This window comes from Pedobacter sp. (assembly GCF_041645105.1).
Classification (GTDB): domain Bacteria; phylum Bacteroidota; class Bacteroidia; order Sphingobacteriales; family Sphingobacteriaceae; genus Pedobacter.
This window is the reverse complement of record NZ_JBAZQQ010000001.1, coordinates 403,700-460,348: the sequence shown is the minus strand read 5'-3', so window position 1 is coordinate 460,348 and position 56,649 is coordinate 403,700. Positions and strand designations below refer to the sequence as shown.

The following is a 56,649-nucleotide window of genomic DNA, read 5'->3' as shown; positions in this document are numbered from 1 at the left end:
CTATCATTTCTTTCTGCGCTGAAGTCTCACTAATTGATTCTTTCAAGACCTCAATTGTAGGTAATATTTTTGCTGCATTTTCTTTATAAGGACCAAGATATTCTTGCTTACCAGCAATTATATAACCCCTTATGCCTGTTTCGGAATTTAAGACATGGAATTCAATATCTTTCAGGTGGTTAATAACATCATAGGTATGGCTTTGCCATTTCGTATCATCATTTAACTTGTCGATGCTGAAATAAGATGTTATAGCAGAAGCGAAGACAAAAAGTAAGGAAACAGTAAAACCTGTTAATACTTGTTGTTTAAAAGTCAGTTTAAACATATCGTGGGATGATAATTAAAATCAATAGGTGTTATATTCAACAATATTAACGATTATATTTAATTAGCTGATTGCAGAAATAAAATTTGTTGTCAAAGTTAGCCTAATTACTGTAAACATAACATTTCTGCTCAGATATTTCCAATGAAGAACGTCTTTTTGCGCGGTTCATTATTCCAGCTTATTTTAAAGCTATTATTACTAAATTTAAAAATGTGACAAAATCCTTTAAAAAAGTGATGAATTAAGTTATAGTTTTGCAGCTATGATAGTTTATGGAATACCAAATTGTAATACAGTTAAAAAAGCCAGAGTGTGGTTAGAAGAAAATGGTTTTACTCCTGAATTTCATGATTTCAAAAAGCAAGGTATCAGCATTGAAAAACTGAATCAATGGTGTGATGTTTTTGGATGGGAAGTTCTTTTAAATAAAAAGGGTACTACCTGGAGAAACTTGAATCCGGATGTACAAAAAAGCGTTGTTGATCAAAAATCTGCGGTAGCTACTTTGCTTGAAAATACTAGTGCGATAAAACGTCCTGTTATTGAAGTAGATGGTAAACCCGTGCTGATTAGCTTTGACGAAGATGCATACGCTGATACGCTAAAATAATATGATAAGTAGCAGGGCTTATTAGCAAACATTTACTTGTTAAAGTTTGTTAAATGATACGTTAACTATCTAAACAACTTTATATTTGGTTATGATTAAACAGCTCCTTTTGTTTATTGTTATTGTTTTACCATTTAAATTATTGGGACAAACAACTGTTTCGGGAACAGTATACGACTTTGATAACAAAAGTTTTCCTCTACAGCATGTTATAGTTAAGAATTTAACCAACAGTCAGGTCGTATCGACAAGAGCAGCAGGGCAATTCACAATTCCAGCGAAAATTGGAGATTTACTTCAGTTTTCTTCTCCTGGCTTCCATACAGATACCCTATTCCTAATCAACCTGGATCCTAAAATTGTATTTATGCCGGGAAACTCAACAACTTTGAGAGAGGTTGAAATTGTAAGTGCTAAAGTGAATTCATCTATACTTGCCCCAGACCCTTTTGCTAACCGTTATACTCGTGTTGCGACTGATGGTCTTCAAGGAAAGGAAAATAATGATAGAGCTGGTGGTTTGTTGTTTAATCTTGGTTACGGTAAATATAAAAGACAGCAGGAAAAAATTAGACTTTTGGAGGAACGTGATCGTTACCAGGCTGAAATAAATGCTGTTTTTACGGAGGAGTATGTCTCAAATCTGGTAAAACTAAAGGGGGATGATCTGAAGAACTTCATGGCTCTTTACAGACCTCCTGAGGAACTCGTAAAGAGTGAAAGGCCTTTTAATTATGCCTATTATACGGTTAAATCTTATCATGCATGGCTTAAACTAAGTCCTGAAGATAAGAGGATATCTTCAATGCCTAAACTCAAGGCTAACTAATAAAACCGTTACAATAAAGAGCAGGTCGGTTTCATTTTATATCTTTATTAAATTGTAATTGACAACTTAATATGATTCATAAATTAACTTTATTGTGGACTGCTCTTATTGTTTGTAGTTTTTCTGGTTTTGCACAGCAAGGGGATATTCCAAAAAGTAATTACGATCCTCACGTAGCATTTAGCCCTCTTTTTTATACCCAAAATGGTAATGAATTTCGTTCCGCAAATGGTTCCCCCGGGCCTAAATATTGGCAAAATCGTGCGGATTATAGTATTTCAGCTGATTTAGATGATGCAAAGAACACCGTTTCAGGAACGGTTACTATTACTTATAAAAATAATAGCCCAGATCGATTACCTTTTTTATGGCTACAGTTGGATCAGAATTTATTTTCTACTGATTCAAGAGGGAATGCATTAATTTCTGGTAATAGTAGATATGGTTCTAGAGGAGAGAAATTGGATGGCGGTTATAAAATTGACGGGATTACTATATATCAAAAATTGAAACCCGTAAAGTATACTACGCTTATTGAAGATACGAGGATGCAGATTCGTCTTAATGAATCAATGGAGGCTAACGGTGATGTAATAACCATAAAAATGAATTTCTCTTTTGTAATCCCTGTAAATGGATCTGACAGGATGGGGCATTTAGCCACAAAGAATGGTGAGATATATTCGATTGCACAATGGTTTCCGAGGTTATGTGTTTATGATGATGTATTAGGATGGAATACTTTGCCGTATTGGGGCGCAGGAGAGTTTTATTGTGAGTATGGTGATATTGATTTTTCTGTTACTGCACCTGCAAGTCATATTGTGATGGGCTCTGGAGAATTATTAAATCCACAGGAAGTCTTTACGGCAGAGCAGCTTAAGAGATGGAATCAGGCAAAGGGGAGTGATAAAACCATTCCTATCAGATCAGAATCTGAAGTGACAGATCCTAAATCGAGGCCGGCAAAAGATAAGCTAACCTGGAGATTTAAGATTAAAAATACTAGAGATGTGGCTTGGGCTTCTTCAAAAGCGTTTGTTTTAGATGCAGCTCGTATCAACCTTCCTAGTGGTAAGAAATCTATCGCGGTATCGGCTCATCCAGTAGAGAGTAATGGGAAGAATAGTTATGGCAGAGGGGTGGAGTATGTTAAAGCTTCTGTTGAACATTATTCTAATAAATGGTTTGAATATCCTTATCCAATGGCTGTAAATATAGCCAGTAATGTAGGGGGAATGGAATATCCAGGCATTGTCTTTTGTGGGTGGAAAGCTAAAGGTGCAGCAGCCTGGGGTGTGATTGATCATGAGTTTGGTCATACCTGGTTTCCCATGATTGTAGGTAGTAATGAGCGTAAGTTCGGTTGGTTAGATGAAGGGTTGAATACTTTTATTAATGGTCTGTCAACCGCTGAATTTAATAATGGAGAATATGATGGCGGACGTACTGATATGCATACTGTAGCTATGCGTATGGGCTCGGTGCTGGCTGAACAGATTATGCTAAGTCCAGACGCAATGGTTGAAGGGAATATTGGCTTAAACTTATATTATAAACCAGGATGGGGAATGGAAATTTTAAGAAACGAAATTCTTGGTTCTGATAGGTTTGATTATGCTTTTAAAAATTACATCGAACAATGGGCTTATAAACATCCTACTCCTTTTGACTTCTTTCGTTCCATGGAAAATGCAGCTGGTGAAGACCTTGCTTGGTTTTGGAGAGGTTGGTTTTTAGAGAACTGGAAAATGGATCAGGCGATTGCCGCAGTAAATGAGGTAAATGATAAAGGATCAAAAACAGGTTATAATATTGTTGTAGCAAACCTCGAAAAGATGCCAATGCCTATTATTCTTGAAGTTAAAACTAAAAGTGGTAAAACAGATATACTTAAGATTTCTGTGGATGTTTGGATGAGGAACAAGGTATGGACGGTATTTTATCCTACCAATGAAGAGGTTGTTTCAGTAGTATTGGATCCTAAGCATGTATTGCCGGATGTTGATTCGAGTAATAATTCCTGGAGGGGAAAATAAACCATTCTATTCACAGTCTGGCATCTCTTAGGCTCCTGAAGGGGAGCAAAGAGCGCCTATGCCTGTTCACAGAAGGTATATTTTCCTGTTAGCAGGGTGCATATAGCATAATGCATATCGTGTGATGTATATTACCCCATGCTATATGCATCATGCTTGAAGCAAAATTTGCCTTCTGTGAGCGGACTTAGGAACTTTTGCCCTCTTAGCGCAGAGGGCAGAAGATTCCAGACTGTGAATAGAATGGTTTATTTTGCCCTTTATTTTGACATTATTGAAATTTTTTCTGCAGTTTTTTCAGATCCAGATCTTCCTCAGGCTCTTCCAGTTTTATCACCCATCCCTTTTGCTTAAGGAGAGCAACTTCTTCTTTTGCAACTGAAAGGTCTTTTCCTTTGATGCTTTTATTGAAAATTATTGGTGCTTTAGGTTCAATATTGGCAGAGGTACTGGTTAGCACTTCTAGTCTGAATTTTGGCCAAATCTGAATATCACCCAATTGTGCCGAATAAATCCTTTTTGCAGAGTTTGGTGCAATAGTACCAGCAAACTCTCCTTTAAAATTATCCTGTTTTTCGGTAGTAAGACTGGCTAAAAGCTGGTACGAACTTTCGTTAATGATATGAAAGTGTGCTACAGAGGCACTATGTTGATCTGCCACTAATGCAAGATGAATACCATCTTTTTTAAACTCAGCCTGTGGGATAATAGTTGTGGGTTTGGTGCTTACAATATCATTATCGTGCACATCGCCATGAACAAGTGTAACCTTTGATGCCAGAACCGGTATTTCGAAATCATTAGAGTCAGTTACGCCAATGGTATCCTTATCAATAATTCGGGTAATATACCCTTCAATATTCTCGTCTACAAAACGAACAAAATCACCTAGTTTTAAATCCATATACAAATCTAGTTATTCTTATTATTTTTGCACCATGGCCGAACAAGAACAGAAGAATAATCCATTACATGGTAAGTCGCTTGAATTTATATTGAAACAGTTAGTATGGCATTATGGATGGGAGGAGTTAGGGCAATTGGTACGAGTAGCCTGCTTTAATAACAATCCAACTATGAATTCGAGTTTGAAGTTTTTACGTAAGACTGATTGGGCAAGAAAAAAAGTAGAAAGATTATATTTAAATACATTTCATTAGTTTAATTACTGAACATTAATTCTGATCCAAACTATGTATAAGATGAGTATCAAAAGAAAATTAAAAAACTTTAATCTCAAGGTGCTTATATTTCTCGTTAGTCATTTTGCTTTTTTTTGTGCTGTGCATGCACAGGAAAAAGGAGATACCCGTAACAGCATAGAATTTACTCCACAAATGTCATTAGGTGTTTTTACGGCTCAAAATAAATTAAGTGGTACCGCATATGGTGGAGAGTTGATTTATCATTTGAATACAACTGGGAATCCCAGACCCTGGATGAAGATGTTGAATTTGAAGAGTTTGGATTTAGTCTTTAATTATAAGGATATGAGTGATATCATTATGGTATCAGACCCTAGACCAGACCGATTTGGTGATTCTTATGCTTTGTTGGCTGCACTCAATTTTTCTCTGTTAAAGACGGGTAGTACGGAAGTATTGGTATCGCCAGGCTTAGGTTTGGGTTATTTAGGTGAAACCTGGTTTACAAATGAGAATGTATTAGTTGGTAGTCACCTTAACTTTTCATCTAGAATAGGACTTAAAGTAGCTACGCAAATAGCACCGTCAACAAAACTCTCTGCAGGGATTGATATACTTCATTTTTCAAATGCGGGTACACGGGTACCAAATAATGGTATGAATGTGAGTAGTGCTAGTATAGGTATTATACAATCTTTAAGTACGAAGCAGAAAGTTGCAGGTGACACCACTTCATGGAGAAAGCCGCTTGATTTTAAGAAGCATAGTGTTGATTTTGGGATTAATTTTGGGCGCAGAGGTGTTTATAGAAGTAAAGAGGGTTTGTATAAGACAGGTTTATATGTAGGGTATAATTACAGGTTGAACTCTGTTCTTGGTTTGGGAACCGGGGTCGACGCGGTGTATTACCATACTATTTACGATCCCATTAGGAATGGAGAAACTTACCAGTCTAATGCCAGTTCGTTTGATAGATGGAGGGTAGGAGCCGCTTTTGGGCCCGACTTGTGGATGGGTAGATTGGCTATGATGGCTAAGTATGGATATTATTTACATTTTAATAGTTTAAAGGATATTAATACTTATTGGACAGCAGGATTAAAATATAATGTGGTAGATTGGGCTGCTATTCAGGCTAAAATATATATACATCAAACTGAGGCCGATTTCGTAGGCTTTGGATTTCTTTTTACCCCCTAAGAGCTTCTTTTTTTTCTCAATACCGGAAGGTAGTTGGTTATGCCTTTGTATTTTAAGTGATTAAATTTATGTTAACCCCTTGATTTATAAAATGTATTATCATACCTTTGCATTCCCTTATTTAGAGGGTAGAGTTTTTAAACATAAATAGAAAAACAAAAAAAAACAATGCCAACCATTCAACAATTAGTTAGAAAAGGTAGAGTAGCACTGGAGTTCAAGAGTAAGTCTCCAGCATTGGACAGCTGTCCACAGCGAAGAGGTGTATGTACACGTGTATATACCACTACCCCTAAAAAACCAAACTCAGCAATGCGTAAAGTAGCACGTGTACGTTTAACCAATGGTAAAGAGGTTAATGCATACATCCCTGGAGAAGGTCACAACCTACAGGAGCACTCAATCGTATTGATTCGTGGTGGTCGTGTTAAAGATTTGCCAGGTGTACGTTATCACATCATCCGTGGAGCATTAGATACTTCAGGAGTTGCTGGTCGTAACCAACGTCGTTCTAAATACGGAACAAAACGTCCTAAACCAGGACAAGCTGCTGCAGCACCAACAAAAGGTAAAAAGAAATAATTAGGAGGAAAAACAAATGAGAAAGTCAAAACCAAAAAAGAGAATCATTCTTCCTGATCCGAAATTTAACGATGTTCAGGTGACGCGTTTCGTAAACAACATGATGTTTGACGGAAAGAAATCTATCGCTTATTCAATTTTTTACGATGCTGTAGAATTAGCAGAGAAAAAAGCTGGTGAGAGCGGTTTAGAAGTATGGAAACGTGCTTTAGCTAATGTAATGCCTGCAGTAGAGGTTAAGTCACGCCGTGTTGGTGGTGCTAACTTTCAGGTTCCTACAGAGGTTAGACCTGACCGTAAGATTGCTTTAGGTATGAAATGGTTAATTTCATATGCTCGCAAACGTGGTGAAAAAACAATGAAAGAGAAATTAGCAGGTGAAATCGTTTCAGCAGCTAAGGGTGAAGGTGCAGCAGTTAAGAAAAAAGAAGATACGCATAAAATGGCTGAAGCCAACAAAGCGTTCTCTCACTTCCGTTTCTAATCTTACTAGAATCATAAAATGTCAAGAGATTTAAAATTTACAAGAAATATCGGTATTGCAGCGCATATTGATGCCGGTAAAACCACAACTACCGAAAGGATTCTTTTCTATTCTGGTGTTAACCATAAGTTAGGTGAAACTCACGAAGGTTCTGCTACAACAGACTGGATGGCACAAGAGCAAGAACGTGGTATTACCATTACCTCAGCAGCTGTAACTGTAGATTGGAAATACAGAAATCAAAAGTATCACATGAACATCATTGATACTCCTGGACACGTGGATTTTACCGTAGAGGTAAACAGATCATTACGTGTACTTGATGGTTTAGTGTTCCTTTTTTCTGCAGTTGATGGTGTTGAGCCTCAATCTGAGACTAACTGGCGTTTAGCAAACAACTATAATGTACCTCGTTTAGGTTTCGTTAATAAGATGGACCGTTCTGGTGCAGACTTTTTAAAAGTTGTTAAACAAGTTAAAGATATGTTAGGTAGTAATGCAGTTCCATTGCAGTTACCTATCGGTGGTGAAGAAACTTTCATCGGTGTAGTTGACTTGATCAACAACCGTGGTATTCAGTGGAATGAGCATGATAAAGGCATGACCTTTACTGAGATTCCTATTCCTGCAGATATGTTGGACGATGTTGCTGAATGGAGAGAGAAATTACTTGAATCAGTAGCAGAATACGATGAGTCATTGATGGAGAAATTCTTCGAGGCTCCTGAAACTATCACAGAGCGTGAAGTTTTAGATGCATTACGTAAAGCAGTATTAGATGCTAAAATTGTTCCTATGGTTTGTGGCTCATCTTTCAAAAATAAAGGTGTCCAAACTATGTTGGATTACGTAATGGAATTATTGCCTTCGCCAATGGATGTTGAAGGTATTACCGGAACAAACCCAGAAACAGGTGCAGAAGTTGTTCGTCAACCAGATGTTAAAGAGCCATTTTCAGCTTTAGCATTTAAAATTGCTACGGATCCATTTGTAGGCCGCTTATGTTTTATCCGTGTTTATTCGGGTAATCTTGATGCGGGTTCATACGTTTATAATACCCGTTCTGAAAGTAAAGAACGTATTTCACGTATCTTCCAAATGCATGCTAACAAGCAAAACCCAATTCCTAACGTAGAAGCAGGAGATATTGCAGCGGTAGTAGGATTTAAAGATATCAAAACAGGGGATACACTTTGTGATGAGAAACATCCAATCGTTCTTGAATCTATGGACTTCCCTGAGCCAGTTATTGGTTTAGCGATTGAGCCTAAAACTCAAGCTGACGTTGATAAATTAGGTGTTGGTTTAAGTAAATTAGCTGAAGAAGATCCTACATTTAGAGTTCAGACAGATCAGGAAACTGGTCAGACCGTAATCTCTGGTATGGGTGAGCTTCACTTGGATATCTTGATTGACCGTTTGAAACGTGAGTTTAAAGTAGAGGTTAACCAAGGTGCTCCACAAGTTGCTTATAAAGAGGCTATCAATGGAACCGTTCAACATCGTGAGACTTATAAAAAACAAACTGGGGGTCGTGGTAAATTCGCGGATATTCAGGTTGTTATTTCTCCAATTGATGCTGATTTCGAAAAAGGTGGATTGCAGTTTGTGAACGAAATTTCTGGTGGTTCTATTCCTCGTGAATTTATCCCGTCTGTAGAAAAAGGATTCGCAGCTTCAATGGCTAATGGTGTATTAGCTGGTTATCCACTACCTGACATGAAAGTTCGTTTGATTGATGGTTCATTCCACGCAGTCGATTCAGATGCTTTATCTTTTGAGCTTGCAGCTAAAATGGCCTACCGTGAAGCGTTACCTAAATGTAATCCGGTATTGATGGAGCCTATCATGAAAATTGAGATCCTTACTCCTGAAGAAAACATGGGTGATGTTATCGGTGATATGAACCGTCGTCGTGGTCAACTTTTAGGTATGGATACCCGTAACGGTGCCCAGGTAATTAAAGCTACTGTGCCTCTTTCTGAGATGTTTGGTTATGTAACTCAGTTACGTACCATTACTTCAGGTCGTGCGACTTCTACAATGGAGTTTGATCACTATGAAGCAGCTCCTAGAAACGTACAGGAAGAAGTTGTTGCTAAATCAAAAGGCAGAATTAAAGCAATAGATTAATTATAAGAATAAAGAGCAAGGATAAAAGATATAGTGTTTATGCATTAGTTTTGTTCCTTGTTCTTAATTTAAGATAAATCAGACCCTTGTTATTAATAGCTCTAACAAGGGTTCATAAATACAAATAACATGAGCCAAAGAATCAGAATTAAATTGAAATCTTACGATTACAACTTGGTAGATAAATCTGCTGAGAAAATCGTTAAGACTGTTAAGCCTACGGGTGCAGTAGTTAGCGGACCGATTCCGTTGCCTACAGAAAAGAAAATCTTCACTGTTTTACGTTCACCACACGTGAACAAAAAAGCACGTGAGCAGTTTCAATTATGTGCTTACAAGCGTTTGTTAGATATTTATAGCTCTAACTCAAAAACAGTTGATGCATTAATGAAACTTGAATTACCTAGCGGTGTTGAAGTTGAAATTAAAGTATAACTATACTGAATTTTAAAAGGAAAGGCCTCCCTGATTATTCGGGGAGGCCTTTTTGCATTTCAACTTTAGCGGTTTCTTAATTCATCAAGCTTATTTCGTTCATCCTGAAGTTCACGGGCAAGCTTTTTCTCTTTGTCGTTCGCTTTAGTTTTATAAGCCTGGTATTCCTGGGCAATTTCTTCATAAAGGTTACTACGGTATTTTGCTTCATGGATATGTTTGGCAGATCTGAATATGACTATAGTAAGCGCAACCGCAAGACCTATTATTAAACTCCATACCATAGTACTATAGGTCGATTTTGTAAATGAAATCCCCAGAAATGATATCTCATTAACTTTTGCGTTGGAACTGGCAAGAGAACTCTCATTGCCACTAATTTCTTTTTTTAAGCTCGCGATCTCATTTTCATGTTGTTTGATTTGCTTTGTAGCATTTGCAATATGTCTTCGACTGGTAGATAAACTGTCATTTACATTTTTCCAGAAGGCGCTTATGCGGGCAGGATTTATTAATTTATATCCATTTAGAGTTTTAGATTTTGAAAGCATCAATTGATATTGACCTCTGAGACTTGGATCAATGACCTTTGTTGAATCACTTGTGGTCTGGCCCTGAGCACTGAAGCTTAGTATTAAAGCCGAAATAAAGGAGAGTATGACTTTTCTCATAATGTATAGATTGGTTTACGTCTAATTTAACAATGATATTTTAAATTTATTGTGTTCAGGTTGTAGATAGTATATTTGTAGCAATGTCGGTATTACTATTTACAATTATAGTTTTAATAGGTGCTTTTATGGCCGGACTGGTAGGCTCGCTTACTGGATTGGGAGGTGGAGTTATCATTATTCCACTGCTGACATTGGTATTAGGTGTTGATATTCATTATGCTATCGGCGCGTCTATCATTTCAGTAATTGCTACATCCTCCGGATCCGCTGCTGCTTATGTTAAAGAAGGAATTACAAATATCAGAATAGGCATGTTTCTGGAAGTTGCTACTACAATAAGTGCGATTATTGGAGCCGTTATTACTGTTTATATTAATCCAAGTTATATAGCCGTTATTTTTGGTATGATACTTTTGTTCTCTGCTGCGATGATGGTTCGTAAGAAGGTAGATCGCTCTGATAATGATACTTCGGGTAAACTAGCTTTTTTTTTCAAGCTGAACGGTACTTATCCTACAGATGAGGGATTAAAGAACTATGCTGTACATAATGTTATAGGTGGTTTTTTGATGATGTTCATTGCAGGGATTGTTTCTGGCTTGCTCGGGATTGGTTCTGGAGCGCTAAAGGTGATTGCGATGGATAACATCATGCGGATTCCTTTTAAAGTCTCTACCACTACAAGTAATTTTATGATGGGGGTCACAGCAGCTGCAAGTGCAGTAGTTTACTTTCATCGGGGTCAGATTGATCCTGGAATTGCAATGCCTGTGACAATAGGTGTATTGCTCGGTGCAACCATTGGATCGAAAATATTGGTGAGGACTAAAACTGATAAGTTAAAAGTTGTATTTGCTGTTGTAGTAACATTTTTGGCACTTCAGATGATTTATAATGGTTTATCTGGTAAGTTATGAACAAAGAGAGTAAAAATTTTTTTGCCGATAAGGACATTCAGGTTATTCTTGGAGCCCTTTTAAGGGCAGGGGTGATTTCTTCTATGGTTGTTGTATTTATAGGAGCTGTGATTTATCTGTTAGGTAATCATTCTGCTCAGATAGATTATGCTAAATTTGATTCAGGCAAGTCAGGGCTGTCATCTATGACTGCAATTTTTACTGGATTAAAGCGCTTTGATGGAGCTTCAATTGTTCAGTTTGGAACAATATTATTGATTTTTACACCTGTAGCAAGAGTCGTTTTTTCTATTTTTAGCTTCCTTATAGAGCGTGATTACCTCTATGTTTTAATAGGATTGATTGTGTTATCCATTATATTATATAGCTTGAGTGATAAGTTAGTTGGTTAAAACTTGCTTTAATTACATGCTATCCAATGAAATCAAATATTTAGCATTTATTTGAAAATATATTTAGCTAACTATTTGAAAATTAAGATTTCTTTCTTATTTTTGCCCTCCCTTAAGTGGGATGTGTATCCACCTTGAACGAAGCCCTACTGCTTCGATGGGTGTTAAATTAAAAAAAGAAAATGTCAGGTATTATTGGAAAAAAAGTAGGAATGACCAGCATATTCGACGCGGATGGTAAGAACATACCATGTACTGTGATCGAAGCTGGACCTTGTGTTGTAACACAGGTAAAGACCGAAGAGAAAGACGGTTACGTTTCAGTTCAGTTAGGTTTCGACGAAGCCAAAGAAAAGAACACTACCATGCCTCTTAAAGGCCACTTTGCGAAAGCAAACACTACCCCAAAGCGTAAGCTGGTTGAATTTGAGCCGTTTGAAGAATCACTTGCTTTAGGTGATACTGTAACGGTTAGTATTTTCAATGAAGGTGATTTTGTGGATGTAGTTGGTACGTCAAAAGGTAAAGGATTCCAGGGTGTTGTAAAACGTCATGGTTTCGGTGGTGTTGGTGGGCAAACTCACGGACAGCACAACAGGATGCGTGCTCCAGGTTCATTGGGTGCTGCTTCGTATCCTTCTCGTGTATTTAAAGGTATGCGTATGGCGGGTAGAATGGGTGGAGACAGAGTGAAAGTTCAGAACTTACAAGTTTTGAAAGTTTATGCTGATCAAAATCTAGTTGTAGTTAGTGGTTCCATTCCAGGAGCTAAGGGTTCTTACGTAATCTTAGATAAGTAAGCAGATGGAAGTTAAAGTATTAAACATTTCAGGAAAAGAGACAGGTGCCAAGGTGCAACTTCCTGAGTCGGTTTTTGGCATAACGCCTGTAGACCACGCAATTTATTTAGATGTAAAGCAGTATTTGGCTAATCAACGTCAAGGTACTCACAAGTCTAAACAACGTAATGAGATTGCTGGTTCAACCCGTAAATTATATAAACAAAAAGGTACTGGTGGTGCTCGTGCCGGAAGTATTAAATCTCCATTGTTTAATGGTGGTGGTCGCGTTTTTGGCCCTCAGCCACGTGATTATAGCTTCAAGTTGAACAAGAAATTAAAATCACTAGCACGTAAGTCTGCTTTATCATACAAAGCTCAAGACAACAATGTTGTGGTTTTAGAAGATTTTACTTTTGATACGATCAAAACTAAAAATTATATCAACTTGGTTAGCGCATTAAACTTGACTAACGAAAAGACATTGTTGGTTTTACCTTCACAAAATAACAATATCTATTTATCAAGCAGAAACATTCAGAAAGTGAAAGTGATTACTGCAGATCAGTTAAATACTTATGATGTATTAAACTGTGGCAAGCTTTTGTTAACTGCGGATTCTGTTAAAACATTGGAGGAGGCATTTGCCAAGTAATATGGAATTTTTAAAGAAACCAATATTAACAGAGAAAGCTTCTGCATTAACAGAAAAGTCTAACCGCTTTACTTTTAAAGTAGAACACAAAGCAAATAAATTGCAGATTAAGTCGGCTATAGAGAAAATGTACGGTGTTAACGTTGTAGCCATTAATACAATGGTTGTAGACGGTAAAATCAAATCCAGAAATACTAAAGGTGGATTGGTTACAGGACGTACTCCGAAATACAAAAAAGCAATTGTAACCCTGGCAGCAGGTGAAACAATAGATTATTACTCGAATATTTAATAAGAATTGAATAATTTATAACTATGGGCTTAAGAAAATTTAAACCAGTCACTCCGGGAACCCGCTTTAGAGTAGGTGCCAGTTTTACGGAGATTACAGCAACCAAGCCCGAAAAATCATTGGTTGTATCTTCTAAAAAGTCGGGAGGACGTAACAATACAGGAAAGATGACTATGCGCTACATGGGTGGTGGTCACAAAAAATCTTACCGTTTAATTGACTTTAAACGTGAGAAATTTGATATTCCTGCAACAGTAGCTACTGTTGAATACGATCCAAACCGTACTGCACGTATCGCATTATTACATTATGCAGATGGTGAGAAGCGTTATATCATTGCTCCGGAAGGATTGCAAGTTGGGCAGAAAGTAGTATCAGGTGATACTGCAACTCCAGAAGTAGGAAATACATTAAAATTGAGCAATATCCCATTGGGATCTATCATTCACAATGTGGAGATTCATCCAGGTCGTGGTGCTCAGTTAGCACGTAGTGCTGGTGCTTATGCACAATTGGCAGCACGTGATGGTAAATATGCTACATTAAAAATGCCTTCAGGTGAGGTAAGATCTATCTTAGTTACTTGTTTAGCAACAATAGGAGCTGTTTCCAATTCAGATCATGCAAATGAAGTGTTAGGTAAAGCTGGTCGTAACCGTTGGTTAGGCCGTCGTCCGAGAACACGTCCAGTAGCGATGAACCCAGTAGATCACCCAATGGGTGGTGGTGAGGGTCGCTCATCAGGAGGTCAGCCTCGTTCAAGGAATGGTGTTTATTCTAAAGGATTTAAAACACGTTCACTTAAAAAATACTCAAATCGTTTCATCATAGAGAAAAGGAAGAAATAATGGCTCGTTCGATTAAAAAAGGACCTTATATTGACCATAACGTAGAGAAGAAAGTAGTCTCTATGAATGATTCAGGCAAGAAGTCTGTAATTAAAACTTGGTCTCGCAGATCAATGATCTCACCAGATTTTGTGGGACATACATTTGCAGTACACAACGGTAATAAATTTATACCGGTATACGTAACAGAAAACATGGTTGGTCACAAGCTGGGAGAGTTTGCTCCAACCAGAACATTTAGGGGTCACTCTGAAAAGAAAAAATAATTAGAAGATGGAAGCAGTAGCGAAATTAAACAATTGTCCAACCTCACCGCGTAAGATGCGTTTGGTTGTAGATCTTATCAGAGGTGAGCGTGTGGAGAAAGCTTTACATATTTTAAAGTTTACCAATAAAGAAGCAGCATTAAAAGTTGAGAAACTTTTATTATCAGCTATCAAAAACTGGGAAACTAAGAATGAAGGTTCTCGCCCTGAAGAAAGCCAGTTATTCGTGAAAACGATAATGGTAGGCGGTGGTCGTCAGTTAAAAAGATTAAGACCAGCACCACAAGGACGTGGTTACAGAATTCGTAAGCGTTCAAACCATGTAACTTTGGTAGTAGATAGTAAAAACGTTGAAACTCAAACTAATTAACAGAAATGGGACAAAAAGCACATCCAATAGGTAACAGGTTAGGAATCATCAAAGGTTGGGATTCTAACTGGTTCGGTGGCAACAACTATGCTGATAAATTAGTTGAGGACGAAAAAATAAGAAAATACCTTTCAGTACGTATCGCAAAAGGCGGTGTAGCAAAAGTGGTTATCGAGCGTACGTTAAAACGTATCACGGTTACAATCCACACTGCTCGTCCGGGTATTGTGATTGGAAAAGCTGGAGCTGAGGTTGATAAGATCAAAGAAGAGTTGAAGAAATTGACTAAAAAGGAAATTCAAATCAACATTTTTGAGATTAAACGCCCTGAGCTTGATGCACAATTAGTTGCAGAAGGTGTTGCAAAACAATTAGAAGCAAGGATCTCATTCCGTAGAGCAATGAAGTCTACTATCGCATCAACTATGCGTATGGGTGCTGAAGGTATCAAAATTATGACCTCTGGTCGTTTAGGTGGTGCTGAGATGGCTCGTAGCGAGCAGTATAAAGAAGGAAGAATTCCTTTGCATACTTTCCGTGCAGACATTGACTATGCATTAGCTGAAGCTTTGACTACTTATGGTAAAATAGGTGTTAAAGTATGGATCTGTAAAGGCGAGGTTTACGGTAAACGTGATCTTTCTCCTAACATTGGTTCAACAAGCAATGCACCAGGTAAAGGTGGCAGACCAGAAGGTGGCTTTGGCGGCAGAGACAACCGTGGCGGTGGCGACAGAAGAAACGATAACCGCGGTGGTGGTAATCGTGGCGGAAGAGGTCCAGGTCAAGGTGGTCCAGGTCAAGGAAGAGATAATAGAGGCGGAAATACTCAGAACAGAGGTCCTCGTAAATAATAGTTAACAGATCGTTTAACGATAATATTAAGATAAAATGTTACAGCCAAAAAGAACGAAGTTCAGAAAGATGCAGAAGGGCAGAATGAAAGGTTTAGCAACTCGTGGTGCTGAATTGTCATTCGGGTCTTTCGGGATCAAATCTCTAGAGTCGACATGGATTACCAGTCGTCAGATAGAGGCAGCCCGTATCGCCGTAACTCGTTTCATGAAACGTGAAGGCCAGGTATGGATTAGAATATTCCCGGACAAACCGGTAACTAAGAAACCAGCTGAGGTACGTATGGGTAAAGGTAAGGGTGCTCCAGAATATTGGGTAGCCGTAGTTAGACCGGGACGTGTTATTTTTGAAGCAGAAGGTGTTCCTTTAGAAGTTGCTAAAGAGGCAATGCGTTTAGCAGCTCAAAAATTACCGATCCAAACAAAATTTGTAGTACGTAGAGATTACGTAGAGGCATAATTAGAGTAGGGTTGAATGTTGTAAGTAACTTGTTATTACAACCTCTGGACCCGCCAATTAAAAATTAATAAAATGAAGAACTCAGAAATTACAGGGCTTTCACAAGAAGAGCTAGTAGCCAGGATTGCAGAAGAGACTGAAAACTTAGTAAAGTTAAAGTTTGCGCATACAATTTCGGCTATAGAGAACCCAAGCCGCATTAGCAAGGTTAGGAGAAATATTGCCCGATTAAATACTGAAGTGACTAAGCGTAAAGCTGAGTCTGCTACTGAAACTAAATAACTTTAGAGTCGAAATGGAAAGACAATTAAGAAAAACAAGAACCGGGTTGGTAGTGAGCAACAAGATGGATAAATCTATTGTTGTAGCGGTAGAACGTAAAGTGAAACACCCGATCTATGGTAAGTTCGTAAAGAAAACTACCAAATTTATGGCTCATGACGAGAAAAACGATTGCGGTATTGGAGATACAGTACTGATCATGGAAACTCGTCCGCTGAGTAAAAACAAGAACTGGAGATTAGTGCAAATTTTAGATAGGGCTAAATAACATGGTACAACAGGAATCAAGATTAAACGTAGCCGATAATAGCGGCGCAAAAGAAGTATTGGTTATCCGTGTACTAGGTGGTACAGGGAAGCGTTATGCTTCTATTGGTGACAAAGTTGTTGTTACCGTTAAAAGTGCATTGCCTTCTGGAAACATCAAAAAAGGAACAGTTTCTAAAGCAGTTGTAGTAAGAACAAAGAAAGAGATCAGACGTAAGGATGGTTCTTACATCCGTTTCGACGACAATGCAGCAGTATTATTGAATGCACAAGATGAGCCACGCGGTACACGTATTTTTGGCCCGGTAGCAAGAGAACTGCGTGAAAAACAATTCATGAAAATTGTATCATTAGCACCGGAGGTATTATAAAATGAAAAATAAAGTAACTACACCAAAAGTAAAAATCCGTAAGGGTGATTTAGTAAAGGTTATCGCCGGCGATTCAAAAGGTCAGCAAGGAACTGTGCTTTCAGTATTAATTTCTAAAAGCAGAATCCTAGTTGAAGGTGTTAACCTTGTATCAAAACATACAAAACCAAATGCTGCTAACCCTAATGGTGGTATCATTAAAAAAGAGGCTGCTCTTCATATTTCTAACGTAGCGCTAATTGATCCTAAAACAGGTGCAACTACGCGCGTTGGCAGAAAGCTTAATGCTGATGGGAAATTAGTTAGGGTATCTAAAAAATCAGGAGAGGAGATCAAATAATGGCTTACGTACCAAGATTAAAAAGTAAATATAAAGAGGAAATTGTAACTGCACTTAAAGATAAGTTCAATTACAAAAGCGTTATGCAGGTTCCTAAGTTAGAGAAAATTGCTATCAACCAAGGTGTTGGACGTTTTTCAGTAACTGACAAAAAGATTATGGACAGCTCTATTTTAGAGATGACTACTATCGCAGGTCAGCAAGCAGTTGGAGCACAGTCTAAAAAAGATATCTCAAACTTTAAATTGCGTAAAGGTATGCCAGTAGGTGTACGTGTAACTTTACGTGACAATAACATGTATGAGTTTTTAGATCGCTTAATTTCTGTAGCTTTGCCACGTATTCGTGATTTCAAAGGTATCAATGATAAAGGTTTTGATGGTCATGGCAATTACACTTTAGGTGTAACTGAGCAAATCATCTTCCCTGAGATTAACATCGATAAAATCAGCAAGATTTTAGGTATGGATATTACATTTGTAACATCTGCTACTACTGATGTTGAAGCATTGGAACTTTTAAAGCAATTTGGATTACCATTTAAAAATCAAAAAACAGAGCAATAATGGCAAGAGAAGGTGTAAAAGCACGCGAAATTAAGCGCCAAAAATTGGTTGCTAAGTATGCGGAAAAACGTGCAGAACTTAAAGCTGCAGGTGATTACGAAGGATTAGATAAATTACCAAAAAACTCATCGGCTGTACGTTTACACAACCGTTGTAAATTAACTGGTCGTCCTCGTGGATATATGCGTACTTTCGGCATTTCAAGGGTAACTTTCCGCGAAATGGCTTTAGCAGGGAAAATCCCAGGAGTAAGAAAAGCAAGCTGGTAATTACCAGCTTACTTGTGTTTGGGGTTCAATTCCTTAAACCGTAAACAAAAATTTAACCGATGGAAGGTCGTTCCGAATAGGTCGGAAAGGAAACCACTATCACAACTATATAAAAATGAATACAGATCCAATAGCAGATTATCTTACAAGAGTAAGAAATGCCATCAAGGCAAATCACAGAATTGTAGAGATTCCTGCATCAAACCTAAAAAAGGAAATTACTAAAGTACTTTTTGACAAAGGTTACATTGCTAACTACAAATTTGAGGACAATACAGTTCAGGGAATCATTAAAATAGCTTTGAAATATAATGCTATTACTAAAATCCCTGCAATCCGCACTTTAACACGTATTAGCAAACCAGGTTTAAGGCAATATGCCGGCGTAGAAAATATGCCAAGAGTATTAAATGGTTTAGGTATTGCAATTTTGTCTACATCTAAAGGTGTTATGACTGATAAGGAAGCTGCTAAACTAAATATTGGTGGCGAGGTTTTGTGTCACGTTTATTAATTAAAGGAGGATAGCAAAATGTCAAGAATAGGAAAAGCCCCAATTAATGTACCTGCAGGTGTAACAATTACTGTTTCTAAAGAGAATGTAGTAACTGTTAAAGGGCCTAAAGGAGAGTTAACTCAAGCAGTAGATACAGATATCACTGTTAGTCAGGAAGACGGCGTATTAACCGTACAACGTCCATCAGAACAAAAAAGACACAAAGCATTACACGGTTTATATCGTGCTTTGATCAATAATATGGTTGTTGGTGTAACAGAAGGTTATAAAGTAACTCAAGAACTAGTAGGTGTTGGTTACCGTGCTTCAAACGTTGGTAATACATTGGACTTAGTTTTAGGTTTCTCTCACCACTATGTTTTCCAATTACCAGAAGAGATTAAAGTTACAACACTTTCAGAAAAAGGTCAGACTCCAAAAGTAATTTTAGAGAGTATTGATAAGCAGTTGATAGGACAAGTAGCAGCGAAAATCCGTTCGTTACGTGCACCAGAGCCATATAAAGGTAAAGGTATCAAGTTTGTAGGCGAAGTGTTAAGAAGAAAAGCAGGTAAATCAGCTTCTAAAAAATAATCATCATGGCAGGGAAAAAATTATCTCGTAGAGATCGTATAAAAAAAGGTATCAGAAAAAGATTAACAGGTTCTGACAGCCGTCCACGTTTATCGGTTTATAGAAGCAATAAAGGTATTTATGCTCAAATCATTAACGACGTAACCGGTATTACAATTGTATCAGCTTCATCTTTATCTAAAGATTTTTCAGGTACAGGAAATAAATCTGAGCAATCAGTAGCTGTAGGAAAACTAGTAGGCGAAAAAGCAATCGCAGCAGGTATTAAACAAGTTGTTTTCGATAGAAACGGCTATTTATACCACGGTCGCGTTAAGTCTTTGGCTGAAGGTGCTCGCGAAGCTGGTTTAGAATTTTAATCTGAAAATTAGATAAGAATGTCAACTATCAATATAAAAAGAGTTAAGACTAGCGAGATCGAATTAAAAGATCGTTTAGTTAGCATACAACGCGTTGCCAAAGTAACCAAAGGTGGTCGTACTTTCAGCTTCTCAGCCATTGTGGTTGTTGGAGACGAGAACGGAATCGTAGGTTACGGATTAGGTAAAGCAAAAGAGGTAACAGAAGCAATTGCAAAGGGGATCGATGATGCTAAAAAGAACTTAGTTAAAGTTCCTTTGTTAAATGGTACTGTACCTCACGAGCAAATCGGTAAATTCTCAGGCGGTTTTGTATTAATCAAACCTGCAGCTGTAGGTACCGGAGTAATTGCTGGTGGTGCGATGCGTGCTGTATTGGAGAGTGCTGGTGTACATAACGTACTAGCAAAATCAAAAGGTTCATCAAATCCTCACAACGTGGTAAAAGCAACTGTAGATGCTTTAACAAAAATGCGTGATGCTTACACTGTTGCACAACAACGTGGTGTTGATTTAAATAAAGTTTTTAACGGATAATATTATGGCTAAGATCAAAATAACCCAGGTAAAAAGCATTATCGACAGAAGCGAACGCCAAAAAAGAACGATGAAAGCTTTAGGTTTAACTAAAATGAACCAAAGTGTAGAAGTTGAAGCCACTAACGCCATTATTGGAATGGTTAGAAAGGTGAATCACTTAATCGCTATCGAAAGTATATAAATTATTAAATAAGGTTGTGAATGTGGTTAATATAATTACATTTGCAACCTTTGTATATTGTTTAACCGTTGTCCCTGATTAGTGAAAGCGAAGGGCAGCACAATAAGTTTAAAAATGAACTTAAGTAATTTAAAACCTGCAGCAGGTTCTACTAAAAATAGTAAGAGAATTGGTCGTGGTACTGGTTCTGGTCGCGGTGGTACTTCCACTCGTGGTCATAAGGGTGCTGGATCTCGTTCTGGTCACAAAACTAAAATCGGTTTTGAAGGTGGTCAGATGCCATTGCAACGTCGCGTGCCTAAAGTAGGTTTCAAGCCTATTAACCGTGTTGAATACGTTGGTGTAAACTTAGATGTATTACAAGGTTTGGCAGAAAAATTTAACTTATCAAGTATAGATTTTGCTATCTTGCAACAGCATGGTTTAGCATCTAAAAACGACTTAGTTAAAATTTTAGGTCGTGGTGAAGTTAAATCTAAGATAGAAGTTAAAGCACATGCTTTTTCTGCAACCGCACAAAAAGCTATTGAGGCTGTTGGAGGCTCAATCGAAAAATTGTAATTAATGAAGAAGCTGTTTACTACCTTAAGTAATATTTGGAAAATTCAAGAATTAAAAGAGCGTATACTTTATACGCTCATGATTCTTTTAGTTTATAGGTTTGTATCTCACGTGGTATTACCAGGTGTAGATGCAACACTTTTAGGCGATAATACAAAGTCAGGCATTTTAGGTCTGTTGGATATGTTTGCGGGTGGATCATTCTCTCGTGTATCTATATTGGCCTTAGGTGTGATGCCTTACATTTCAGCCTCTATTGTAGTTCAGCTATTAGGTATCGCTGTTCCTTCTTTTCAGAAAATGCAAAAAGAAGGAGAAAGCGGAAGAAAGAAAATTAATCAGATTACGCGCTATCTGACAATAGCCATTACCGCTGTTCAGGCAATTGGTTATGTGAAGACTCAGGTTCCACCTGAGGCTATTGTAATTGATCATACTTTATTCTTCATCCTGGCGACCTTTGTTCTTTCAGCAGGTACATTATTTGTAATGTGGCTTGGTGAGAAGATTACAGATAAAGGAATTGGTAATGGTATTTCACTAATCATTATGGTTGGTATTATCGCTCGTTTACCCATTGCTTTATATCAAGAGGTAAGTTCAAGAGTGATTGGTGAGGGTGGTGGACTGATTGCACTTGTATTGGAAATAGTAGCACTATTTGCAGTTGTGATGTTTACAATCATGATTGTTCAGGGCGTTAGAAAAGTTCCTGTACAGTATGCAAAACGCATTGTAGGTAACAGACAATTTGGAGGAGTGAGACAATACATTCCACTAAAGGTTAATGCTGCGGGTGTTATGCCGATTATCTTTGCTCAGGCATTGATGTTCATTCCGGCTACATTAACTGGTTTCTTTCCTTCATTGCAGAATACCTGGTTGATTCAATTTAGTGATTATACTTCATTGGCATATAGTTTGACATTTGCATTTTTAATTATTGCATTTACCTTCTTCTATACTGCTATTACTGTGAACCCAACTCAAATGTCTGATGACATGAAGAAGAATGGAGGATTCATTCCTGGAATTAAACCCGGATTATCTACCTCATCATTTATTGATGATGTGATCTCTAAGATTACTTTCCCCGGAGCGATTTTTCTAGCTATTATAGCAATTCTACCTTCTGTAGCTGTCAAGTTTGGAATTAAAACTGAATTTGCTCATTTCTATGGAGGTACATCTTTGTTGATTCTTGTTGGCGTTGTTTTGGACACATTACAACAGATTGAAAGTTATTTATTGATGCGTCATTATGATGGATTGATGAAGACTGGTAGAGTTACTGGTCGTACAGGGATTCCTGCTGCGAGTGGTAGTAATGCAGTGATTTAATAATAGAATGTCTAAGATCTATTATAAATCAAAAGAAGAAGTAGAACTAATAAGAGAAAGTTCTTTACTGGTATCAAAAACTTTGGCTGAAGTGGCCAAAGTTATTGGTCCCGGGGTTACAACAAAACAACTGAATGATTTAGCGGAGACATTTATTAGGGACAATGGAGCAATTCCTGCGTTTTTGAATTATAATGGTTTCCCATATTCATTATGCATTTCACCAAACGAACAAGTGGTTCATGGATTTCCTGGAGACTATGTAATTCAAGAGGGTGATTTGATTTCTGTTGATTGCGGTGTAATTAAGAATAAGTTCTTCGGTGATTCAGCTTATACTTTTTCAATAGGAGAAGTAGATGCAGAGCGGAAGATGTTAATAGATGTTACACAAGAGTGCTTAAGACTTGCAATTGATAAAGCTGTTGTGGGCTCTAGGATAGGTGATGTAGGCTATGCTGTACAAGCTTATGCAGAGGCAAATGGTTTTGGAGTTGTAAGGGAATTAGTTGGTCATGGTGTTGGTGTTAAATTGCACGAGAAACCCGAAGTACCTAATTATGGTAGAAGGGGTAGTGGAATTAAGTTGGAAGAGGGGATGGTGATAGCGATAGAACCAATGATCAACGCGGGTACAGCAGGTGTTAAATTTTGGTCTGATGGCTGGACAGTTACCAGTAAGGATAATAAGCCTTCAGCACATTTTGAACATACTGTTGCAGTAAAAAGGGGTAATGCAGATGTTTTATCTACCTTTTCTTTCATTGAAGAAGTTTTAAAAGAAAAAAGGTAAATAATTAAATATTTTTATTTAATTTTGCATCCCGGTTTAATAGCAGCTAATTAAGTAAAAATCAATATTATATGGCTAAACAAGCCTCAATTGAACAAGACGGTGTAATAAGAGAAGCACTATCAAATGCCATGTTTCGGGTAGAACTGGAGAATGGCCACGAGATTATCGCTCATATCTCTGGAAAAATGAGGATGCATTACATCAAAATTTTACCAGGGGACAAAGTCAAATTAGAGATGTCGCCTTACGATTTATCAAAAGGCAGGATTACTTATAGATATAAATAAAATGAAAGTTAGGTCATCAATTAAAAAACGTAGTGCTGATTGTAAGGTTATTCGTCGTAAAGGTAAGCTTTACGTTATCAACAAGAAAAACCCTAAATTTAAGCAACGTCAAGGTTAATTAAATTTTAGATTTAAGATTTACGGAAGTAGATTGCGTGGATTAAGGTTAATGCCTTTTGAGCGTAGATCGTAAATCGAAGATCGTAAATCAAAATCGCTAAATACAAATATGGCAAGGATATCAGGTATAGATTTACCAAGAAACAAAAGAGGTGAAATCGGGCTAACCTACATCTTCGGAGTAGGAAGAGCAACTGCGCAACGTATATTAACGGAGGCAGGCATAGATTTTAACAAGAAAGTACAGGATTGGTCAGATGATGAATTATCTGCAATTCGTACCATTATCAACGATGGTATTAAAGTTGAAGGAGCTTTACGTTCAGAAGTTCAATTGAACATTAAGCGTTTAATGGACATCGGTTGTTACCGTGGTTTACGTCACAGAAAAGGTTTGCCGGTACGTGGTCAACGTACTAAGAACAACTCTCGTACACGTAAAGGCAAGAGAAAAACAGTTGCAAACAAGAAAAAAGCTACTAAATAAAATTAGTACTGAATAATAATTATGGCTAAGAGTAAAAAAGTTACCAAAAAGCGTATTGTTGTTATTGAGCCTGTTGGTCAGGCGCACATCAATGCTACTTTTAACAATATCATTGTTACCTTAACAAATAACAATGGTCAAACTATTTCATGGTCTTCTGCAGGTAAAATGGGATTCAAGGGTTCTAAAAAGAACACTCCATATGCAGCTGGACAAGCAGCATCTGACTGCGGTAAAGTAGCATTTGACTTAGGTTTACGTAAAGTAGATGTATTTGTTAAAGGTCCAGGTTCTGGTCGTGAATCTGCAATTAGAACATTGCAAGTTTCAGGAATAGAAGTAACCTCTATCAAAGATATTACACCGCTTCCGCACAACGGATGTCGTCCTCCTAAGAAGAGAAGAGTTTAATTTATTAATTTTTAAAGCTAAGAGTCTGCAGCGTAAGGTTGCATGATACTTTAAAACAAAGAACAATGGCAAGATATACAGGACCAAAGTCCAAAATCGCCCGTAAATTCAGAGAACCAATTTTCGGCCCTGATAAAGTACTAGACAGAAAAAATTACCCTCCTGGGCAACATGGTGCTTCTAAAAGAAGAGGTAAACAGTCTGAGTATGCTGTACAGTTAATGGAAAAACAAAAAGTAAAATATACTTATGGCGTATTAGAGCGTCAGTTCCGTAACTTATTTACTAAAGCGTCAGCACGCGGTGGTATTACAGGTGATACTTTATTACAATTATTAGAGGCTCGTTTAGATAATACAGTTTACAGATTAGGTATTGCTACAACACGTTCAGCTGCACGTCAGTTAGTTAGCCATAAACACGTAACAGTTAACGGTGAAGTAGTTAATATCCCATCTTATCAATTAAAAGCTGGTGATGTAGTTGCAGTTCGCGAAAAATCTAAAACTTTAGAAGCTATTACTAATTCAGTAGCTGGTAGAGTTATCAATAAATTTAATTGGTTAGATTGGAACGCAAGCGAATTGTCTGGTAAGTTTTTAGCTTATCCAAACCGCGACGAGATACCAGAAAATATCAAGGAAAACCTTATAGTAGAGTTATACTCTAAGTAATATATTTAGTTGATTGCCTTTTACAGGCAATTAACTTTTTTGCGTTACATAATTTTAATAACGATCTAAAAACATTATAAATGGCAATTTTAGCATTTCAGAAACCCGATAAAGTAATCATGCAGAAATCGACTGATTTCGATGGTACATTTGAGTTCCGTCCTTTAGAGCCCGGTTTCGGTGTAACAATTGGTAATGCCTTGAGAAGAATTTTGCTTTCTTCTTTAGAAGGTTATGCCATTACAAGTATTCGTTTTTCAGGCGTATCTCATGAATTTTCAACAATTAAAGGTGTTGTAGAAGATTTAACAGAAATCATTCTTAATTTAAAACAAGTTCGTTTTAAAAAATCAGGAGACGCTGGTGATTCAGAGAAAATTTTTATCTTAATTAATGGACAAGAGCAGTTTTTAGCTGGAGACATTACTAAATTCTCTAATAATTTCGAGGTTCTAAACCCAGATTTCGTTATTTGTAACATGGAGAAATCCGTTACTTTAGAGGTTGAGCTTACCATTAATAAAGGCCGCGGATATGTACCCGCAGAAGAGAATAAAATAAATGATGCTGTTGTTGGTGTGATTGCAATTGATTCAATCTTTACACCAATGAAAAATGTAAAATACACGATTGAAAACTATCGTGTTGAACAAAAAACAGATTATGAAAAATTAATACTAGATATTTCTACTGATGGTTCAATCCATCCTGAAGAAGCGCTTAAAGAAGCTGCGAAAATTTTGATCCAGCACTTTATGTTGTTCTCTGATGAGAATTTAGTATTAGAATCTCAAGCAAAAGAAGAGACTAAAGAAGTAGACGAGGAAATTTTACATATGCGTAAGATTCTTAAAACTGAATTAGTTGATTTAGATCTTTCAGTTCGCGCATTGAACTGCTTAAAAGCAGCTGATATCCGTACTTTAGCTGATCTTGTTTCTTATGATGTGGCTGACATGTTAAAATTCAGAAACTTCGGTAAGAAATCATTAACTGAGATTCAAGAGCTTGTTAAATCGAAAAGTTTATCATTCGGTATGAACTTATCTAAGTTTAAACTAGACGAAGAATAACTAGCAAAAAATAAATAACAATATTGTTAATAGTGTATAATTCCCTCGCATAGAAATAGTAGAGACGGTATACACTGAATAAATCAAAAAATGAGACACGGTAAAAAGGTAAACCACTTAGGAAGAACAGATTCACATCGTAAAGCGATGTTAGCAAACATGGCTTCTTCGTTAATTAAGCATAAAAGGATTTCAACTACTTTAGCTAAAGCAAAAGCTTTACGTATGTATGTTGAGCCTATTATCACTAAATCTAAATCTGATACTACGCATTCACGTCGTGTTGTTTTTAGCTATTTGCAAGATAAGGAAGTTGTAACTGAATTGTTCCGTGATATCGCAGCGAAAGTTGCTAATCGTCCAGGTGGTTATACCAGAATCATCAAATTAAACAATCGTTTAGGTGATAATGCTGAAATGGCATTGATCGAATTGGTTGATTACAATGAGGTTTATGGTAAAGAATCTGCAACGGAAGAAAAGAAAACTACTCGTCGTGGCAGAAGCAAAGCTAAAAAATCTGATGCTCCTGTAGCGAAAGCTGACAAAGCAGAAGTTGTAGCTGAAGAAGCTCCTGCAACTGAAGAGGTATCTCCAGAGGCTCCGGCAGCAGAAGCAAAAACTGAAGATAAAGGCGAATAATTATTCGTTTATCATCATAAAGAAAACCCTGATCGGATAATGGTCAGGGTTTTTTGTTTATAAATCTAACTGCATTTGTTCATCGCCGGGTCTGGAGTTGTAGTGCTTTAGAATATTCCATTGTATGTGATCGTGTTTGAGCAAAGTAAAATGATCGACCTGAAAGCTGGCTTCAAATCTCTCGTTTTTATAGTATTCGTGTATTACTTGGAACTTACCTTTTAAATCTCTATATGCAATAGTAATATGAGGACTGATCTGACTTCTTAAGTCTTTTGAAGCAGCACCTACTATTTTTTTAATGTTTCTGTATAGGTTTGTTATTTCTTTGTTGAGAAGAGCTTTTATGAAAACGACTTCATTGTCAGTAAAGGCATCATAGTTTTCCAGTTTTTGTGTAAAAGGTTTGAAGTTTCTGGCTGCCTCCAAACTGTTGATCAATTGTGTTTCTGAAGCATCGTCCATATTTGGGAGGAAGAGTAAGGTAATGTGAACAGGTGGACGTAGTGCCTTATATACTTTGAAATTTTCTGAACAGGTTTTTCTAACCTCGTCAATTAGTAGGTTCAATTCTGGTGGGGGCAGTATAGCAATTAAGTAGTTATGCTTCATAAAAGCCAATTTACAATTAAATTCAAAAGGTTATCTTTGCAAAGTAATTCAAATTCATGTCCAACCAACTCCATTTACAGCAATTTCAGGTACAGTTAACCGAAAGTATTTCCTCAAATATTTTTTTAAAAATTTCATTGGGTAATTACCAGGGAAATGAAAAGGAATTGAAGAATATTTATGTTCGTAAGGTAAAGATTAAGAGAACAGATATGCTTTCGTTTACCTATCGGTATAAAACCAGAGATATCTTTAAGAATTTTCAAATTGCAGAAGGGATTGGTTTGATCAATCATCTTTTGAGTAATGATTTTAAGATTGCTACACTTTTTACTACAGAAAAGGAAGTTATTTTGGAACATGGAAAAAAGCAGTTGATCTCTTTAAGAGAAAAGCTTGTTAAATCAAATTTGAAGCCTTCATTTTCTCATGATAAGGAGAAGAAGAGATTAATCCAACCTGTTGGAAAACCTTATCTTGAAGCATTGAGAATTACAGATCGTGAGGGAAAAGTATTTAAAAATGCGCAAGATAAATATCGTCAGATCAATCAATATATTGAGATACTAAGTTCACTAATAAAAGAATTACCATTAGGAACTATAAAGAATGTAGTAGATATGGGCTCAGGTAAAGGATATTTGACTTTTGCTTTGTATGATTATTTACGCCATGTATTGAAACTTGATGCCAAGGTTACCGGAGTCGAGTTTAGAGAAGATTTGGTAGCGTTGTGTAATGATATCGCTCGTAAGTCTGAATTTAATAAACTTGAGTTTGTAGAAGGGACTATAGAGGCTTATAATGTAAATCAAATCAACTTGTTGATTGCGCTTCATGCTTGTGATACGGCTACTGATGATGCGATCTATAAAGGGATACAGGCTAATGCAGAATTGATTGTTGTTGCCCCATGTTGTCATAAGCAAATCAGAAGAGAGATAGAAAAAGGAAAGGTGAAAAACGAACTGAACTTTTTAACCAAATATGGAATTTTTCTGGAACGCCAGGCTGAAATGGTAACTGATGGAATCAGAGCTTTGGTTCTTGAATATTTTGGATATAAGACGAAAGTTTTTGAGTTTATATCTGATGCACATACGCCTAAGAATGTATTGGTAGTAGGCATTAAGATTAAAGGTAAAGGAACAAATAGTAAGGACGCAAAACAAAAAGCTGAGATTTTAAAAAAGATCGAAGAAACAAAGGCTTATTTTGGAATAGGCTACCATCATTTGGAAAGATTGTTTGATTTGAGGTCATAGAAACAGACTGTTTTCTGTCATACTGTCACACTTTTGTAACAGCTTTCAGCCATAAATTTCACTAATTATTCCTTAGAGGGATGATTTTCTGCCAAAATCTGATTGGCACATTGCTTGTTAAATAGATTTTAAATAAAAAGATTTCATAACATAAACAGAGATAAATAAGATGTCAAAAATTATTGGTATAGACTTAGGAACAACAAACTCTTGCGTAGCCGTAATGGAAGGTAACGAACCTGTAGTTATAGCCAACAGTGAGGGTAAACGTACTACACCATCCATTGTTGCTTTTGCAGAGAATGGTGAGCGTAAAGTTGGTGAGCCGGCTAAGCGTCAGGCCATAACTAACCCAACTAAAACAATTTATTCAATTAAGCGCTTTATGGGAAGCAGCTTTGCTGAAGTTACTAAAGAAGCAGGCCGTGTACCTTATAAAGTAGTTAAGGGCGACAACAACACTCCACGTGTTGAGATTGACGACCGTAAATATACTCCGCAGGAACTTTCAGCGATGGTTCTGCAAAAAATGAAGAAAACTGCTGAAGACTTTTTAGGTCATGAAGTAACTGAAGCTGTTATTACAGTTCCAGCTTATTTTAATGATGCTCAGCGTCAGGCTACTAAGGAAGCAGGTGAAATTGCTGGTTTAACAGTAAAACGTATCATCAATGAGCCAACTGCAGCGGCATTAGCTTATGGTTTAGATAAGGCACACAAAGACATGAAAATTGTTGTGTTTGACTGTGGTGGTGGTACTCATGACGTTTCTGTATTGGAATTGGGAGATGGTGTTTTTGAAGTTAAATCTACAGACGGTGATACTCACTTAGGTGGTGATGACTTTGATCACATTATTATTGAGTGGTTAGCTGCTGAATTTAAAAATGAAAATGGCATGGATCTTCACCAGGATCCAATGGCATTACAACGTTTAAAGGAAGCTGCTGAAAAAGCTAAAATCGAATTGTCTAGTACAACTTCCACTGAGATAAACCTTCCTTACATCACTGCTGATGCTACCGGGCCTAAACACCTTGTAAGAACATTAAGCCGTGCTAAATTTGAGCAATTAGCTGCAGATTTAATTAAACGTACAATTGATCCTTGTAAATCAGCATTGAAAAATGCAGGTTTAAAAACAAGTGATATAGATGAGATCATCTTGGTTGGTGGTTCTACACGTATGCCTGCTATTCAGGAAGCTGTTAAAGCTTTTTTTGGTAAAGAGCCTTCTAAAGGTGTTAACCCTGATGAGGTTGTAGCTATCGGTGCTGCAATTCAAGGTGGTGTATTAACTGGAGAAGTTAAAGATGTATTATTATTAGATGTTACTCCACTTTCTTTAGGTATTGAAACTATGGGTGGTGTAATGACTAAGTTAATTGAAGCTAATACAACTATTCCTTCTAAGAAAGCAGAAACTTTCTCTACAGCTGCTGATAACCAGCCTTCGGTAGAAATTCATATTTTACAAGGAGAGCGCCCTATGGCTGCTCAGAACCGTACAATTGGTCGTTTTATCCTGGACGGCATTCCACCAGCTCCACGTGGAGTTCCTCAAGTAGAAGTTGCATTTGATATTGATGCAAACGGTATATTACACGTGTCTGCTAAAGATAAAGCTACTGGTAAAGAGCAAAAAATCCGTATTGAGGCTTCTTCAGGTTTAACTGATGATGAAATCAAAAGGATGAAAGATGAAGCAGAGCAAAATGCTGAGGCAGATAAAACTGCTAAAGAAGAAGCTGATAAAATTAACAGCGCTGATGCTTTAATTTTCTCGACTGAGAAACAATTAAAAGAATTTGGCGATAAGCTTTCTGCAGATAAAAAAGCACCTATTGAAGAAGGTTTGCAAAAACTGAAAGATGCACATGCTGCAAGAAACTTTGCTGATATTGATGTAGCGCAGGAGGCATTGCAAAATGCATGGAATGTAGCTTCTGAAGAAATGTATAAAGCTGGTCAGGATGGAGCACAACCTGAAGCTGGTGCTAATGCACAAGCAGAAGGACAACCTGCTGACAATAGCGATAATGTTACTGATGTTGACTTTGAAGAAGTAAAAGACGACAAAAAGTAATCATACTTCAAAATTAACAGAAAGCCCCCTGATCATTTGATCAGGGGGCTTTCTGTTTTATATTTTATTGAAACTTAATTCCAAAGATTCTCAGGATAAGTTCCATCTTTAACAAGCTCATCAATACAGTTTTGTACAAAAGGCTTATCTTCTTTATAAGTTACTCCAAACCATTGATTAGAAGTAGGAATCACTTTAAAGTTTGCAGTGTTATTTTTCACCAGATTCTCACCAATTAATGGAATAAAGAATTCAGCTTTAGGCTTCTCTTTATTTTCTAATGCAAAAATTTTAAAAAGGTCTTCAGTTAATTTGAAAACTGCAGGGGTGAAACCCCAGAAATTCATTGAAACAGGAGTATTGTACTCTAGAGGATATTCAACACCATTTTCTTCATAAACAATAGTATCTCCTTTTTTATATACCTGAGTACGCTCAGTAATTTCATCTAAATAACCGTCTTCATTGGTTTTGCAAACACCACGAGATACAGATCCGAAATCGGACAAGGTCTTTCCAATATGATAGCCAACAATTGCATAATTGCTATCTGTCGCTTCATCATTCAGAAAATCTACCATTTTTTTAAAAGCATCGAAACCATAGTAATCATCTGCATTGATAACGCAAAATGGTTCGTTAATCACTTTTCGACCAGAAAGAATCGCATGTGCTGTTCCCCATGGTTTTTCGCGATATATTTCTTCTTCGATACCAAATTGTTTTAAATCGAAGTTTTGAAATACATATTCTGTTTCAATTTTGCCGTTTAATTTGGGTTCGAAAATAGCTTTGAAGTTATCTTGGAATTCTTCTTTAATAATGAAGACTACTTTGCCAAAGCCTGCTTTAATAGCATCATAAATAGAGTAATCAATAATGGTTTCACCGTTCGGTCCAAAGCCATCAATTTGTTTCATGCTGCCATAACGGCTTGCCATTCCGGCAGCTAGTATTAATAAAGTGGGTTTCATTCGATAAATAAAATAATGAAAAGGTTAATAATCAATGTGAACAGTTGGAATGTTTGGGCTAAAATACATTTTTTGGTTTAGGTATGGAGAGTTTTTTGAGTTAAAATCCAAATATACCTTTCCCGCCACTACTTCTGGTTTTCTTTCCCGTAAGCATTCCAAATATACCCCTTACAATTTCCTTGCCGATTTGTCTTGTAATAGTTGCACCCATAACTTGTTCAACCAGACTCTTTTCACCTTTTTTAGGTGTTTCTTCTTGTTGAACTTCAGTTTCCTGAGCAGATTGTTTCTCATTTATGCGATTGGTGAGTATCTCATAAGCACTTTCAGGATCAATCGTTTCCTGGTATTTTCTTGTCATTGAACTTGATTGCGTAAGTGCAGTGTATTCTGCATTCGTTAATGGACCCATGATTGATCTTGGAGGGGTAAGCATGGTTGCTGCCACTTCTGTAGGAATACCCTTTTCGTTCAAAACAGTAACAAGAGCCTGACCAGTACCTAAGGCCGTTAATATCTGATCTATTTTATAGAAATCTGAGCGAGGGTAAGTATTTACGGTTTTCTTCAAGGCATCAGCATCATTTGGTGTGAAAACCCTTAATGCATGTTGAATTCGGTTACCTAATTGCGACAATACACTCTCGGGTACATCTGATGGTGATTGGGTACAAAAGAAGACGCCTATGCCTTTAGAGCGGATTAATCTGATGATAGTCTCAATTTGTTCTAAAAATGCTTTAGAAGAGTTCTTAAATAGTAGATGCGCTTCATCAAAAAAGAATACTAGCTTTGGTTTATCTAAGTCACCAGCTTCTGGCATATTATAGAATATTTCGGCAAGAAGACTGAGAAGAAATGTAGAATATAAAACAGGTTGATTTTGTACATCAGAGATGTTTAAAAGACTGATAGTTCCTTTGCCATCAACTTTTTCAAAAAGGTCCTCAATATCAAATGAAGTTTCACCAAACATTCCACCTAACCCTTGTTGTTCAATAGTTACTATTTTTCTGAGGATAGTTCCTGAAGTAGCTGTTGATATCTTGCCATACGTACTTTTAATCTCTTCGGCTCCTTCTTCATCAGAGAGATAAGCAACTAACTTTTTTAAATCATTTAAGTCGATAATAGGCATTTTATGATCATCCGCATATTTGAAGATAACCGCAAGTACGCCGGTTTGTGTATCGTTAAGATCAAGAATTTTTGCAAGTAAGGTGGGTCCAAATTCTAATACCGTGGCACGCATTTGTGCACCTAGTTTCCCAGAGAGGGAGTAAAGTTCTAATGGGAAGCCAGCTGGTGTGAATGGCTTGTTCAGTTGTCCAGCCCTTTCCTCGATTTTCGGGTTGATTGGTCCAGGTTGACTTAATCCTGATAAATCTCCCTTTACATCTAGCATAAAAACAGGGACTCCAGCGTCTGATAATTGTTCGGCAAGTAGTTGTAGCGTACGGGTTTTACCTGTTCCAGTAGCACCTGCAACCAACCCATGCCTATTCATCATATGTAGAGGCAGGTTAACTTCAGCATCAGCCAATACCTGGCCATCCAATATTCCTGCTCCTAAATATATGTAAGAACCTACAGGCTTGTAAGAGGCTTTAATTTTTTCTGTAAACTTTGCTGATTGATCATTCATAGAAGGTTGTTTTAATTGAAGGTCTATAAAAGTAATAAAACAGAGTTAAAAAAAAAGAAAGGTGCATTTGATTACAGTCAAATGCACCTTTCTTTATCGGTATATATTCGTTATCCTGATAGATATGTTATTTCGAATATTTAAAATCATGATCTTTCTTGATGTTTAACAAAGAATGATAAATCAGACTGATTACATTATCTACATCTTCTTTGTGAATCATTTCCACAGTAGTATGCATATATCGTAGGGGCAAAGAGATCAATGCAGATGGTACACCACCATTAGAATATGCAAAAGCATCTGTATCTGTACCTGTTGAACGTGATGAAGCCTGACGCTGGAAAGGAATGTTATTTTTCTCAGCCGTTTCGATCAGTAATTTATTCAGGTTCACCTGAACTGCAGGAGCATAAGATACTACCGGGCCTTTTCCACAAGCCAGGTCACCTTGAGTAATTTTATTAATCATTGGTGTAGTTGTATCATGAGTTACGTCAGTAATAATAGCCACATCGGGCTTAATTCTGTGTGCAATCATTTCTGCCCCACGTAAGCCAATTTCTTCCTGTACAGAGTTAACAATGTATAATCCGAACGGAAGTTTCTTCTTATTTTCTTTAAGTAGGCGAGCTACTTCTGCAATCATAAAACCACCAGCTCTGTTATCAAGCGCACGGCCTACATAATAGCGATCATTTAACACCATGAACTCATCTTCATAAGTAATGACACAACCAACATGAATGCCTAATTTTTCAACTTCCTCTTTCGAAGTACAGCCACAATCCAGGAATATATTTTTTAGTGCGGGAGCCTCTTCTTTTTCACCAGCACCACGTGTATGTATAGCGGGCCATCCGAATACAGCTTTCACCATTCCTTTATCAGTATGGATATTTACTCTTTTAGAAGGGGCAATCTGGTGATCAGAACCGCCGTTACGGATTACATAAATCAACCCATCTGAAGTAATATAATTTACAAACCAGGAAATTTCATCAGCATGTGCCTCAATCACAACTTTAAAATCAGCTTTAGGATTAATTACACCAACTGCAGTACCATAATTATCTATAAAGCTTTCATCTATATAAGGTTTTAAATAATCAAGCCATAATTTCTGACCTGGATATTCAAAGCCGGTTGGAGATGGATTATTGATATATTCTTCAAAAAATTGGAGCGATTTCTTATTTACTACAGCAACATGAGTCTGCTTGTCGTCTTTCTTTTTAGCCATTATTCAGTTTTTTATTATAAGCAAATATATAAATCGAGGTCTAAGCCTCAAGTTAATTATTAAGTTGTAACTCCATAATGACAAAATCTATGTCATTACTTAGAGATCTTTGATCTGTTTCAATAAATCCAAACTTGTTATAAAAACCAGTTGCTGAAACCCTGGCATTACACCACAACTTTTCAGCACCAGCTGTTTTAACATAATTTATCAAATGATTTAGTAATAATGCACCATAACCTTTTCCCTGTGCGCTAACAATTGTTGCAAACTTTCTGAATTGATACACTGTACCTTCGTGGAATAACGATACAACAGAAGTAAGCTGACCATTAGCAAATAACCCAAAGTGCATCCCGTTTTTATCTTCCTCAAGTTTAATTGAATCAAAAGGAAGATCAGGGTACATCACTTCATGGCGGATGCGCCAGGTGATGTCATGTCTGATTTGTTCAATTTGAATGTCACTCATTACACTTAAAGTGGGATGTTTCCATGTTTTTTACGTGGATTATTTACAACCTTGTTCTCAAGCATTTTAAAAGCTTTAATCAATTTACTTCGAGTTTGAGCAGGTTCAATTACTTCATCAACAAAGCCACGTTCAGCAGCACGATATGGGTTGGCAAATGTATCTGAATAAAGTTTTTCTTTTTCCAGCCATTTTTCTTCAGGATTTTCTGCTATGGTGATCTCTTTCTTAAAGATGATTTCTGCAGCTCCTTTTGCACCCATTACAGCAATTTCAGCACTTGGCCATGCATAATTCATATCTGCTCCAATGTGTTTTGAATTCATTACATCGTAAGCTCCACCATAAGCTTTTCTGGTTATTACAGTAATGCGTGGAACAGTAGCTTCGCTGAATGCGTAAAGGAGCTTGGCTCCATTTGTGATAATGGCATTCCATTCCTGATCTGTACCTGGTAAAAAACCTGGCACATCTTCTAAAACAAGCAATGGTATATTAAAACAATCGCAAAAGCGCACAAAGCGTGCTGCTTTTGTTGAAGCGTGAATGTCTAAAACACCTGCAAGATAAGCAGGCTGATTAGCTACAATGCCAATACTTCTTCCGGCAAGACGAGCAAAGCCAACCACTATGTTCTCTGCATAATCTTTATGTACTTCTAAAAAGCTTTCAGAATCTGTTACTTCTTCAATAATACTTCTTACATCATAAGGTTGATTAGCATTTTGCGGCATAATATTGTTCAATGCCGGGCGACTTTCATCCGCTGGGTCATAAGGTAGTATTGCTGGTATCTCCTCACAATTCTGCGGCATATAGCCTAATAATCTTTTTACATGGTTAATGGCATCCAGTTCATTACTGCAAGCAAAATGAGTAACACCCGATTTAGTAGCATGTGTAGATGCGCCTCCAAGTTCTTCGGAACTAACCTCTTCATGCGTTACAGTTTTAACTACATTGGGACCAGTAACAAACATATATGAAGTATTTTCAACCATGAGTATAAAATCAGTGATAGCCGGAGAATAAACAGCGCCACCTGCACAAGGACCCATTATTGCTGATAACTGAGGGATTACTCCGGATGCCTGTACATTCCTATAAAAAATATCTGCATATCCACCTAACGAAACTACACCTTCTTGAATACGGGCACCACCACTATCGTTTAAACCAATAACGGGTGCGCCATTTTTCATGGCCATATCCATGATCTTACATATCTTTTCGGCATGAGTTTCTGATAAAGAACCACCAAAAACCGTGAAATCCTGAGAAAATACATAAACTAGTCTACCGTTTATATTACCATAACCAGTAACAACACCATCTCCCAAATACTTTTCCCGTTCCATTCCAAAATCGGTACTACGGTGAGTAACCATCATTCCGATTTCTTCAAAAGAGTTTTCGTCCATTAAAAAATGGATTCTTTCTCTTGCAGTAAGTTTACCTTTTTTATGTTGACTTTCTATCCTGGCTTTTCCACCGCCTTCTTGAGCTTGTTTTACTTTTTCTTGTAATAACTCTATTTTGTTCTTCATTAAAAGATGATTTTATCAAATTTTATAAATATACTTTTTACCAGCGATATTGCAACCTCATTGTAAACACGTCATCTTTAAGATCATCCGAATAATCAGCTAATTGGGTACGGTCATTTACAACATGTTCATTATATACGGTTAGTTTTATTCTTCCATTAATCTGGCAGGTCATACCATAACCCAATGTATTGAACTTAATGTCTCCCGCAGTTGTATTGCTAGCAGGAGCTCCAATTTCTTTCTCCTTTACATTTGTATTTGGGTCGTAAGAATCATAAGCAAGCAGAGCCGTAAATCTGCTTTTAGCTATCTGGTGACTTAGCCATAAGTAATATCCCGAAAATTCACGTAAGTAAAGATCTGTGGTGGGTTGCGTAGAAAAACTCTGGCTTGCAAGTGTACCTGGAATTTTATCTGAGTTAGCTACACCTGGTTGTGTACCACCAACATATTCCGCTTTCAAGGATGTAGAACCTAAATTGCTGTCATATTGCAATTGTAAGTTCCCTCCAAAATAATCTCGCTTGGCGTTGTAACCTACAAAGTTGGGACTTGTGTTCTGAACAAAACCGCCGGCAGTATTTGTATAATAGCTTTCTGTATCGTTGCGTACCGAACCTTTATAGAAGGAACCACCAAAGCCAATATGTAATTTTTTGTTTGCCAGACTGTCAAATTTAAAACCCAAGTTTCCAACAATATCCTTTTTAGAGTCATAATCCCTTGATGAGTATCCACTTCCATTTATTACTGCTAAGTCTGCAGTTAAAAATTTAAGAGCTTTGTTTTGGGGATCAAAACTTACCATTGCTCCCAGGTCTCTTTCACGAGGCATTAAAGTCTGAAATACTCTTGCTCTCTCCGGGAAATCTCTATAACCCGATGAGTAAACAATTGAGTATCCAAATGGACGGTTAAAAAGCCCTGCTGTAAATTGAAAGTCTTTAGCATCTGGGTGATGCAATTGTATAAAAGCATCCATTAAGGCAACACCATTTTGAGTAGCATCAAGTTGAAAAACGATATTTGAATACTTATCTACCCGGTCAATTTTTAATCGACCTCTTCGGATCATGAAACGATCTTTAGAGTTTTCTGAAAAATCACCACCAGAATAAGATAATATACCTTCAGATTGTGCTCTCTGATATTGCGTCTGAAGATACCCCGTTATCGTAATTTCATGTGGATCTTTGCTAGAAGGAGCGTTATTGCTTTGTGCAAGAGTAATAAAAGGGCAAGAAAGCAATAAACAAAATAATATTCGTCTCATAAATGGGCAAAAGTTTTTTAAAATTGCTAAATTACATTTAATGGATCATTATTCTATGAATATCAGCTAGATTTTGATTTATCCTCCCCTGAAATAAAGTCTTTATAACAACTAAATTACATTTTTATTACACGAAAAGTTGTTGGTTTTTTCAGTTTGGAATTATTTTTGACCCCAAGTGAAAATAAAAACAGAGATAAATGTTCCTAAGTAAATATCGTTTACTGATTGTCATCACCTTTCTTGGCATCTTTTCAGCAAAGATGATTATTTCTGGTGCTCCTGTTTTTTTCAACCATATAGATAAGGATATGATGATTTCTGTAATTATGCAGCTAGAAGCTGAGCATAGTTCAGATGGTGATAGTGGAAAAGCTAAAGTCAAGCTTAGTGATTTTAGAACTGAAGTATATTATGATTACAGCTTTTTAGCTGTACTTAGTCTTTTTGGTGTCAATAGTGGATTTATAGATAACTTCAAACGGTATTTTGATCCGTTTCATCCATCTGTACCTACACCGCCTCCTAACCTCTGCTAGTTTTAATGCAATTCTCTCAATGGGATAATTGTGCAATTTTTTAAAATTAGTTAAAACATTAATATTCAGTTTTATGCAAAGAGGAAACTCAGTCTTTTCAAGATTGGAAGTGAAGAAGTATATATTAAAAAAGAATTTAAAAAAGGATTTACCTGCAAGTATCGTGGTATTTCTAGTGGCCTTGCCTTTATGTTTAGGTATTGCTTTAGCATCAGGTGCGCCGTTGTTCGCTGGACTTATTACAGGTGTTGTTGGGGGTATTATAGTAGCCAGTGTTAGTGGGTCACAACTCAGTGTTAGTGGACCTGCTGCCGGACTTACGGCAATTGTTTTGGGGGCTATCGGACAACTAGGGAGTTATCAGGTATTTTTACTTGCTGTAGTTTTGGCAGGAGTAATGCAGCTTATTTTAGGTTTATTAAAAGGGGGAACAATCGGAAATTATTTTCCTTCAAGTGTTATAGAAGGCATGCTTGCCGCTATTGGATTAACATTAATCCTTAAGCAGTTGCCACATGCATTGGGTGTCGATTCAGATTTTTTTGGTGATGAGAGCTTTTTTCAAAGTGATAACCAAAATACATTTTCAGCAATTGGAAATGCATTAAGTCACTTCGGAATTGCGGCTATAGTGATCAGTTCTTTATCGATTGCCGTACTTATTTTTTGGCCTAAGGTCAAAAAGTTAAGTATCATCCCAGCTCCTTTATTGGTTGTGGTTTTAGGGATTTTACTGGCAGTAGCTTTTCAAGGTACTCCATATGCACTTGGTGCAACACAAATGGTAGAAATACCAGTAGTAAATGGTTGGTCTGAATTTATTGGCTTGTTTACTACACCTAATTTCTCTGCTATATTAGATGGTAAGGTTTGGGTTGTAGCGGCTACAATTGCTGTGGTTGCTAGTTTAGAAACACTTTTAAGTATAGAAGCTGTTGATAAAATAGATCCTATAAAAAGGGTTTCGCCAACAAACCGTGAGTTAATGGCTCAGGGGACAGGAAATATTTTTAGTGGATTGATAGGGGGCTTACCTATGACATCAGTTATTGTACGTAGTTCGGCAAATGTGAATTCAGGCGGAAGAACTAAGATGAGTGCAATTTTTCATGGCTGTTGGTTACTTTTATCCTTACTTTTTATTCCAGGTCTGATAAATATGATACCTTTGGCATGTTTAGCTGCTATACTATTAGTAACTGGTTATAAACTTACAAGAGTGGCATTATTTAAACATATGTTTCATAAAGGTTGGGATCAGTTTGTGCCATTCGTGATCACAATTGTAGCTGTATTGCTTACCGATCTGTTGAAAGGTGTTGCTGTAGGTATGCTATTCTCTGTGTTTTATCTGTTGCGTACCAATATGCGGAACTCTTATTTCTATAAGATCCATGAAGAAGGGGATAAAAAGAATATCAGAATAAAACTTGCAGAAGAAGTGTCTTTCCTAAACAAAGCTGCCATTCAGGTTGCATTAAATAAAATTCCTAAAGAAACCAATGTAATTATTGATGGGACTAATTCCAAATATATCGATCCTGATGTGTTGGAGACCATTTTTAACTTTAAGCATAATGCTTATACAAAAGGGACGATTGTTGTCTTAGAGAATATCAAGAAGCAATATACATTCCCAAAAAAGAACGAAGAAGTTATACAAGAAATTAATAATTAAATTATTATGTGCGCTAAATTAGAAAAACAAGATACAGACAAAATAACATACGAAGGTTTATTACAAGGAAACAAAGATTGGGTAGCTGCAACGCTTAAAGAAGATCCGAAGTTTTTTGAAAGACTATCAGCTGGTCAGGCTCCTCCAGTTCTTTGGATCGGATGTTCTGATAGCCGTGTACCGGCCAATCAAATTACCAATACAATGCCTGGTGATATTTTCGTACACCGTAATATTGCAAATGTGGTTACACATACGGATATGAATTTGCTGAGCGTGTTAGATTATTCAGTTAACGTATTAAAAGTAAAACACATTATCGTTTGTGGTCATTACGGTTGTGGAGGTATAAATGCTGCTCTGGGCGACAAACAGGTTGGTCTAATTGACAATTGGTTAAGAAATATCAAAGATGTTATCAGAATGCATGAGCGTGAGATGCAAACGATTAAAGATCCAGTAAAAAGATCAAACCGTTTGGTTGAACTTAATGCAATAGAAGGTGCTGCGAATGTGATGAGTACGTCTATCGTGCAAAATGCATGGGCATCGGGTCAGGATCTTGCAGTTCATGCCTGGGCATATAGTCTGGAAACGGGCTTAATTAAAGACCTGCAAGTAAGTGCATCTGGAGCCGAAGATATTTCTCCGGTATTTAAAATGCAAGCTCATAAATAACAGGTAATATTTTATAAATAAAAAGACAAGGCCTTTGACATAAGTCAGAGGCCTTGTCTTTTTAATAGCTTTTTTAGGCAGGATTATTGCACGTAGATTTTTAAAAAGCAGTATATTGGTGTATGCTATAAAAACTTATAGAAATGCAAAAAACAGAACATAAAAAACCAGGGAATAAAGAAATGATGGAAGCTTATTCTTTATTGGCTTTAATTCCACCATTAGGCATGCTATTTATTATCGTAGATTGGTATAAAGGTGCAAAAGTCAATGCTGTTTCAGTATTTGGTTTGCTCTTGGGAGTTGTGTTGACAGTAGTGTATTATATGCAGTTAACAGGTCAAAGTTAAGAATGGTCATATTTTGTTATAAAGTATAAAAACGCCTCCTTTTCTTGAAAGGGAAGCGTTTTTATAGCACGGTATTTATATTGGTTTAAAAATTACCGCATCGGCAGTTACAACCCCATCTGCACCTTCAGTCGAAATTTCTACAAAAGCATTTTTTCCTTTAGATAACTTATAGGCACCTAAGCTAACCCATTCGCCAGAGCTTAATCCAAGTTCTTTGATATCTATGGTCTTTAATAAGATTGACTTATCTGTTTTACCATCAAATACCCTGAAAGTAGTTTGACTAGATCTTCCCGCAATTTTAGGGACATACACATAGACCTCATGCTTTCCATTTTTTTCAATTTCAGGAATAAATTTAGCCGTACTTATAGCTGTTGTTTTTCCTTTGTTGATAAACAGACCATGGCCGTATCCGCCTTTAACATTACTCCAGTCGCCTGTGGTTTTTACATTTTCTTTATCATCATTGTCGACCAGAACTTCTTTAGTACCATTATTCAATAGGGGATCTTCGATTAACTGTTTTTGGATTTCCTTAACGTTTAGCTGTTGTACAGGTAATTTTTTGTCAATAGCCAGTACTGCTGCGGTGGCGGCCGATTGCCCCATTACCATAAATACCGGCTCCATACGAATAGATCCAAAGGCAATATGCGAAGCCGATAAACAAACTGGAACAAGCAGGTTTTTACATTCTGTTTGTTTTGGTACAATAGCTCTGTAAGAAATTGGAAAAGGACTAGGCACACGTTTCTGTACATCACCTTCATTCTTTACCATTCCATTTACAACAATACGTTGGCAATTATGCGAATCCATTCCATAGGCAGCCATTCCGATAGCATCATCAATTACTTCAACACCCTCACAATGCTTTTGTGTCATGACTACTTCGCCAACCATTCTGCGTGCTTCACGAACATATAATTGGTTAGAGAAGCCCCCTAAATCTTTAAATTCATCTTTAGCAAACCCCCAGCTCTGCATATCCTTTCTTACTGATTCCGGAACTTGCTTGTTATGAGCTAAAAAATATAGCATCCCTTTGGTATAGTCTTCATGAGCTTTCCAGATTTGTTTCCTCGTATTATAGTCTCCCTCTGGATAATCATAGTTTGCCCCAATCATGTCAGTGGAGAAACCACCAAAGTTGTTGAAATCTGTCTTTCCATTTGGCATATTCTTAATCAGGAAATTGCCTTTGTTTTCTATTTCCAGAACACCACTCTTTGTCTTTGATTTAAAATCTCCAAAAATACCTTTCCAACCTTCTTTTTCAATTACACGAAGCAGTAAGGTGTAATCCGAAGGATTATAGTTTTCAGGCTTGCTAAATGGAATTTGATTGCCTTTATCTTGGGTTAAACACAAACGGAAATTGTAAGCCTGAATTAACTTATCGCCAGAGCCAGTCGGTGCTAAAGTGCCTTTTCCAATACCATAAAGTAACCCGCTTTCCGGTTTGCCAGGGATAACATAAGGATCTATACCATCCGGAATCTGGTGAAAATCTGATAATTGTACGCCGTTGTAAGTCTCTCCATAAGTGCTATTAGCTTCCCTTCCATAGGTATAAGAAACACCTGCTTTAGCCATTAAATCACCCTCATAAGTACAATCAATGAACATCTTCGCTTTAACAGTTTTATTCGTCGCAGCATTTGGATTGTCAGACATCTCCAAACTTATTTCGGTGATATAACCATCTTGTTTTTTTACACCAATTAATCTATGGTTTTTAACAATGTCCAGCTTTGCTTCTTTAATCATATCAGCATATACCTTATCAGCCACATGTGGTTCAAAAACCCATTGTTCAAACTTTCCGTAATGCTGTCCTAATCTCCTGTAAAAGTCTTTTGCTAATCCTGTAATGGCATATTTGTTGCCTATGTCCGTTGCCCCTAAACCCCCGGTAGTTAATCCGCCAAGGTATTTGCCCGGTTCAATAATAACAACGGTTTTCCCCATTTTCTTAGCGGTATATGCTGCAATAATCCCAGCCGAACTTCCACCATAGATACAAACATCTACAGGCTTTATTTCTTTAGCAACAGCGTTTAACTGCAATAGTACTATACCAGCAGCAAACAATAGAATATTAATTTTTTTCATTAATTGACCTTATTTTATGGTGATTTCTACTTCTCTAACTACATCAGCAGATTGATTATTACGGCTGTTTTTTCCTGCAAAAGTGACTTTATAAGTGCCTTTGGTAAGGTAAATGTATTCAAATTGATTTGGCATAGCTGTAATCATATCTTTAATAGATACACCATAATCTTTATTCACAGCGTCTACATATAGCGCTTTTGAAACTGCCCAGTTTTCGGTGTCTCCAGAGTTCTTAGCGGGAGCTGAGGTAAACAGTCCTCCACTTGTAGTCCAGCCATAAGTTGGGTTCTTAACACTTATAGCTTTCCAGCCCATCGCACTTAAGGCGCCCACTGTTAACGATGTTTTTTCATCGACCTTATTGATCAGGTTAAATACCGTGATTGTCCAATTTGGTTGTACGGTATTCGTACTATTTACCCCGCGATATCTAAAAGCTAAATATAATGGCTTGCCAGCTTTTTTTAGATCAGTAAGATCCGCGGTTCCAATATCGACAGATACTCCTGTAGTCGCCGTAGGCATTGTAAATCTATCCGTAATATCAGTCCAGGGAGCAGACATTACATCATCCAATTCTCTTGCAGTACCAAGCTCATTTGTAGCCAATAAACTGAGTGTATTTTGTTGCGTACCATTTCTTAAATTGGCCTTTATATTAAGTAATACTTGCCCTGGTGCAGTAGTCCTATCCTTATTCTCGTACTTAAACCCTGGTTCACCAGAGTACATCGTCAGGTAATCAACTGAACCCGAAAACTTGAACTTTACTGTATCGCCCAGATTATAGCTGGATTTGTCAACACTTACATCAAAAGTCGGTTCATGAACTTCATTTTTATCGCAGGAACTAAATAGTAGCCCTATGAATATGCTTAGATATACTTTTTTCATATCAATAATATTTACCATCCAGGGTTTTGAGTTAGTAATTTATTCAGCGTTATTTCTTTCGAAGGGATTGGCATTAGCAAATTCCGTGTGGTAATACTTTCTGCCGCTCTGTAAGCAACGGCAGGAGCACCGGCACCTTTAGCATAAGAGGCATAAGATTCCATCATAGAAACAAATTTTCCCCAGCGCAAAAGATCAGGTCTTCTGTAACCTTCAAAACATAGTTCTCTGGAACGTTCATCAACAATAAGATCAAAGAAATCTTCTTTGTTTAATCCTAATGGGATATCCGCATCATTCATATTAGAAAGTATTGCTGTTGCTACAGCCCCGGTTCCACCGCCTCCAGTTAATGTGATTGTAGGTATTCCCTGATAATTTTTTCCATTCGTAACCACATTAATTGCTGTTACCTTTCCGGCAGAAATAACTGCAGTTGCTGTAGCATTCAAGGATGGAGCGCCCCCTGTAATGGTTACCACAGGTGCAGTTGTATAGCCTGTCCCCTGTGCGGTAACAGCTATTGTTTTTACCACATTACCATTAAGTACTTTGCCATATCCTCTTCTTCTTACTAAATTAATAGCAGTATATGCGCTGTCAGTAGGCATACTATAAACTTCATTAGCAGCTTCAGCATACATTAAAAGTATATCAGAATACCTTAGAAGTGTTATGTTCATGCCGTTTACCTTACCCATCGGACTAAGCTCATATTCTCTGCGCCATTTTCCTGCATTCATAAGCCATGGATTTGTTACCGCAGTATATTTAGCTGTTGTAGTAGTTCCATAATTGTAATTGGCACAATTCCAGTCTCTACGTAAATCAAGAGTAGGACGGATGGTTGCAGTAGAAGCGGGGTTAATAACCTCATAAGAGTCAAAAAGTTTCTTCGTCGCATTAACCCTTCCAGATGAATACCCTACCTTTTCATCAGAACATAAAATACCAATAAAAGGACCTGTCGCCTGATTAGTTTCATCTATTCCACCAATGCCATATCCATAAAACTCAACTTCCCAAATGCTTTCCTTAACATCATACTCATCTTTGGCTAATTTTATAAAAATGTTGGAGTAGTCGGGGTTTAATTGGTGCTCTTCTGAAGTGATTACTTTATAAGACCATGCCTTTGCATCATTGTACTTTGCCTTATCTAATAGCGGATACCCTGCCATTTGCAAGCAGACTCTTGCCAGAATCCCCTGCACAGCAGTTTTAGTGACTTTACCACTATAACCTAAAGTTGTAACTTTTTGATTCTGCAGGAGCTTTTCAGCCGTCGTCATGTCGGATAGAATCTGTTCATATACCTCTTTTACGGGACTGCGTTTAATGTTTACATCTGTTACAGAGTTTGATGGAGTGGTGATCAATGGCACATCTCCAAAGTTTGTCACCAATAAAAAGTAATAATAGCCGCGTAAAAATAAGGCTTCACCTTTTATTTTTTCTCTTTGAGCTTCAGGCATATTAGGTTTATTGATATTGGCTAACAAAGTATTAGCGCCATTAATACCAGTATACAACGATGCCCAGAAAGTTCCTACTTCAGGAGTAGAAGCGGTGTATTGATAAAAGCAATATGCAAGGGCTCCACTAGATAGCCAGATATTAAATGCTTCTTCGTCACTTTGTGCATAAAATCCATATAGGATATCTCTTCCGTAAAGTGTTTTACTTCCAAGGACGTTGTATACACCGTTCAGGCCATTTTGCAGTTCTTCTGCTGTATTGTAATAATTAAGCGGACTTAAAAAATCAGTTGGTTTCGTATCCAGAACTTTCTGACAAGAAGTGCTGATCGAAATGAATGCTATGATGTAAAATTTTATTAGATGTCTCATAATCTTTGAATTATAAAGAAAGATTTAAACCGAAAATAATTGTCCTGGCACGTGGATATGCTGCATAATCAAAACCTTGTGTTAGGTTAGAAAAGCCAACAGATACTTCTGGATCAGGTCCGGAGTAATTTGTCCAGGTTATTAGATTTTGAGCCGAACTGTATACTCTAAGATTTTTTATTCCTAGTTTTTGAGTTAAAGAATTTGGCACATTGTAACTTAGTGATACCGTTTTTAGCCTTAGGTAAGAGCCATCTTCAATTACTCTGGTCGAATAGTTTGCTGGACCTGCACCACCAACAACTGGAATGATACTGCTTTGGTTTTCTAAAGACCATCGGTTTGCATAAGTGGCAAACTGGTTTAAGTTCCTTTGACTACTGCCTTCAAATATTAACCTGTTAGCATTAATTAAATCGTTACCATAAGACCATTGAAACAAAACATTCAAATCGAAACCTTTATAAGAGAAATTGTTAGTTAGTCCGCCAGTATGTTTAGGCAAACCACGACCAATTATGGTGTAATCACTTGTGTTAATGATACCATCACCATTTATGTCCTTGTACTTAATATGCCCTGGTTTAATGGTCGTCCTTGCATTTCCATTAGCAATAACATTGTTATTTAAAATATATCCACCATTGGCATCGATGTCAAAATCTGATAATTGGTAAAGACCGTCAGATACCAAACCATACATCTGTCCCAATGGTTGTCCAACCATAGATATATAGCTATACACCCCAATATAACTGTCGTTCCAACGTACTTGTCTGGTTAATGCATTTTGGTTTTCAGTTAAAGAAAGGACCTCATTCTTATTGAAACTGATGTTAAAATTAGTAGACCATGTAAAAGCTTTTGAGTTCAGGTTTACCGTGTTTAAACTAATCTCCAAACCTCTGTTTCGCATTTTTCCGATATTCTTAAAAGCTGAACTTACACCAGTTGTAGTTGGTAAATCAGCATTTAATAATAAGTTGTTTGTACGCTTATCATAAACATCCACTGTTAAACTAATTCTCTCCTTAAAGAAACCTAAATCAACCCCCAGATCTGCCTGGTTTGTTGTTTCCCATTTCAAATTAGGGTTTCCAATTGCAGTAATCATTGCCCCTTTAGTGGTGGTCGAGTTGTTATAAGGATACCCAGAGGAAAGCGGGAATGAAATCCGGGTCAGGTAATCAAAATCACCAATACGATTGTTCCCAGTAGAGCCATAACTTGCTCTGAATTTAGCATTGCTTATAAAAGTTATGTTCTTGAAAAAGGATTCTTTACTGGCATTCCATGCGAATGCAGCAGATGGAAAATATCCCCAGCGGTTATCTGCAACAAACTTTGATGAACCGTCTGAGCGAAAGGACGTTGTGAATAGGTACTTGCCTTTATAAGCGTAATTTAAACGTCCTAAGTAGGAAATCAATCCCCATGGACTGCTAGCTGTACTACCAACTTGTGTAATACCTTCGTCTAAACCATCAATTCCCAGGCTTTCATTTGGTATTAAACTAGATGAAAAACCTCTCCTAAAATATTTGTTGGTTTGTACTGTATAACCAGCTAAAGCTGTAATGCTATGATCTTTATTAAAAGTCTTTCTATAGGTTAGTGTGTTTTCGTTTAGTAAATTCTTAGTAGAGACGTCATATACAGAACCATTTACGCCTCTTGTAGAACTATTAAGTGGGCTGCCGGCACTTGTTAATGAATTATTGAATGATTGCGAAGTGGAAAGCCTGTCGGTCATTGCACCAGTAATCTTTAACTTTAAACCTTTTAAAATGGTGTACTCGCCATAAACATTTGCATAAAAACTTGTAGCCTTATTTTCTCTTAAAGTGTTTTTAGCTGAAATTATGGGATTAAACCTATAGTCGTCACCCGTAACGATAGGGTCAAACAATTCGTCTTCAAGATCCAACTCTTCCAAACCAGTAACAGGTCTGTATCCCCAAACAGAATACATTTGACTTAAAGAGGCATTAAATGTTCCATCAACAGGAATTTGTATGGTGCCATAAGTTGTATTCTGGCTGTAATTGATGTTGGTACCGACAACAAATTTGTTATTGATAGTTTGATCTAATGAAATCCGTCCTTGATAGCGTTTAAGACCAGAATTAATAATAATTCCTTCAGAATCCCTGATATTTGCGGAGATAGAATATAAGGTTTTATCAGAGCCACCCCGGACAGACATATCATAGTTTTGTACGGCAGCAGTTCTAAAAAATTGATCTTGAAGGTCAGTCCCTTTTACGGAGCGATATGATTCTAGGGTATTTCCGTCTGCTTTATAATAAGGGTCCGTAACCGGAAGATCGCCTGGTGTATAAAGATTGGCAGCAGTATTAATTGTAGCTCCTTGTGTTTGCTCTAGCTGAACCTTTACAAAATCATATGGAGAGAGCATTTTCATCCGTTTGCTATTGTCATGCAATCCATAATAGGAACTGATATTGATAACAGGTGCACCCTTTTTTCCTTTTTTTGTAGTAATAATAATAACCCCATTCGCACCTCTTGATCCATAAATTGCGGTAGAAGAAGCATCTTTCAATATATCAATGGATTCAATATCCGCAGGGTTAATGTTACTGTTATCCGAATCTTCAAGAGGGAAACCATCAACAACATATAGAGGAGAGTTGTCTTGGGTAATAGATCCTGGGCCGCGAATAACAATATTGTTCACTGCTCCAGGCTGTCCATCTGCCCCCGAAACGGTAACCCCCGCTACACGGCCTGCTAAAGCTTCATCAAAAGAGGTAACTGGCGCTTTTGCCATATCCACCATATTCACAGAACCTACTGATCCTGTTAAATCCTTACGGCTTACAGTACCATAACCAATTACAACCACCTGATCAAGCTTGTTGACCTCTTCCATTAGCTTAACGTTGATTACAGTTCGCCCGTTAATTGCCACCTCCTGAGTTGTAAATCCCAAATAAGAGAAAACCAAAATCCCATTGTCATTAGCAGATTTTATAGAATAGAGACCTTTTCCATTACTTAAGGCAATCGTTTTGCCTCCTTTTATACCTATAGTAACCCCAGCTATAGGTTCGCCATTTTTATCAGTAACTTTTCCTGAGATATCAATTACGGAAGCCACATTTATGAGCAATCGGTCTTTTTCCTTTATCGTAATCGTTTTATCATTGATGGAATAGGTTAGGGGTTGGTGTTCAAATACCTTTTTAAGTACCTCATTGAAATCCGCATTGTTCACCTTAATATCAATGGGATTAGCCATTTTCAAGAGGTTATCTGTATACAAAAAGATATAGCCACTTTGGTTTCTAAGTTCTTTTAGAACCACTTTTAAAGAGGCATCAGATTTAGATAAACTTATTTTCTGCGAATAGCCGGACGCGCTAACCTGCAGGAATGTAGCTATTAATATTACGGTGGTCAATCGCATAATGAGCCATAGTTTAGCGATATGCCTATCCGGCATACCGGTTTTGTTGGTATAATTTTTATACATTTGTTTAGTTTGGTTTTGAGCAGTTTACCTGTTGTTTCGAAGCTTGGGTATGCTGCATTAAACTTTGATAATTTATTATTAACGGAACCAGATTAAAGCCAGGAGTGTTAGACGCACTTTTGGCTTTTTATATCTTATGAGCTGGCTCAGCTATCCAGGAGTAGAAAATTCTTCATGTTTTTTGGTTTAGGTTATTATAATGTTGATTGGTTATTCTGTTGATGATTTGATTCCTTTATGTAGGACTATTTTGAAACAAGTATTTTTTTACCTTCAATTTTAAAATGAACTTTATTAGTGGATTCTAAAGACTTCAGCACTTTAGAAACATCGTCGAATCTGGATACCCCACCACCAAACTTTTCATCTGATATCTCTCCGACATATTCAATATCTACGTTATACCAGCGTGCAATCATTCGCATAATTACCTGGATGTTCTCACTGTCGAACATAAACTGGTTATTTTTCCAGGCAATGGCAGCATCTACATCGGCATCAGTTAATAGAATATCTCCCTTTCCGGAGAAGGTGGATTGTTGACCTGGTTTTAAAATTCTGGAGCTACTTTTTCCAGATATTTTGATGCTACCTTCAATCAGGGTCGTTTTGACTGATGCTTCCTCCAGATAAGAATTGATATTAAAATGTGTACCCAAAACTTCAACTTCCTGTTCGGCCGTTTTTACAATAAAGGGTTTGGATTTATCTTTTGCAATTTCAAAGTAGCCTTCCCCAATCAATTCAACCTTACGTTGTTTTGATGAAGAAAATGATGTTGGAAATTTAAGTGTTGAAGCCGCATTTAGCCAAACTTCGCTATGGTCAGGTAAACGGATCTTGTAAGTCTCACCATTAGAAGTAGATAAAGTATTAATACGGCTAGATTCGACACCGTTATCAATAATGTCATAAACAAGCTGGCCATCATCTGTTTTGGAAATCACTACTCCTGCTTCTTTGGCAAGTTCACCATTTACAGCATGAGATAGTATAATCTTTTTGCCATTGGCGAGTGTTAGTGTCGCACCTTGCTTACCGGGGACAATATCGCTGGTATAAGTATTGGGTTGTTGAGTCTGTTTATTGTGATTTATTTTGTAAAAATATAAACCTATGGCAGAACACAATAGGACAGAAGCTGCAATAGCTATACGACGTAAAATACGTTTGCGGTTTGATAGTTGAATAACCGCAGGAGAATTATTTATGGTATAAAGAATGCGTTCATTCAAATTCAAAATCTGTTCATTACCAATGGCTAAATCCAAATCTTCAGCATTCATCACTTCAATTGCGTCCTGAGATAATGCTGCATCCCACTCTGCCTGATGTTGACCTTCTTCAATGATGCGCAAAACCATTTCAAGCTGCTGCGGATTACATTGTTTATTCAAATATTTTTGAAATAGACTGATAATTTCTGTATTCAAGGTATTACTGCTTTTTATAACTAATACAATTGGGAAGCAATAAGCATCCAGTCAATTAGAAAAAAAAAGTAAATAAATCTATTTTATCAAGGAAATGCAGGTCAGAAGGATGGAAACTGCATTTTTGGTGTTCATATATTCTCTGATTAAAGTCAGCGCCTTGTTCATATGTTTGTTGACCGTACTTTCGGTTATCCCCAGTTCCTGGGCTGTCTGCTTGTAAGTCAGTCCTTTGAGGCGACAACGGACAAAAACTTCCTTAACCTGTCCGTTAAGGTTACTTATAGCTTCTGTAATAAGCGCATTACTTTCATTATAATCTACCTGAAGTTCGGTTGTATTTTCATCATCAGATGAATATCCCCTGATTTCCGACATAATAGCTGTTTCATGCTGAGCCCGTTTAAGCATGTTCAGCAAATTCCTTTTTGCAATGGTAAAAAGATAAGGTTTAAATGGCCTTAAGGGATCAATTAACAATCGATTCTCCCAGACTTTAACAAATGTATCATGTACAATGTCTTCAGCTAAAAATGGAGATTGAGCTGTACGCTGAGCATAGTACTTGAGTTGTTTGACATGTAGGTAATATAAAGTGCTTAAAGCTTGCTGATCTCCTTGCTGTAACATGGATATCAGTTCACTTTCATTATATCCTTTATATTTATCCATTTGTTCGATCTAAGTTATATCTGGCATAAAGCTTACGCTTTTCAACATTCTCTAATATTGTAAATATGTTAATTATTTTGAACTAAAACGTCGTGAAAAAGAAAAGCCTCCTGATTCACTGTCAGGAGGCTTTTCTGCACTTTGTGAAAGAAAAATCACCTTCTCCGAGGAGGCCTCAGGCGCTTTTCTTCTTCAGAAAAGATGCCAGACTCCGAGTGAGAATGGTTATTTTTTCCCTTTAACCTAAAAACGGATAACGGTAATCCTTAGGCATATCAAAAGTTTCTTTAATCGTACGTGGCGATACCCAACGTAACAAGTTGATCATAGAACCGGCCTTGTCGTTCGTGCCAGAACCTCTTGCACCACCAAATGGTTGCTGACCAACCACTGCACCAGTACATTTATCATTGATGTAGAAGTTACCAGCAGCGTTTCTTAACGCATGAGTAGCTTTCTCAATAGCATAACGATCCTGAGCAATAACAGCACCCGTTAAAGCATATATTGAAGTCGTGTCAATAATCTCTAAAACCTTGTCAAAATCTTTGTCATCATAAACATAGATAGTTAAAACAGGTCCGAACAACTCTTCGCACATTGTTGTATATTTCGGATCATCTACAACCAGAACAGTGGGTTCAATAAAATAACCTTTGCTCTTATCGTAACCACCACCAGCAATAACATCTACAGATTTATCATTTTTAGCTTCGTCAATATATTTAGCTAGCTTGTTAAATGAATTCTCGTCAATAACTGCATTGATAAAGTTTCCGAAATCTTCTGTGCCACCCATTTTAAAGGTTGCAAGGTCACGTAACATAAATTCTTTAACCTTAGGCCAAACGCTTTTAGCAACATAAACGCGAGAAGCTGCAGAACACTTTTGTCCTTGATATTCAAAAGCCCCACGAATAATTGCTGTGCTTGAAGCTTCAGCTTCAGCAGAACCATGAACAAGGATAAAATCCTTACCACCAGTTTCTCCAACAATACGCGGATAAGTTTTGTATTTATGAATATTGTTTCCAATCGTGTTCCAGATATTTTGGAAAACGCCAGTAGAACCAGTAAAGTGTATACCCGCAAAATCAGGGTGACTAAAAATGACATCACCTGCATCAGGACCAGAAACATAAACAAGGTTAATAACACCATCAGGCAAGCCAGCTTCTTTAAAGATTTCCATTAAAACATTCGCTGAATAGATCTGTGTATTTGCTGGTTTCCAAACCACAACATTACCCATCATAGCAGCAGAAGTAGGCAAGTTGCCTGCAATAGCTGTAAAGTTAAATGGAGTTAAAGCGAATACAAAACCCTCAAGCGGACGTTGCTCAACTCTGTTCCAGGAACCTTTCGGAGAAACAGGAGGCTGTTGCTTATAGATTTCAGACATATAGCTCACGTTAAAACGCAAGAAGTCAATCAGCTCACAAGCAGAGTCGATCTCAGCCTGGTAAGCATTTTTAGACTGACCAAGCATTGTTGCTGCATTTAATTTATAACGATAAGGACCAGCAATTAAATCTGCTGCTTTTAAAAATACAGCTGCACGATGTTCCCAGGCAAGATTTTCCCAATCAGCCTTAGCAGCCAAAGCAGCATCAATAGCTTGAGTTACATGTGCTTTTTCACCTTTGCTAAATTGAGCAAGTACATGTTGATGATCGTGTGGAGGAGTAACCTTTCCTTTATTTTCCGTGTGTACTTCTTTACCCGCAATATGCATTGGTATATCAATCTGTTTTGCACGGGCATCGGCAATAGCTGCCATTAAAAGTTCACGTTCTTTACTTCCCGGAGCGTAACCCAAAATGGGCTCGTTAACAGGAACTGGTACGTTAAAAAATCCTTTAAGCATGTTATAATAAGTTGTTTCTGCAAAGGTAGCGTTTATTTTTATTTCGTTGGTAATGCTCATTCTGTAATATATTCATGCAAATACGCTGTAATAATTCTTATTTTTGAACCTTGAGCATGATTAGATACCTGAGATTACTTTTATTCCCTTTTTCAATCCTGTATGGGATGGTAATTATATTCAGAAATAAGCTGTATGATCTCGGCCTGTTCAAATCAACCCAATTTAATCTCCCCGTAATTTGTGTAGGAAACCTGGTTGTAGGAGGCTCAGGAAAAAGCCCGGTTACGGAATATCTGGTCCGCTTACTCGATGGGCATAAAATCGCGATATTGAGTAGAGGATATGGCCGACAAACCAAAGGTTTTATCCTGGCCGACCAGACTGCAACAGCTCAAAGCATAGGTGATGAACCTATGCAGTTTTATAACAAATTCCCACATATTACAGTGGCTGTATGTGAAGACCGTGTAAAAGGAATTAATCTGCTGAAAGATAATCATGATCTTATTCTATTGGATGATGCCTATCAACACCGTAGTGTAAAACCAGGATTAAGTATTCTATTATTTGAATACCAAAAACTTCAGAATCCACAATTTTTATTACCTGCAGGAAATCTGAGAGAACCTTTTTATGGATATAAAAGAGCAGATGTATTGATGGTTACTAAGGGACCAGAAGAGCTAAAGCGCACAGAAAGATCAAAATGTACTCAAAAATTCAACCCTAAGCCGAATCAGTTAACCACTTTCTCTTATATCACTTACGGAAATTTAAAGCATTTATTTTCTGAAGAGACAAAATCCTGTAATGTCATTAGTGACAATACTGAAGTGTTTCTAATTACCGGTATAGCCAATCCTTTGCCTTTGTTAAATCATTTGAAAGGTTATTCCGCAAATATTCAACATCATGATTATCCGGATCATCATAGTTTTAGCAAGCAGAATATCGAAAATCTTGTAAATGCGTTTAATAACACAACTGGAAAAGAAAAAATCATTATAACAACAGAAAAGGACGCACAGCGTTTATTAGGTATTACTTTCAAAGAATTACTGTTAAATTTACCGATCTTTTATTTGTCAATAGAAATTGATTTGCAGAAAGAAGATAAAGTTACATTTGATCAAAAGATTTTAAACTATGTTTCAAGCACTACACGAAACCGTTGAATATATAAAGCGCAAAACCGATAACTTTGAACCAGAGTTTGGAATTGTATTGGGAACAGGTCTTGGCGGACTGGTTAGTGAAATAGAGGTGGAATATAATTTAATGTATTCCAATATTCCCAATTTCCCAATTTCTACGCTGGAGTTTCATTCTGGAAAACTCATATTTGGAACTTTACAAGGTAAAAAGGTCATCGCAATGCAGGGTCGTTTGCATTATTATGAGGGTTATAGCATGCAGCAGATCACTTTCCCAATCAGGGCAATGAAAGCTTTAGGCATCAAACGTTTATTTGTTTCTAACGCTGCGGGTTCATTGAATTCTGATTTCAAAAAAGGTGATCTGATGATCATTAATGATCACATTAATCTACAACCTGAAAGCCCCCTAAGAGGGCATAATGATGCAGATATGGGGCCGCGATTCCCGGATATGAGTGAGCCTTATAACCGTAAGATGATAGCTGCTGCGATGGAAATAGCTAAAGCTGAAAAGATAGCTTGTCACCAGGGAGTGTATGTCTCTGTAACTGGCCCTAATTTAGAAACTAAAGCGGAATATAAATACCTGAGCATAATCGGGGGTGATGCAGTAGGCATGAGTACCGTACCAGAAGTAATCGTTGCGAACCATATGGCAGTACCGGTATTTGCCATATCAGTTTTAACAGATGAGGGTTTTACTGATGTATTAAAACCTGTAAGTTTGGAAGAAATTCTGGAGACTGCTAAAATTGCTGAACCGAAGATGACTAAAATATTGAGCCAGTTAATCTCTACCTTATAATGTATAAACACATTGTTTTATTTGTTTTACTACTGTTAAGTATTGGTGCAGAGCCTTTGCTGGCACAGGATTTAAAAACTACAGTAAGAGACAATAAAGAGCTGGATTCTTTAAGAAAGAAAGAGGAAGAGGGGCTGGATTCAGTAGTGTTTACTTCGAAATATGTACGCTATACCACGCTCAAGCTAACCAAAGATAGTATTCAAACGCTGGCTTTAGATACCAGTCTAAATGGGTTCCATAATTTCAGTGCATTAGTTCAGCCACGCATGCCAACTGTAAGTACAGGAAATTTAGGATTGGCAGCTATGCCTATGTTATTTGAGCCTGTAAAAACAATCGGCTTCAATCCGGGTTTTCACGCATTGGATTTTTATGCACTTACACACGATGATATTAGATATTATCAGGCCAGGACTCCTTTTACCAGTTTGTATTATGTAGCTGCTGGCGATGCAGAACAGGTTTTTAGAGTTATACACTCGCAAAACGTAAAGAAGAATTTTAATATAGGGGCCAACTTTAACCGGATTGGAGCGAATGGAGTATATTCAAGACAAAGGGGAGATGATCTGAATGGTGCACTTTTCACCTGGTACCAATCACCAAATAAGCGTTATAACTTATGGACCAACGCCGTTTTTAATACTTTAAAAGCAGCAGAGAATGGTTCGGTAGCCAACAAGGAAATTTATACTGCTCCGGCTGATCAGATAATTAATAGAATAGCAGAGCGAACCAACTTAAATAATTCAAGACAAATATGGCGTCAGGGATCGCTGTTAGTTAAACAGTCGTATTTCGTTGGACGTATTGATAGTACTGCTCAGGAAATATCTGACAAGATATTACCAACTAATAAAATTACCTATACGTTTAAGTACGATAAAAATTCATACGCCTTTCAAAAAGACGAAGTTGATGATCATTCAGTAATTCCAAAAGGATTTGCAGATAGCACTTTTACGAACGATAGTACCAGTTACTCCAGGATTTATAATGAGTTTATATATAGCTTTTTCCTA

General features: G+C 37.1%; 66 protein-coding genes (2 of these 66 only partly in view). 49 read left to right on the top strand and 17 right to left on the bottom strand.

The window, feature by feature from the left end:
• A protein-coding gene (locus WC623_RS01960) for a response regulator (protein WP_372847828.1) crosses the window boundary here: on the bottom strand, positions 1-328 show its 5' portion. The gene continues 3,164 nt to the left of window position 1, outside the view; 328 of the gene's 3,492 nt are visible here — the first part of the coding sequence; its start codon is at positions 326-328; its stop codon lies off the left edge, out of view.
• A gap of 265 nt (positions 329-593) precedes the next feature.
• Here WC623_RS01960 and WC623_RS01955 point away from each other — a divergent pair, with 265 nt between their 5' ends.
• The 3 genes from WC623_RS01955 (at position 594) to WC623_RS01945 (ending at position 3,809) form a co-directional block, all read left to right on the top strand.
• Positions 594-941, top strand: a complete 348-nt coding sequence (locus WC623_RS01955; RefSeq protein ID WP_372847827.1) for an arsenate reductase — start codon at positions 594-596, stop codon at positions 939-941.
• Between the two features lie 91 nt (positions 942-1,032).
• Positions 1,033-1,770 (top strand): carboxypeptidase-like regulatory domain-containing protein, encoded by a 738-nt coding sequence (locus WC623_RS01950; protein ID WP_372847826.1) that lies wholly within the window; start codon positions 1,033-1,035, stop codon positions 1,768-1,770.
• A 71-nt stretch (positions 1,771-1,841) separates the two neighbouring features.
• Positions 1,842-3,809, top strand: a complete 1,968-nt coding sequence (locus WC623_RS01945; protein WP_372847825.1) for a M1 family metallopeptidase — start codon at positions 1,842-1,844, stop codon at positions 3,807-3,809.
• Between the two features lie 271 nt (positions 3,810-4,080).
• Here WC623_RS01945 and WC623_RS01940 read toward each other — a convergent pair whose 3' ends face one another.
• Complete coding sequence (locus tag WC623_RS01940; protein WP_372847824.1) at positions 4,081-4,713, bottom strand: hypothetical protein; 633 nt, start codon at positions 4,711-4,713, stop codon at positions 4,081-4,083.
• 34 nt (positions 4,714-4,747) lie between these two features.
• Here WC623_RS01940 and WC623_RS01935 point away from each other — a divergent pair, with 34 nt between their 5' ends.
• The 6 genes from WC623_RS01935 to rpsJ all read left to right on the top strand — a co-directional run bounded on the left by WC623_RS01935 (position 4,748) and on the right by rpsJ (position 9,788).
• Positions 4,748-4,969, top strand: a complete 222-nt coding sequence (locus WC623_RS01935) for a VF530 family DNA-binding protein (protein WP_372847823.1) — start codon at positions 4,748-4,750, stop codon at positions 4,967-4,969.
• A gap of 42 nt (positions 4,970-5,011) precedes the next feature.
• On the top strand, positions 5,012-6,154 hold the full coding sequence (locus WC623_RS01930) for an acyloxyacyl hydrolase (protein ID WP_372847822.1): 1,143 nt from the start codon (positions 5,012-5,014) through the stop codon (positions 6,152-6,154).
• A gap of 168 nt (positions 6,155-6,322) precedes the next feature.
• The gene (gene rpsL / locus WC623_RS01925) at positions 6,323-6,736 is read left to right on the top strand and encodes a 30S ribosomal protein S12 (protein ID WP_109926363.1); all 414 of its coding nucleotides are present in this window, start codon (positions 6,323-6,325) and stop codon (positions 6,734-6,736) included.
• 16 nt (positions 6,737-6,752) lie between these two features.
• The gene (rpsG, locus tag WC623_RS01920; RefSeq protein WP_349784318.1) at positions 6,753-7,220 is read left to right on the top strand and encodes a 30S ribosomal protein S7; all 468 of its coding nucleotides are present in this window, start codon (positions 6,753-6,755) and stop codon (positions 7,218-7,220) included.
• Between the two features lie 18 nt (positions 7,221-7,238).
• Positions 7,239-9,353 carry an elongation factor G gene (gene fusA, locus WC623_RS01915; protein ID WP_372847821.1) on the top strand — a complete coding sequence of 705 codons (2,115 nt, stop codon included), beginning with the start codon at positions 7,239-7,241 and terminating at the stop codon, positions 9,351-9,353.
• Between the two features lie 129 nt (positions 9,354-9,482).
• Entirely contained in the window at positions 9,483-9,788 is a 306-nt protein-coding gene (gene rpsJ / locus WC623_RS01910) for a 30S ribosomal protein S10 (RefSeq protein ID WP_008244591.1), read from the top strand.
• Between the two features lie 65 nt (positions 9,789-9,853).
• Here rpsJ and WC623_RS01905 read toward each other — a convergent pair whose 3' ends face one another.
• Positions 9,854-10,459 carry a hypothetical protein gene (locus WC623_RS01905; protein ID WP_372847820.1) on the bottom strand — a complete coding sequence of 202 codons (606 nt, stop codon included), beginning with the start codon at positions 10,457-10,459 and terminating at the stop codon, positions 9,854-9,856.
• 83 nt (positions 10,460-10,542) lie between these two features.
• Between WC623_RS01905 and WC623_RS01900 the strand changes: the two genes are divergently transcribed.
• The 31 genes from WC623_RS01900 (at position 10,543) to rplQ (ending at position 26,952) form a co-directional block, all read left to right on the top strand.
• The gene (locus WC623_RS01900) at positions 10,543-11,379 is read left to right on the top strand and encodes a sulfite exporter TauE/SafE family protein (RefSeq protein WP_372847819.1); all 837 of its coding nucleotides are present in this window, start codon (positions 10,543-10,545) and stop codon (positions 11,377-11,379) included.
• Positions 11,376-11,771 (top strand): DUF1634 domain-containing protein, encoded by a 396-nt coding sequence (locus WC623_RS01895; RefSeq protein WP_372847818.1) that lies wholly within the window; start codon positions 11,376-11,378, stop codon positions 11,769-11,771. Before WC623_RS01900 ends, WC623_RS01895 begins: the two co-directional genes overlap by 4 nt.
• A 182-nt stretch (positions 11,772-11,953) precedes the next feature.
• Complete coding sequence (gene rplC / locus WC623_RS01890) at positions 11,954-12,571, top strand: 50S ribosomal protein L3 (RefSeq protein ID WP_372847817.1); 618 nt, start codon at positions 11,954-11,956, stop codon at positions 12,569-12,571.
• Positions 12,572-12,575: 4 nt separating this feature from the next.
• A complete protein-coding gene (gene rplD / locus WC623_RS01885) occupies positions 12,576-13,205 on the top strand; it encodes a 50S ribosomal protein L4 (RefSeq protein WP_372847816.1) in 630 nt (209 codons plus the stop codon).
• Position 13,206: 1 nt separating this feature from the next.
• Positions 13,207-13,497, top strand: a complete 291-nt coding sequence (gene rplW, locus WC623_RS01880; RefSeq protein ID WP_372847815.1) for a 50S ribosomal protein L23 — start codon at positions 13,207-13,209, stop codon at positions 13,495-13,497.
• Between the two features lie 23 nt (positions 13,498-13,520).
• Positions 13,521-14,345 (top strand): 50S ribosomal protein L2, encoded by an 825-nt coding sequence (gene rplB, locus WC623_RS01875; protein WP_372847814.1) that lies wholly within the window; start codon positions 13,521-13,523, stop codon positions 14,343-14,345.
• Entirely contained in the window at positions 14,345-14,611 is a 267-nt protein-coding gene (gene rpsS, locus WC623_RS01870) for a 30S ribosomal protein S19 (RefSeq protein WP_008244581.1), read from the top strand. The genes rplB and rpsS overlap by 1 nt, the downstream gene beginning before the upstream one ends.
• 7 nt (positions 14,612-14,618) lie before the next feature.
• The gene (rplV, locus tag WC623_RS01865) at positions 14,619-14,981 is read left to right on the top strand and encodes a 50S ribosomal protein L22 (RefSeq protein WP_349784327.1); all 363 of its coding nucleotides are present in this window, start codon (positions 14,619-14,621) and stop codon (positions 14,979-14,981) included.
• A 5-nt stretch (positions 14,982-14,986) separates the two neighbouring features.
• Positions 14,987-15,835, top strand: a complete 849-nt coding sequence (gene rpsC, locus WC623_RS01860) for a 30S ribosomal protein S3 (protein WP_349784328.1) — start codon at positions 14,987-14,989, stop codon at positions 15,833-15,835.
• 37 nt (positions 15,836-15,872) lie between these two features.
• Positions 15,873-16,295, top strand: a complete 423-nt coding sequence (gene rplP / locus WC623_RS01855; RefSeq protein WP_349784329.1) for a 50S ribosomal protein L16 — start codon at positions 15,873-15,875, stop codon at positions 16,293-16,295.
• Between the two features lie 72 nt (positions 16,296-16,367).
• A complete protein-coding gene (gene rpmC, locus WC623_RS01850; protein ID WP_131609991.1) occupies positions 16,368-16,577 on the top strand; it encodes a 50S ribosomal protein L29 in 210 nt (69 codons plus the stop codon).
• Between the two features lie 13 nt (positions 16,578-16,590).
• On the top strand, positions 16,591-16,845 hold the full coding sequence (gene rpsQ / locus WC623_RS01845; RefSeq protein WP_349784330.1) for a 30S ribosomal protein S17: 255 nt from the start codon (positions 16,591-16,593) through the stop codon (positions 16,843-16,845).
• A gap of 1 nt (position 16,846) precedes the next feature.
• A complete protein-coding gene (gene rplN / locus WC623_RS01840; protein WP_010599900.1) occupies positions 16,847-17,215 on the top strand; it encodes a 50S ribosomal protein L14 in 369 nt (122 codons plus the stop codon).
• A gap of 1 nt (position 17,216) precedes the next feature.
• Positions 17,217-17,555, top strand: coding sequence for a 50S ribosomal protein L24 (gene rplX / locus WC623_RS01835; RefSeq protein ID WP_349784331.1), 339 nt, complete (start codon positions 17,217-17,219; stop codon positions 17,553-17,555).
• Positions 17,555-18,121, top strand: coding sequence for a 50S ribosomal protein L5 (rplE, locus tag WC623_RS01830; protein ID WP_372847813.1), 567 nt, complete (start codon positions 17,555-17,557; stop codon positions 18,119-18,121). The genes rplX and rplE overlap by 1 nt, the downstream gene beginning before the upstream one ends.
• Positions 18,121-18,390: a 30S ribosomal protein S14 gene (gene rpsN, locus WC623_RS01825; protein ID WP_349784333.1), complete on the top strand. Its 270-nt coding sequence runs from the start codon at positions 18,121-18,123 to the stop codon at positions 18,388-18,390. The genes rplE and rpsN overlap by 1 nt, the downstream gene beginning before the upstream one ends.
• A gap of 115 nt (positions 18,391-18,505) precedes the next feature.
• The gene (rpsH, locus tag WC623_RS01820; RefSeq protein WP_349784334.1) at positions 18,506-18,904 is read left to right on the top strand and encodes a 30S ribosomal protein S8; all 399 of its coding nucleotides are present in this window, start codon (positions 18,506-18,508) and stop codon (positions 18,902-18,904) included.
• Between the two features lie 18 nt (positions 18,905-18,922).
• Positions 18,923-19,480 (top strand): 50S ribosomal protein L6, encoded by a 558-nt coding sequence (gene rplF / locus WC623_RS01815; RefSeq protein WP_372847812.1) that lies wholly within the window; start codon positions 18,923-18,925, stop codon positions 19,478-19,480.
• Between the two features lie 5 nt (positions 19,481-19,485).
• Entirely contained in the window at positions 19,486-19,839 is a 354-nt protein-coding gene (rplR, locus tag WC623_RS01810; protein WP_372847811.1) for a 50S ribosomal protein L18, read from the top strand.
• Positions 19,840-19,857: 18 nt separating this feature from the next.
• A complete protein-coding gene (rpsE, locus tag WC623_RS01805) occupies positions 19,858-20,376 on the top strand; it encodes a 30S ribosomal protein S5 (protein WP_008244566.1) in 519 nt (172 codons plus the stop codon).
• A 4-nt stretch (positions 20,377-20,380) separates the two neighbouring features.
• A complete protein-coding gene (rpmD, locus tag WC623_RS01800; protein WP_349784337.1) occupies positions 20,381-20,560 on the top strand; it encodes a 50S ribosomal protein L30 in 180 nt (59 codons plus the stop codon).
• 114 nt (positions 20,561-20,674) lie between these two features.
• Positions 20,675-21,121, top strand: a complete 447-nt coding sequence (gene rplO, locus WC623_RS01795; protein ID WP_349784338.1) for a 50S ribosomal protein L15 — start codon at positions 20,675-20,677, stop codon at positions 21,119-21,121.
• A 3-nt stretch (positions 21,122-21,124) separates the two neighbouring features.
• The gene (gene secY / locus WC623_RS01790; protein WP_372847810.1) at positions 21,125-22,462 is read left to right on the top strand and encodes a preprotein translocase subunit SecY; all 1,338 of its coding nucleotides are present in this window, start codon (positions 21,125-21,127) and stop codon (positions 22,460-22,462) included.
• Between the two features lie 7 nt (positions 22,463-22,469).
• Positions 22,470-23,255, top strand: coding sequence for a type I methionyl aminopeptidase (gene map / locus WC623_RS01785; protein WP_372847809.1), 786 nt, complete (start codon positions 22,470-22,472; stop codon positions 23,253-23,255).
• Positions 23,256-23,326: 71 nt separating this feature from the next.
• Positions 23,327-23,545, top strand: a complete 219-nt coding sequence (gene infA, locus WC623_RS01780; RefSeq protein WP_008244555.1) for a translation initiation factor IF-1 — start codon at positions 23,327-23,329, stop codon at positions 23,543-23,545.
• Between the two features lies 1 nt (position 23,546).
• Positions 23,547-23,663, top strand: coding sequence for a type B 50S ribosomal protein L36 (gene ykgO, locus WC623_RS01775; protein WP_008244551.1), 117 nt, complete (start codon positions 23,547-23,549; stop codon positions 23,661-23,663).
• A 111-nt stretch (positions 23,664-23,774) separates the two neighbouring features.
• A complete protein-coding gene (gene rpsM / locus WC623_RS01770) occupies positions 23,775-24,152 on the top strand; it encodes a 30S ribosomal protein S13 (protein WP_084237677.1) in 378 nt (125 codons plus the stop codon).
• Positions 24,153-24,173: 21 nt separating this feature from the next.
• On the top strand, positions 24,174-24,563 hold the full coding sequence (gene rpsK / locus WC623_RS01765; protein WP_012780795.1) for a 30S ribosomal protein S11: 390 nt from the start codon (positions 24,174-24,176) through the stop codon (positions 24,561-24,563).
• Between the two features lie 65 nt (positions 24,564-24,628).
• Positions 24,629-25,237 (top strand): 30S ribosomal protein S4, encoded by a 609-nt coding sequence (gene rpsD, locus WC623_RS01760; RefSeq protein WP_372847808.1) that lies wholly within the window; start codon positions 24,629-24,631, stop codon positions 25,235-25,237.
• 80 nt (positions 25,238-25,317) lie between these two features.
• Complete coding sequence (locus WC623_RS01755) at positions 25,318-26,310, top strand: DNA-directed RNA polymerase subunit alpha (RefSeq protein ID WP_349784342.1); 993 nt, start codon at positions 25,318-25,320, stop codon at positions 26,308-26,310.
• Positions 26,311-26,400: 90 nt separating this feature from the next.
• Positions 26,401-26,952, top strand: coding sequence for a 50S ribosomal protein L17 (gene rplQ, locus WC623_RS01750; RefSeq protein ID WP_372847807.1), 552 nt, complete (start codon positions 26,401-26,403; stop codon positions 26,950-26,952).
• A gap of 57 nt (positions 26,953-27,009) precedes the next feature.
• On the opposite strand, the gene WC623_RS01745 is transcribed toward rplQ, so the two are convergent.
• Complete coding sequence (locus WC623_RS01745; protein WP_372847806.1) at positions 27,010-27,564, bottom strand: 2'-5' RNA ligase family protein; 555 nt, start codon at positions 27,562-27,564, stop codon at positions 27,010-27,012.
• 56 nt (positions 27,565-27,620) lie between these two features.
• On the opposite strand from WC623_RS01745, the gene WC623_RS01740 reads away from it, so the two are divergent.
• Together WC623_RS01740 and dnaK are read left to right on the top strand one after the other, a co-directional pair.
• Complete coding sequence (locus WC623_RS01740) at positions 27,621-28,829, top strand: SAM-dependent methyltransferase (RefSeq protein WP_372847805.1); 1,209 nt, start codon at positions 27,621-27,623, stop codon at positions 28,827-28,829.
• A 169-nt stretch (positions 28,830-28,998) separates the two neighbouring features.
• Entirely contained in the window at positions 28,999-30,915 is a 1,917-nt protein-coding gene (gene dnaK, locus WC623_RS01735; RefSeq protein WP_372847804.1) for a molecular chaperone DnaK, read from the top strand.
• A 74-nt stretch (positions 30,916-30,989) separates the two neighbouring features.
• On the opposite strand, the gene WC623_RS01730 is transcribed toward dnaK, so the two are convergent.
• The 6 genes from WC623_RS01730 to WC623_RS01705 form a co-directional block, all read right to left on the bottom strand.
• A complete protein-coding gene (locus WC623_RS01730) occupies positions 30,990-31,889 on the bottom strand; it encodes an NDP-sugar synthase (protein WP_372847803.1) in 900 nt (299 codons plus the stop codon).
• Between the two features lie 100 nt (positions 31,890-31,989).
• A complete protein-coding gene (locus WC623_RS01725) occupies positions 31,990-33,537 on the bottom strand; it encodes a helicase HerA-like domain-containing protein (protein WP_372847802.1) in 1,548 nt (515 codons plus the stop codon).
• 127 nt (positions 33,538-33,664) lie between these two features.
• The gene (locus WC623_RS01720; RefSeq protein ID WP_372847801.1) at positions 33,665-34,780 is read right to left on the bottom strand and encodes a M42 family metallopeptidase; all 1,116 of its coding nucleotides are present in this window, start codon (positions 34,778-34,780) and stop codon (positions 33,665-33,667) included.
• Between the two features lie 52 nt (positions 34,781-34,832).
• Complete coding sequence (locus tag WC623_RS01715; RefSeq protein ID WP_372847800.1) at positions 34,833-35,252, bottom strand: GNAT family N-acetyltransferase; 420 nt, start codon at positions 35,250-35,252, stop codon at positions 34,833-34,835.
• Between the two features lie 5 nt (positions 35,253-35,257).
• A complete protein-coding gene (locus tag WC623_RS01710; RefSeq protein WP_372847799.1) occupies positions 35,258-36,799 on the bottom strand; it encodes an acyl-CoA carboxylase subunit beta in 1,542 nt (513 codons plus the stop codon).
• 37 nt (positions 36,800-36,836) lie between these two features.
• On the bottom strand, positions 36,837-38,075 hold the full coding sequence (locus tag WC623_RS01705; protein ID WP_372847798.1) for a porin: 1,239 nt from the start codon (positions 38,073-38,075) through the stop codon (positions 36,837-36,839).
• A gap of 200 nt (positions 38,076-38,275) precedes the next feature.
• Between WC623_RS01705 and WC623_RS01700 the strand changes: the two genes are divergently transcribed.
• From WC623_RS01700 to WC623_RS01685, 4 genes are all read left to right on the top strand, one after another.
• Complete coding sequence (locus tag WC623_RS01700) at positions 38,276-38,614, top strand: hypothetical protein (RefSeq protein WP_372847797.1); 339 nt, start codon at positions 38,276-38,278, stop codon at positions 38,612-38,614.
• A gap of 73 nt (positions 38,615-38,687) precedes the next feature.
• Complete coding sequence (locus WC623_RS01695; RefSeq protein ID WP_372847796.1) at positions 38,688-40,292, top strand: SulP family inorganic anion transporter; 1,605 nt, start codon at positions 38,688-38,690, stop codon at positions 40,290-40,292.
• Positions 40,293-40,298: 6 nt separating this feature from the next.
• Positions 40,299-40,970: a carbonic anhydrase gene (locus tag WC623_RS01690; RefSeq protein WP_372847795.1), complete on the top strand. Its 672-nt coding sequence runs from the start codon at positions 40,299-40,301 to the stop codon at positions 40,968-40,970.
• Positions 40,971-41,113: 143 nt separating this feature from the next.
• Positions 41,114-41,320, top strand: coding sequence for a hypothetical protein (locus WC623_RS01685; RefSeq protein ID WP_372847794.1), 207 nt, complete (start codon positions 41,114-41,116; stop codon positions 41,318-41,320).
• 75 nt (positions 41,321-41,395) lie between these two features.
• Here WC623_RS01685 and WC623_RS01680 read toward each other — a convergent pair whose 3' ends face one another.
• The 7 genes from WC623_RS01680 to pruA all read right to left on the bottom strand — a co-directional run bounded on the left by WC623_RS01680 (position 41,396) and on the right by pruA (position 53,659).
• Entirely contained in the window at positions 41,396-43,441 is a 2,046-nt protein-coding gene (locus tag WC623_RS01680; protein ID WP_372847793.1) for an FAD-dependent oxidoreductase, read from the bottom strand.
• A 9-nt stretch (positions 43,442-43,450) separates the two neighbouring features.
• Positions 43,451-44,338: a DUF5017 domain-containing protein gene (locus tag WC623_RS01675; protein WP_372847792.1), complete on the bottom strand. Its 888-nt coding sequence runs from the start codon at positions 44,336-44,338 to the stop codon at positions 43,451-43,453.
• Between the two features lie 11 nt (positions 44,339-44,349).
• Positions 44,350-46,188 (bottom strand): RagB/SusD family nutrient uptake outer membrane protein, encoded by a 1,839-nt coding sequence (locus WC623_RS01670; RefSeq protein WP_372847791.1) that lies wholly within the window; start codon positions 46,186-46,188, stop codon positions 44,350-44,352.
• Positions 46,189-46,198: 10 nt separating this feature from the next.
• Complete coding sequence (locus tag WC623_RS01665) at positions 46,199-49,687, bottom strand: TonB-dependent receptor (RefSeq protein WP_372847790.1); 3,489 nt, start codon at positions 49,685-49,687, stop codon at positions 46,199-46,201.
• Between the two features lie 245 nt (positions 49,688-49,932).
• Positions 49,933-51,084 carry a FecR family protein gene (locus tag WC623_RS01660; RefSeq protein WP_372847789.1) on the bottom strand — a complete coding sequence of 384 codons (1,152 nt, stop codon included), beginning with the start codon at positions 51,082-51,084 and terminating at the stop codon, positions 49,933-49,935.
• Positions 51,085-51,198: 114 nt separating this feature from the next.
• A complete protein-coding gene (locus tag WC623_RS01655; RefSeq protein ID WP_372847788.1) occupies positions 51,199-51,792 on the bottom strand; it encodes an RNA polymerase sigma factor in 594 nt (197 codons plus the stop codon).
• Between the two features lie 238 nt (positions 51,793-52,030).
• Complete coding sequence (pruA, locus tag WC623_RS01650) at positions 52,031-53,659, bottom strand: L-glutamate gamma-semialdehyde dehydrogenase (protein ID WP_372848968.1); 1,629 nt, start codon at positions 53,657-53,659, stop codon at positions 52,031-52,033.
• 116 nt (positions 53,660-53,775) lie between these two features.
• Here pruA and lpxK point away from each other — a divergent pair, with 116 nt between their 5' ends.
• The 3 genes in view from lpxK to WC623_RS01635 are tightly spaced (each overlapping or abutting the next) and all read left to right on the top strand, a layout consistent with a single transcriptional unit that may run on beyond the window.
• A complete protein-coding gene (gene lpxK, locus WC623_RS01645; protein ID WP_372847787.1) occupies positions 53,776-54,837 on the top strand; it encodes a tetraacyldisaccharide 4'-kinase in 1,062 nt (353 codons plus the stop codon).
• Entirely contained in the window at positions 54,809-55,624 is an 816-nt protein-coding gene (locus tag WC623_RS01640) for a purine-nucleoside phosphorylase (protein WP_372847786.1), read from the top strand. The genes lpxK and WC623_RS01640 overlap by 29 nt, the downstream gene beginning before the upstream one ends.
• Positions 55,624-56,649 carry the 5' portion of a putative porin gene (locus WC623_RS01635; RefSeq protein WP_372847785.1) on the top strand. Its footprint extends 999 nt past the window's final position, so 1,026 of the gene's 2,025 nt are visible here — the first part of the coding sequence; the start codon lies at positions 55,624-55,626; its stop codon lies beyond the right edge, outside the window. The genes WC623_RS01640 and WC623_RS01635 overlap by 1 nt, the downstream gene beginning before the upstream one ends.

Coding starts and splice junctions, on each gene's coding strand:
- WC623_RS01955 (WP_372847827.1), top strand. CDS start 594: ATGATAGTTTATGGAATACCAAATTGTAATACAGTTAAAAAAGCCAGA.
- WC623_RS01950 (WP_372847826.1), top strand. CDS start 1,033: ATGATTAAACAGCTCCTTTTGTTTATTGTTATTGTTTTACCATTTAAA.
- WC623_RS01945 (WP_372847825.1), top strand. CDS start 1,842: ATGATTCATAAATTAACTTTATTGTGGACTGCTCTTATTGTTTGTAGT.
- WC623_RS01940 (WP_372847824.1), bottom strand. CDS start 4,713: ATGGATTTAAAACTAGGTGATTTTGTTCGTTTTGTAGACGAGAATATT.
- WC623_RS01935 (WP_372847823.1), top strand. CDS start 4,748: ATGGCCGAACAAGAACAGAAGAATAATCCATTACATGGTAAGTCGCTT.
- WC623_RS01930 (WP_372847822.1), top strand. CDS start 5,012: ATGAGTATCAAAAGAAAATTAAAAAACTTTAATCTCAAGGTGCTTATA.
- rpsL (WP_109926363.1), top strand. CDS start 6,323: ATGCCAACCATTCAACAATTAGTTAGAAAAGGTAGAGTAGCACTGGAG.
- rpsG (WP_349784318.1), top strand. CDS start 6,753: ATGAGAAAGTCAAAACCAAAAAAGAGAATCATTCTTCCTGATCCGAAA.
- fusA (WP_372847821.1), top strand. CDS start 7,239: ATGTCAAGAGATTTAAAATTTACAAGAAATATCGGTATTGCAGCGCAT.
- rpsJ (WP_008244591.1), top strand. CDS start 9,483: ATGAGCCAAAGAATCAGAATTAAATTGAAATCTTACGATTACAACTTG.
- WC623_RS01905 (WP_372847820.1), bottom strand. CDS start 10,459: ATGAGAAAAGTCATACTCTCCTTTATTTCGGCTTTAATACTAAGCTTC.
- WC623_RS01900 (WP_372847819.1), top strand. CDS start 10,543: ATGTCGGTATTACTATTTACAATTATAGTTTTAATAGGTGCTTTTATG.
- WC623_RS01895 (WP_372847818.1), top strand. CDS start 11,376: ATGAACAAAGAGAGTAAAAATTTTTTTGCCGATAAGGACATTCAGGTT.
- rplC (WP_372847817.1), top strand. CDS start 11,954: ATGTCAGGTATTATTGGAAAAAAAGTAGGAATGACCAGCATATTCGAC.
- rplD (WP_372847816.1), top strand. CDS start 12,576: ATGGAAGTTAAAGTATTAAACATTTCAGGAAAAGAGACAGGTGCCAAG.
- rplW (WP_372847815.1), top strand. CDS start 13,207: ATGGAATTTTTAAAGAAACCAATATTAACAGAGAAAGCTTCTGCATTA.
- rplB (WP_372847814.1), top strand. CDS start 13,521: ATGGGCTTAAGAAAATTTAAACCAGTCACTCCGGGAACCCGCTTTAGA.
- rpsS (WP_008244581.1), top strand. CDS start 14,345: ATGGCTCGTTCGATTAAAAAAGGACCTTATATTGACCATAACGTAGAG.
- rplV (WP_349784327.1), top strand. CDS start 14,619: ATGGAAGCAGTAGCGAAATTAAACAATTGTCCAACCTCACCGCGTAAG.
- rpsC (WP_349784328.1), top strand. CDS start 14,987: ATGGGACAAAAAGCACATCCAATAGGTAACAGGTTAGGAATCATCAAA.
- rplP (WP_349784329.1), top strand. CDS start 15,873: ATGTTACAGCCAAAAAGAACGAAGTTCAGAAAGATGCAGAAGGGCAGA.
- rpmC (WP_131609991.1), top strand. CDS start 16,368: ATGAAGAACTCAGAAATTACAGGGCTTTCACAAGAAGAGCTAGTAGCC.
- rpsQ (WP_349784330.1), top strand. CDS start 16,591: ATGGAAAGACAATTAAGAAAAACAAGAACCGGGTTGGTAGTGAGCAAC.
- rplN (WP_010599900.1), top strand. CDS start 16,847: ATGGTACAACAGGAATCAAGATTAAACGTAGCCGATAATAGCGGCGCA.
- rplX (WP_349784331.1), top strand. CDS start 17,217: ATGAAAAATAAAGTAACTACACCAAAAGTAAAAATCCGTAAGGGTGAT.
- rplE (WP_372847813.1), top strand. CDS start 17,555: ATGGCTTACGTACCAAGATTAAAAAGTAAATATAAAGAGGAAATTGTA.
- rpsN (WP_349784333.1), top strand. CDS start 18,121: ATGGCAAGAGAAGGTGTAAAAGCACGCGAAATTAAGCGCCAAAAATTG.
- rpsH (WP_349784334.1), top strand. CDS start 18,506: ATGAATACAGATCCAATAGCAGATTATCTTACAAGAGTAAGAAATGCC.
- rplF (WP_372847812.1), top strand. CDS start 18,923: ATGTCAAGAATAGGAAAAGCCCCAATTAATGTACCTGCAGGTGTAACA.
- rplR (WP_372847811.1), top strand. CDS start 19,486: ATGGCAGGGAAAAAATTATCTCGTAGAGATCGTATAAAAAAAGGTATC.
- rpsE (WP_008244566.1), top strand. CDS start 19,858: ATGTCAACTATCAATATAAAAAGAGTTAAGACTAGCGAGATCGAATTA.
- rpmD (WP_349784337.1), top strand. CDS start 20,381: ATGGCTAAGATCAAAATAACCCAGGTAAAAAGCATTATCGACAGAAGC.
- rplO (WP_349784338.1), top strand. CDS start 20,675: ATGAACTTAAGTAATTTAAAACCTGCAGCAGGTTCTACTAAAAATAGT.
- secY (WP_372847810.1), top strand. CDS start 21,125: ATGAAGAAGCTGTTTACTACCTTAAGTAATATTTGGAAAATTCAAGAA.
- map (WP_372847809.1), top strand. CDS start 22,470: ATGTCTAAGATCTATTATAAATCAAAAGAAGAAGTAGAACTAATAAGA.
- infA (WP_008244555.1), top strand. CDS start 23,327: ATGGCTAAACAAGCCTCAATTGAACAAGACGGTGTAATAAGAGAAGCA.
- ykgO (WP_008244551.1), top strand. CDS start 23,547: ATGAAAGTTAGGTCATCAATTAAAAAACGTAGTGCTGATTGTAAGGTT.
- rpsM (WP_084237677.1), top strand. CDS start 23,775: ATGGCAAGGATATCAGGTATAGATTTACCAAGAAACAAAAGAGGTGAA.
- rpsK (WP_012780795.1), top strand. CDS start 24,174: ATGGCTAAGAGTAAAAAAGTTACCAAAAAGCGTATTGTTGTTATTGAG.
- rpsD (WP_372847808.1), top strand. CDS start 24,629: ATGGCAAGATATACAGGACCAAAGTCCAAAATCGCCCGTAAATTCAGA.
- WC623_RS01755 (WP_349784342.1), top strand. CDS start 25,318: ATGGCAATTTTAGCATTTCAGAAACCCGATAAAGTAATCATGCAGAAA.
- rplQ (WP_372847807.1), top strand. CDS start 26,401: ATGAGACACGGTAAAAAGGTAAACCACTTAGGAAGAACAGATTCACAT.
- WC623_RS01745 (WP_372847806.1), bottom strand. CDS start 27,564: ATGAAGCATAACTACTTAATTGCTATACTGCCCCCACCAGAATTGAAC.
- WC623_RS01740 (WP_372847805.1), top strand. CDS start 27,621: ATGTCCAACCAACTCCATTTACAGCAATTTCAGGTACAGTTAACCGAA.
- dnaK (WP_372847804.1), top strand. CDS start 28,999: ATGTCAAAAATTATTGGTATAGACTTAGGAACAACAAACTCTTGCGTA.
- WC623_RS01730 (WP_372847803.1), bottom strand. CDS start 31,889: ATGAAACCCACTTTATTAATACTAGCTGCCGGAATGGCAAGCCGTTAT.
- WC623_RS01725 (WP_372847802.1), bottom strand. CDS start 33,537: ATGAATGATCAATCAGCAAAGTTTACAGAAAAAATTAAAGCCTCTTAC.
- WC623_RS01720 (WP_372847801.1), bottom strand. CDS start 34,780: ATGGCTAAAAAGAAAGACGACAAGCAGACTCATGTTGCTGTAGTAAAT.
- WC623_RS01715 (WP_372847800.1), bottom strand. CDS start 35,252: ATGAGTGACATTCAAATTGAACAAATCAGACATGACATCACCTGGCGC.
- WC623_RS01710 (WP_372847799.1), bottom strand. CDS start 36,799: ATGAAGAACAAAATAGAGTTATTACAAGAAAAAGTAAAACAAGCTCAA.
- WC623_RS01705 (WP_372847798.1), bottom strand. CDS start 38,075: ATGAGACGAATATTATTTTGTTTATTGCTTTCTTGCCCTTTTATTACT.
- WC623_RS01700 (WP_372847797.1), top strand. CDS start 38,276: ATGTTCCTAAGTAAATATCGTTTACTGATTGTCATCACCTTTCTTGGC.
- WC623_RS01695 (WP_372847796.1), top strand. CDS start 38,688: ATGCAAAGAGGAAACTCAGTCTTTTCAAGATTGGAAGTGAAGAAGTAT.
- WC623_RS01690 (WP_372847795.1), top strand. CDS start 40,299: ATGTGCGCTAAATTAGAAAAACAAGATACAGACAAAATAACATACGAA.
- WC623_RS01685 (WP_372847794.1), top strand. CDS start 41,114: ATGCAAAAAACAGAACATAAAAAACCAGGGAATAAAGAAATGATGGAA.
- WC623_RS01680 (WP_372847793.1), bottom strand. CDS start 43,441: ATGAAAAAAATTAATATTCTATTGTTTGCTGCTGGTATAGTACTATTG.
- WC623_RS01675 (WP_372847792.1), bottom strand. CDS start 44,338: ATGAAAAAAGTATATCTAAGCATATTCATAGGGCTACTATTTAGTTCC.
- WC623_RS01670 (WP_372847791.1), bottom strand. CDS start 46,188: ATGAGACATCTAATAAAATTTTACATCATAGCATTCATTTCGATCAGC.
- WC623_RS01665 (WP_372847790.1), bottom strand. CDS start 49,687: ATGTATAAAAATTATACCAACAAAACCGGTATGCCGGATAGGCATATC.
- WC623_RS01655 (WP_372847788.1), bottom strand. CDS start 51,792: ATGGATAAATATAAAGGATATAATGAAAGTGAACTGATATCCATGTTA.
- pruA (WP_372848968.1), bottom strand. CDS start 53,659: ATGCTTAAAGGATTTTTTAACGTACCAGTTCCTGTTAACGAGCCCATT.
- lpxK (WP_372847787.1), top strand. CDS start 53,776: ATGATTAGATACCTGAGATTACTTTTATTCCCTTTTTCAATCCTGTAT.
- WC623_RS01640 (WP_372847786.1), top strand. CDS start 54,809: ATGTTTCAAGCACTACACGAAACCGTTGAATATATAAAGCGCAAAACC.